The sequence below is a fragment of the Flavobacterium sp. CLA17 genome (assembly GCF_013112255.2).
Taxonomy (GTDB): Bacteria; Bacteroidota; Bacteroidia; order Flavobacteriales; family Flavobacteriaceae; genus Flavobacterium; species Flavobacterium circumlabens.
On sequence record NZ_CP068294.1, the window covers coordinates 4548299 to 4605969 of the forward strand.

Consider the following 57671-nt stretch of genomic DNA (forward strand, 5'->3'; position numbering starts at 1 on the left):
GTAACTTTTATGCAAAATTAATTCATTTGATACAAAGCCCGGATTCTTTCGTGTTAATAGAATTATAATATTTGTAGCTACAAATGTCGTTTTAATTTAATTGAAGGTTTATCAATTTATATTTTGTTTTTCCGTCATGAGCAATTGTAAAATTTGTTGAATGAGAGTCTATTTCTAATTTTGAATGCGTATCGATAATTAATCTAATCGTACGACATGCAAAAGTTTCCTGAATCTGAGGAAGTTCTATGCTAACGCTAGCTTCCTTTATAAGGTCTATTTCTTTATGAAAAACAATTTAAAAAGAGGACATTTCAATACTCTAAAATGCTTTTTACAAAATTTATGAGGAATACTAAAGTCAAATGATTTAAATCCTAAATTTGTATTTCGAAATACTATTCGATTTTAGCAACATCCTCAAATGACACATAAAATTTTAATTATAGACGACGAAGAAAAACTCAGAAGTCTGTTGGCACGTATTGTAAAATCGGAAGGCTTTGAAGTCCTGGAAGCCAAAGATCTGAAATCGGGTTTTAAAAAACTGGAACAAACCGATATTGATGTCGTTTTGTGTGATGTAAAATTACCCGACGGAAACGGAGTTGCTTTTTTACAGCAGATAAAAGGAAGTTTCCCTCTTACTGAAGTTATTTTGCTAACGGCGTTCGGGAATATCGCAGATGGGGTTCAGGCCATGAAGAATGGTGCTTTTGATTATATTGTAAAAGGAGATGACAATGACAAGATTATTCCGCTTCTGTATAAAGCTGTCGAAAAAGTGCATTTGCAAAAAAAGGTACAGCAGCTTGAGAAACGTATTGGCGATAAATACTCTTTTGATATTATTATAGGGAAATCCAAAGGAATTGAACAGGTTATTGATCTTGCCAAAAAAGTCGCTAAAACTGATTCGACCGTTTTACTCACTGGTGAGACCGGAACAGGAAAAGAGGTTTTTGCACAGGCCATTCATGAAAACAGTAATCGTGTTGGTAAATCTTTTGTCGCTTTAAATTGCAGTACTTTCAGCAAGGAAATTCTGGAAAGCGAACTTTTCGGTCATAAACAAGGTGCTTTTACCGGTGCTCTTAAAGATAAGAAAGGTTTTATTGAAGAAGCCAATGGCGGTACTTTATTTCTGGATGAAATTGGAGAAATGCCAATTGAACTGCAGGCCAAATTATTACGTGTCTTAGAGACCAGCGAATACATTCCGGTTGGTGATACTACTCCAAAAAAATCCAATTTCAGATTAATTGCTGCCACAAACAGGGATTTAAAAACCGAAAGTGATGAACATCGTTTTCGATCTGATTTATATTTTCGTCTGAATATTTTCGAAATTAAACTTCCTCCACTTCGGGAAAGAATCAAAGATATTACCGCATTGACCCTCTCTTTTGTGAAGCAGTTCTCTGAAAAAACAAACAAGAAAACGCTTGAAATCTCAGATGACTTTCTTCATAAATTAGAAAATTACTCGTGGCCGGGAAATATCCGGGAACTCAAAAATATTATTGAACGCTCTGTTATTTTAAGCGATACCGTTTTAACCGCCGATGTCCTGCCTTATGAGATGCAGCATCAGCCTGAAAAACCTACCAAATCGATGTCGGCTTTTTCCATGCAGAGTATCGAAAAACTGCATATTCAGAAGGTTTTAAACTATACGAAAGGCAATAAGGCCGAAACAGCACGTTTACTCGAAATCGGAATTGCGACTTTGTACCGAAAATTAGACGAGTACGGGATTCAATAACAAAGTTAAATTCCAATCCTGATAGCTATCGGGATAAATTCCAAAATTGAAATTCCAAATTCCAATTGAATTTGAATTTGACCTATCATTTTAATAAAAGCTTATCATTTTGATAGGCTTTTTTTGTGCCTTATTTTTGGCATAATACGGCAACACTTTTATTGACAAGACTTTAGCTGTCTTATCCATTTTTCGGAACAGCTTTTGGCATAAGTGGGAAGAACATAAAAATTCATTCTCATGAAAAATCAAGTTAATTCTATTTACAAACAGGCAGAGCGTTTTGCAGATATCACCAAAAAATCAATTGTTTCCGGTAACATCGTTCGGGCAAAAAAATGCTTGGCACTTGCTGAACGTTTGTTTATTACCGGAAGTATCGAAACTAAAAATGCCATTTCTAATGTGTACATTTTCTCTGTTTCTTCTTTTATGGAAATGCGTCACTGCAACATTTCACATCTTTTTCCTCAAACGCTGAAAGCCGAATATATCAAACAAGTTAATACCTCTGGTGTATAAAATGTTTAATCGGTTAATCGTCTAAAATCTAATAATCCAACAATCTAATAATCTAAAACCTATGTTAATCACTTTTCTTTTAATCGCACTGGCCGTTGTGCTGTTTGCGATCTGTTTTAAATCAGTTGAATTTTTTGAAAAAATCTAAATCATGACTGCACTATTTATTATTTCCATCGCCGTTTTTTGCTATTTGGTTTATGTATTAATTAAACCTGAAAAATTTTAAAAGATGAAAAAGTCACAGTCAAAAAAAATGCTGCTGGTATTTGTTTATGTGGCCTGGACATTCGCTTTTATAACGCTTGTTATGTTTTTATAAAAGCCGAAAAATTATTTAACTTCTAATAAACAAAATATGAACACAGAGTTATTTGGTGTCATTAGTATTTTCATCATTTCGATAGTTTTAGCCATTCCAACAGGAAAATATATTGCTAAAGTTTATTTGGGTGATAAAACATTTCTTGACCCGATTTTCAATCCAATTGAAAAATTTATTTTTAAAATCAGCGGTATCAATTCCACTGAAGAAATGAACTGGAAACAACACTTAAAAGCCCTTTTAAGTATCAACATGATTTGGTTCTTTCTTTGCTTTTTTATTTTGTTGTTTCAGGGATCGTTGTTTTTAAATCCGGATAACAACCCGTCAATGACTCCTGATTTGGCCTTTAATACCGCTATTTCATTTTTGGTAAATTGTAATTTACAGCATTATTCCGGAGAAAGCGGACTATCGTATCTTTCACAAATGGTTTTGATGTTTTTGCAGTTTGTTTCGGCTGGTGTCGGAATGGCAGCAGCAGCAATGGTTTTTACTGCAATGCGTGAAAGAACCACAGATAAACTAGGAAATTTTTACAACTATTTCATCAAAAGCTGTACCCGCATTTTACTGCCTCTTTCTGCTGTTGTTGCAATTGTTTTAGTGTTTAGCGGTACTCCTATGACTTTTGAAGGTAAAGATGCGATTACAACTCTTCAGGGAGACAACGTAGAAGTTTCGCGCGGTCCTGCAGCGGCATTTATTGGAATCAAACATATTGGTACCAATGGCGGGGGATTTTTCGGAGTTAACTCAGCACATCCTTTAGAAAACCCTACTTATATTACCGATGCTGTTGAACTTATTGCGCAACTAATCATTCCTTTTGCAATGATTTTTGCACTTGGCTTTTTCCTTAACAAAAAGAAATTATCATACATCATTTTTGGTGTAATGACTTTGGGATTCTTATTGCTGGTAATTCCAACGGTAATTAGTGAGATGAACGGAAATCCTGCCATCGAAAAAATGGGTATTGCCCAAACAACCGGTGCAATGGAAGGAAAAGAGGTTCGGTTTGGCCCAGCGATTTCAGGTTTCTGGAGCATTGCCACAACAGTAATTTCTACCGGTTCTGTTAATAGTATGCACGATAGTTCAATGCCTGTTTCCGGTGCTATGCAATTACTGGCTATGATGGTAAATGCCTTTTATGGCGGCTGTGGAGTGGGTTATCTTAACTTTTACATTTTCATCATTCTGGCTGTATTTATTTCCGGATTAATGGTAGGCCGAACGCCTGAATTCTTAGGAAAGAAAATTGAAGCACGGGAAGTTAAAATTGCTGCTTTTATTGCAATTCTTCATCCTTTATTAATATTAGCAGGTACTGCTTTAGCTTCTTATTTTGCTGCACATGACACTGCAATGGGGTACTGGTTCAGCGGAAACGCAACAGGCTGGTTAAACAATCCGGGACACCACGGCTTCTCTGAAATGTTATACGAATATACTTCGAGTGCCGCTAACAACGGTTCCGGTTTTGAAGGTTTGGGAGATAATAATCCGTTCTGGAATATTACGACGGGAATTGTATTACTGTTGAGCCGTTTCATTCCTATCGTTGGCCCATTGGCAATTGCAGGATTACTGGCTAACAAAAAATACATTCCGGAAAGTGCCGGAACTTTAAAAACAGACACTACAATTTTTGGTGTAATGGTTTTCGCTGTGATTGCAATTATTGCTGCTTTATCATTCTTCCCAGCGTTGGCTTTAGGTCCATTGGCAGAATATTTTACTTTAAAATAATATACAAAGAAAAATGACAACTAATAAATCCACATCGTTATTTGAGAGCAAACAGGTAAAAGAAGCTTTAGTGCAGTCTTTTGTGAAGCTGAATCCAAAAATGATGATCAAAAATCCGGTAATGTTTACCGTAGAAATAGGAACTGCCATTATGTTTGCTGTTTGTGTTTCCATTTTAATGGGCGCAACCGATCAGGGTAGTTTTATCTATAATTTAATTGTGTTCTTAATTTTACTCGCAACGCTTTTGTTTGCCAATTTTGCTGAAGCCATTGCCGAAGCCAGAGGAAAAGCACAAGCAGATAGTTTAAGAAAAACACGTGAAGAAACTCCTGCCAGACAAATTCTGTCAAATGGAGAAATCAAAAACATCAGTTCATCTGAATTGAAAAAAGGAGATGTTTTCGTTTGTGAAGCAGGAGATTTGATTGCAACCGATGGTGAAATTATCGAAGGTTTAGCAACAATTGACGAAAGTGCCATTACCGGAGAAAGTGCTCCTGTAATTCGGGAAGCAGGTGGTGACAAGTCATCTGTAACCGGAGGAACCAAAGTATTGTCTGATAAAATTAAAGTAATTGTAACCTCAGAACCAGGCGAAAGCTTTCTGGATAAAATGATTGCTTTGGTGGAAGGGGCAAGCCGTCAGAAAACACCAAACGAAATTGCCTTAACTATTTTATTAGCCGCATTTACCTTAATCTTCGTGATTGTGTGCGTTACACTAAAACCGTTTGCCGACTATGCAAATGCACCCATCACGATTGCGGCTTTTATCGCCTTGTTCGTTTGTTTGATTCCAACGACAATTGGTGGTTTGTTATCTGCAATTGGTATTGCCGGTATGGACAGAGCGTTACGTGCCAACGTGATTACAAAATCCGGAAAAGCGGTAGAAACTGCCGGAGATATTGATGTATTGCTTTTGGATAAAACCGGAACCATCACAATAGGAAACCGAAAAGCAACGAATTTTTATCCTGCAAAAGGCGTATCTGAAGAAGATTTTATTAAATCTGCTGTGTTAAGTTCACTGGCAGATGACACTCCGGAAGGGAAAAGTATCGTGGAACTGGCAGGAGCCGAAACTGCCAATAAATTATCCATTGAAGGTGCTACTTTAATCAAATTTACCGCAGAAACCAGAACTTCCGGAGTTGTTTTAAAAGACGGAACCAATATTAGAAAAGGGGCTCAGGATGCTGCAAAAAACATCTCCCTTCAAGCCGGAAATACTTTCCCTGAAGATACCGCTCAAAAAGTAATCGATATTTCGTCTAAAGGAGGAACACCACTCGTTGTGATAAAAAACAATCAGGTACAAGGTGTTATCGAATTGCAGGATATCATTAAAACCGGAATGAAAGAACGTTTTGACCGTTTGAGAAAAATGGGTGTCAAAACGGTAATGGTAACCGGAGATAATCCGCTTACGGCGAAGTTTATCGCTGAAGCTGCCGGTGTAGATGATTTTATTGCCGAAGCGAAACCTGAGGATAAAATGAACTACATCAAAAACGAACAAAATCTGGGTAAACTCGTTGCCATGATGGGTGACGGAACCAACGATGCTCCTGCCCTTGCACAAGCCAATGTGGGTGTTGCCATGAACAGTGGAACTCAGGCGGCCAAAGAAGCCGGAAACATGGTCGATCTTGACAATGACCCAACCAAATTAATCGAGATTATTGAAATTGGAAAACAGCTCTTAATGACTCGGGGAACTTTAACTACTTTTTCTATTGCAAATGACGTTGCGAAATATTTTGCTATTGTTCCTGCTCTTTTTATTACTGCGATTCCTGCGCTTGAAGGTTTGAACATCATGCGTTTGCATAGTCCTGAAAGTGCGATTCTGTCAGCCGTTATTTTTAACGCGATTATCATTCCGATATTGATTCCACTGGCTTTGAGAGGTGTTGATTATAAACCAATCGGTGCAAGTGCAATCCTTAAAAGAAACTTACTGATTTATGGTTTAGGCGGATTGATCGTGCCTTTTATCGGAATTAAATTAATTGATTTGTTGGTTGCCTTATTTATGTAAATATTAAGGTTCTAAGTTGCTAAGAGACTAAGAAAAAAACTTAGAAACTTAAAACCTCAACATCTTAAATAAAACATATAGTTCTAAGTCTTTAAGTTACTAAGAGAAAAAAACTTAGAAGCTTAGCAGCTTAGTCCCTTAGAAACTTTAAAAAAAACTCAAATGAAAAATATATTTTCACTATTAAAATTGACGCTGCTTACCGTAATTCTGTTTGCAGTTATTTATCCCCTTGCCATTTACGGAATTGCACAATTTGCTCCGAATCACGGAAAAGGAGAAACTATTTCGGTTAACGGAAAAGTGGTTGGCTACCAAAAAATCGGTCAGAAATTCGATAAGTCGAATTATTTCTGGGGAAGACCTTCGGCTGTGGATTATAATGCTGCCGGAAGTGCCGGAAGTAACAAAGGACCTAGTAATGCCGATTACCTGGCTTTAGTTCAAAAAAGAATCGATACGTTTTTAGTTGTTCATCCTTATTTGAAAAAATCGGAGATTCCATCAGATATGGTGACTGCTTCCGGTAGTGGACTGGATCCGAATATTTCGCCGGAAGGTGCTTTGATTCAGGTGAAACGTGTTGCCAAAGAAAGAAAATTAGCAGAGGATAAAGTAAAAGCTTTGGTAGAATCTAAAATTAATACAGCTGTTGTTGGACCAGAAACCGTTAATGTTTTGGAATTGAATGTGGCTTTGGATCAGCTTTCTAAAAAAGGTTCTGAGATTCTAAGTCGCTAAGGTTCTAAGGTTTTGAAAACCTGTCGGGTTTGACAACTATTGTAGCCAGTTTGTGTCATTTCGACGTAAGGAGAAATCTCCGTTGCCAGATCGACACAGATTGATATTCTTTGCGGAGTTTCTTGCTAAGATTTCTCCTTCGTAGAAATGACAAACCAGAAGACAAAATAAATTACTGTAAGGTTTGAAAATCTTGCAGGGAAAAAAAAAGCCCTTTTTTACCCCAAAAGGCCTAGCCCCGATAGAAACGAAAATCCTTTTGTCCGCCGCGGCGGACAAAAGATTGTAGTGGATAGCGGGAAATAGCTCCTAAAAAATCTATTAAATAATAAACTAATGAGGATGAAATTCCTTTCGCCCCGCCGAACAGGTCGTCCCTCGAAATGATTAAAAAAATGAAAAAAATAATACTTACTGCTTTAATCGCTTTTGGTTTTAGCAATTTACACGCTCAGGAAGAAACAAAAAGTCCGTTTACATTTTCAGGATATGTAGACGTTTATTATAGTTATGATTTTGCAAAACCTGAAGATCATACACGTCCCGGCTTTTTTTACAATTATAATAAAAGCAATGAAGTAAACCTGAATCTGGGTTTGGCAAAAGTGAATTACAGCAAGGATAATGTTCGTGGAAATTTTGCACTAATGGCCGGAACGTATGCCGAATACAACATGACTGCCGAGCAGGGTTTATTGAAAAATGTATACGAGGCCAATGTGGGCGTAAAGATTTCGCAAAGTCATAATCTATGGATTGATGCGGGAATTATGCCGGCGCACATCGGTTTTGAAAGTGCGATTGGAAAAGACTGCCAGACTTTAACCCGAAGCATTTTGGCTGAAAACTCTCCGTATTACGAAACGGGAGTTAAAATTGGCTATACTTCTGAATCCGGAGCATGGTATCTGGCCGGAATGTATTTAAACGGCTGGCAGCGCACCCAGAAAGTAGAAGGCAACCATACGCCTGCTTTTGGAACACAGCTTACCTACAAACCATCTGACAGAGTGGTTTTGAACTGGAGTACTTATGTGGGAAATGAGCAGCCTGATATCGACAAAAAATGGCGTTATTTTAATAACTTTTACGGGCAATTTAAAGTAACGGATAAAACAAATATAACGGCTGGCTTTGATGTCGGTTCACAGCAAGCAGCTAAAAGCAGTAACAAGTACGACACCTGGTTTTCGCCCGTTTTGATTCTGCAATACAAACCAACGGATAAGATTCAGCTTGCGGCACGTGGCGAATATTACAGTGATGAAAAAGGTGTGATTATCGCAACTGAAACGCCAAACGGTTTTAAAACGTACGGATTTTCAGCTAACTTTGATTACTTAGTGACTGATAATGTAATGTTTAGAATAGAAGCCAGAAATCTTTCGAGTAAGGATGAAATATTTACAAAAGACAATCTTCCAACGGATACGAATACGTTTGTAACGACTTCGTTGGCGATTTCTTTCTAACTTTAAGCTATAGGCTTTAGGCAGTAGGCTTTTGAAAGTTCTATTGCTTAAAGCTTACGGCTTACAGCGTAAAGCAAAAAAAATGGAAAAAGAAAATAACGCACAGCACTTTCTCGATTTAATTCAGAAATCACGGAAGGGAAAGTTCAAAGTCTACATTGGAATGAGTGCCGGTGTGGGGAAAACGTATCGCATGCTGCAGGAAGCACATTCGTTGCTGAAGAACGGGATTGATGTAAAAATTGGTTACATCGAAACGCACCTTCGAAAGGAAACACATGAGTTATTGTTTGGTCTGCCGGTGATTCCGAGGCGAACTATTTTTTACAAAGGAAAAGAACTCGAAGAACTCGATGTGCAGGCGATTATCAACCTTAGGCCAGAAGTGGTCATTGTAGATGAATTGGCGCATACGAATGTGGAAGGAAGCAAAAATGAAAAACGCTGGCAGGACGTTTTAGAGATTCTCGAAGCTGGAATCAATGTAATTTCGGCCGTTAATATTCAGCATATTGAGAGTTTAAACGAAGATGTAAAACGCATAACAGGCATTGATGTTCAGGAAAGAATTCCGGATAATGTTTTGCGAATTGCCGATGAAGTCGTTAATATTGATTTGACTGCAGAGGATTTGATTGCCCGTCTGAAAGAAGGCAAAATTTATACGCCCGATAAAATTCAGACTGCTTTAACCAACTTTTTTAAATCGGAACAAATCCTGCAATTGCGTGAATTGGCTTTGAAGGAAGTTGCCAGTCAGGTAGTCCGGAAAGTAGAAAGTGAAGTACCGCAGCTACAGGCTCTGAAACATGAAAAACTATTGGCCTGTATTAGCAGTAACGACAAAACAGCTAAAATTGTAATTCGGAAAGCGGCGCGTCTGGCGAGTTATTACAACGGAAGCTGGTATGTGATGTATGTGGAAACTCCGAAAGAAAGCAGTATCAAAATCGCTTTAGACAAACAGCGTCATTTGATTAATAATTTTAAACTGGCCACACAATTAGGCGCAGAAGTCCTTAAAACAGAACATAAAAATATTGCTGACGCTATTCTGATGATGGTGGAAGAAAAACATATTACAACTGTCTGTATCGGAAAACCACATTTGAATTTATTTAAAGTAATTTTGTCAACAACGATTTTCAGACGTTTATTAAACAGACTGTCTTTATCGAATGTTGACCTTGTTATTTTGTCCTGAGAAATTAAACCATATAAGTTATATAAGTTCATTTAAATATTTTAATCGCAAAGTTCGCTTACGTTTTTTTGCTTTGGCTTAATTATGCGCGCCACTCTTATATTTCCTTATATTACTGATATGGTTCAAAAAAAATAAAATGTTTTAAAACAAACATCATGAGAATTAAAACCAAATTGAATCTGGGTGTTGGATTGTTATTTTTAATGATCATCATACTCTCTTTAGTAAGTGCTTATTCTGTTTTTTTGATAAAAGCAGACACCGAGAATATTCTGAAAGCCAATTATAATACGCTTGAATATTCCAGAAACATGCTTTTGTCGTTAGATGAAATTAGTACTGATGCGGATCATGCGATTATTACTTTTAAAGAAAATCTTCACAAACAAACGCAGAATATCACGGAGTACGGAGAGAAAAAAGTAACCGATAACCTGAAGGGAAACTTTGCTCTTTTAGAAAAAAACAATCTCGATGAAGCTGCCAAAACACAGATCAGGAGAGACATTTTTGAGATCATGAAACTCAATATGAATGCCATAAAACAAAAAAGCGATATTGCGAAACATACCGCCGAAAATGCCAATTTACTGATTGCAGTTGTGGGTACTTTATGCTTTTTGATTGCTTTTAATTTACTGATCAATCTACCGAATAATATCGCGAACCCGATTAAAGAACTTACACTGAGTATTAAGGAAATTGCCAATAAAAATTATTCAGAACGTGTGCATTTTACCAATCATAACGAATATGGTGATCTGGCCAAATCGTTTAATACCATGGCGCAAAAACTTCAGGAATACAACAACAGTAATTTATACAAACTTTTCTTTGAGAAAAAACGACTGGAGACACTTATCAATAATATGCACGATCCTATTATTGGTCTGGACAATCAGGGTATTGTTTTATTTGTGAATGATGAAGCTCTTAAAATCATTGGTATGAAAATCGAAGATGTTATTGGAAAATCGGCTTCTGACCTGGCTTTGTCGAATGATTTGATCCGGTCATTAATTTTCAAAGAAGAAAATGATAATTCAAAAAAACAGCCTTTGAAGATTTTTGCCAATGGAAAAGAAAGCTATTTTGATAAAGAAAAAATCAATATTACCATAACGCCAACAGGCGAGGAAAAAGAAATCAATATTGGCGATGTTATTATTCTTAGAAATATTACGTCTTTTAAAGAACTTGATTTTGCAAAAACCAATTTTATAGCGACAGTCTCCCATGAATTAAAAACCCCTATTGCCTCTATAAAACTAAGTTTACAATTACTTCAAAACACCAAAACAGGTGCCATGAATGAAGATCAGAATCAATTGGTTGAAAGCATTAAAGAAGACAGTCAGCGCTTATTGAAAATAACCGGCGAATTACTCAATCTCTCCCAATTAGAAACGGGAAATATTCAACTGAATATCGAAAAAAGCAATCCGTACAACATTGTAAATTATGCAACAGAAGCTGTAAAAGTACAGGCGGATCAAAAGCAAATAAAATTGATTATTGATGCCAATGAAAGTTTACCAGATGTAAAGGCGGACAGTGAAAAAACGGGCTGGGTTCTGATAAATTATTTATCAAATGCCATTACGTATTCCTCTGAAAAAAGTACTATTATCATTAAATTGAAAAACGAAAACAATCAAATCTTATTTCAGGTTATCGATACCGGAAAAGGAATTGATGCGCGATACAAAGACAAGGTTTTCGATAAATATTTTCAGATTCCGGGAAGCCAGAAATCAGGAACGGGGTTAGGGCTGGCGATCAGCAAAGAATTCATCGAAGCCCAAAACGGAACCATTGGCGTAGAAAGCAATTTAGGATTGGGAAGTACCTTTTGGTTTGCGCTAAACGTATGAAAATCAAGCAGGAGTTAACATTTGCTTAAGGTTGAATTAAGCCAGAAATAGTGGGTCAAATCCTTTGTTATTTTGCTGTATATAACGAGAACCTATTATGATTTACAAAACGATTTCCCTGGTATTTCTATTCAGCATTTTTTCTGCAACAGCACAAAAAACCGATTCTATTGCGGCAATCGACGGCACTGTGGCGCATCATATTAAATTCAATTATAAGCAGCTGATTATTCCGGGTGTATTAATTGGTTACGGTGTAATTGGTCTGGAAAGTGATCAGCTTTTAAATTTTAATTCGCAGATCAAAAAAGAAGTTACAGAAGATATTGACGAGAAAATCACCATTGATGATTTCTCCCAGTATGCGCCCGCAGCCTCTGTTTTTGCGTTGAATGCTTTTGGCGTAAAAGGGAAAAATACGATGCGCGACCGATCTGTAATTTTTGTGACTTCCTATGTCATTATGGCTTCTACTGTTTTGGGTCTAAAGTCGATCGTACACGAAGAAAGGCCTGACGGAAGTTCTAATAATTCTTTTCCGTCCGGACATACCGCCACTGCTTTTGCGGGAGCTGAATTTTTATGGCAGGAATACAAAGACAAATCGATTTGGTACGGAATTGCAGGTTATGCCGTAGCAACAGGAACGGGATTATTCCGGATTTACAACAACCGCCATTGGTTAACCGATGTTGCAGCCGGAGCCGGAATCGGAATTTTGAGCACCAAAATTGCGTATTGGATGAATCCGTATATTACCAAAAAACTATTTAAATCCTCTTCTGAAGGCCATTCAACTTCTATGATTGCTCCTTTCTATAATGGCCAGCAATACGGATTGAGTTTTGTAAAAGTTTTTTAAAGATTCAGTTCCATAATGGGCATAAACCTGTTTTTTATTGAAGTTTCAAATTCCCCAATTTTTTTAAATCCAATTTTACCGTAGAACTTTTCAGCGTTTGGCTCTGAATCGAGAATGATTTTTTGGCATTTTTCAATTCTCATTCTTTCCAGGAAATCATTCATTAGATAAGTTCCAAATCCTTTTCCGATATATTCCGGTAAAATAAATAAGTTATCCAGTTTCACCTGCTGATTTTCTTGTCGGATATAAGAATAATAACCAACAATTTCGTCTTTATCGATTAATTTGAAAACAGGATTATTTTCAATATACAGCATAGTAACCGTTAAATTATTACTCCAGTTCAGAATTTGCTCGTCAGAATATCCCCAATAGGCTTTTGACTTTTTTGTAATTTCCGTTAAACGGATGTTGTCTTCCGGTATGGCTTTTTCAATATTCATTGGATTTCACTATAATTTTTATTAGCTGCCACTCAGTGTATTATTCCTGATTTCCATAACTTCCCGTTTCACCTCCAGCAGCAGATCTTTCATACTCTGGGTTTCTGTTATTTCATGGCGTTTATCGCTGCGGCCGATATTGCACTCGTATTCCCAAATTTCCAGAATATCCGAAGCTTTCACTTCATAATTCGGATAAAAACGATTGTCGGATTCTAATACCAATGCATTTTTTTTGTTTTTGTTCAGACGTTTGTACACCATGCCTTCGTTTTTGGTAATCAGGATATACGTTTTTCCGTCGAGCACCTCTCCCAGCCTTTCTACGTAACGGCCAATGATGATACTTCCATCTTCGTGTGGCGGCATCGAATCTCCTTCTACCGGAAATCCACGGTGTTTTCCAGGTCCTAAAAACGGAAGGGAAACTTGCTGCAGACTCTCGATATATTCCGGATCGGCATATCCGTTTAGGTAACCCGCTTTTGCTTTTTGAGACACAATTTCGATATAATTCTCCCCAAAACTATCGACTTGTATGGGTAAAATAAGTCGGTTGCCTTCTAATTTTATAAGGTTTTCTATATTGATTTTACGGATGTCGACAGACAATAATAAGTCAATGCTCATATGAAAATATAAAGCAATCTGCTTTAAAATATCATAGGGTGCTTCGGAGGTTCCATCTTCGTATTTAACGTATCTTCCTCTGGTAATTCTAAGGTTTTCAGCTAATTTCTCCTGAGATATTTTATGCTTAACCCTCAATGCTCTGATGTTATCTGAAAATAGGGACATAATTTAATTTGTTATAATTTGGAACAACAAATATAATCATTTTTGTTACAACCTGCGCTAATTTTGTCACTTACAAAAACAAAAAAATGACACGGGCAATTGTACACATGGATTTGGACACCTTTTTTGTGTCCTGCGAAAGGCTCACCAACTCCCAATTGAGAGGTATTCCCCTCATTATCGGTGGTGGTGATCGCGGTGTGGTTGCCTCTTGTTCCTATGAAGCCCGCGTTTTTGGAGTTCGCTCTGCCATGCCTATCCATATGGCCATGAAATTATGTCCTGATGCTAAAATCATCAAAGGCGATATGGAATTATATTCGCAATTATCACATGATGTTACGCAGGTTCTACAGGAAAAAGCACCGGTACTGGAAAAAGCCAGCATCGATGAATTCTATCTGGATATTACCGGAATGGACAAATTTCACGGAAGTTATAAATGGACAAACGAGCTCGCACAATGGGTAATTAAAGAAACCGGACTTCCGATTAGTTTTTCTTTATCCATCAATAAAACGGTTTCTAAAATAGCCACCGGAGAAGGCAAACCAATAGGGAATCTCGAAATTCCGGAACAGGAGGTACAGGCATTTTTAAATCCGCTTTCCATTCAGAAAATACCGATGGTGGGAAATGTGACTTTTCAGCTTTTATCCCGAATCGGAATCCGTACGATCCAAACCCTATCAGAAATGCCTGCCGAAGTGCTGCAGCAGATGATTGGCAAAAACGGTCTGGATATCTGGAAAAAAGCCAACGGAATTGATCATACGCCTGTAGAACCTTATTCGGAAAGAAAATCTATTTCTACCGAACATACTTTTTCTCAGGATACCATCGATATCATCATGCTAAGATCGATATTGGTTGGTATGGTCGAAAAACTCGCTTTTCAGCTGCGATCAGAAGAATGGCTTACCTCAACCATTACCGTTAAAATACGTTACGCCAATTTTGACACCGAAACCAAACAATGCAAAATTGCTTATACCTCAGCCGATCATATTCTAAATAAAAATGTAAACGATTTATTTGATAAACTCTACCAGCGACGCATGCGTATTCGTCTGATCGGTATTCGCTTCAGCGGACTGGTTCGCGGCACGTATCAGATTGATCTTTTCGAAGATACACAGGAAATGCTGTCGCTTTATGCTGCAATGGATAAAATGAAAAACAGATACGGTTTCGATGCCGTCATGCGTTGCGCCGGAGCTTCTTTTAAACCGAATAACAAAAACGAAATTTTAAAACGTATTCCGTAAATCATGTATCTCAACTGTCATTCTTTTCATTCCCTGCGCTACGGCACGATTTCTCTTGATAAACTTATCGGGCAGGCTGTTGCGTACGGTGTAAAAGCAATGGCCCTGACGGATATTAATACGGTAACCGGAATCTATGATTTTATAAAAGCCTGTGATGTAGCAGGAATAAAACCATTGGTAGGAATCGAATTCCGCTCCGATCATCAATTTCGATATATTGGGCTTGCCAAAAATGCTGAAGGACTGGGCGAAATGAACCGTTTTTTAACGGAACATAATTTTAGTGGAGAGCCTTTGCCTGTAATCGCTCCCCAATTCGAATCGGTTTTTGTGATCTATACTTTAGAAAATGCTCCTGAAATGCTGCGCGAAAATGAATTTATCGGCATTCGTCCAGAAGAAATTTCCAAGCTTTTTACTTTAGAATTTAAAAGTAAAATTTCTAAAATGGTGATTCTTCAATCGGTCACTTTCACAAACAAAAGAGAATTTAATCTGCACAAAATCCTTCGGGCCATTGATACCAATATTATTTTATCAAAACTGACAGCGGCTGATTATTGTAAAACTTCTGAGAAAATGCTGTCCTTGGAAGCCCTTTTGCCGTATTATGAAAACTATCCTGAAATTATAGCCAATACCCGGTACATCATTGCTTCCTGTAATTTTCAATATGAATTTAAAACCCCTAAAAACAAGAAGTTTTTTACTGAAAATCGTCAGAGTGATATTGCCTTATTAACAGAATTGGCGCAAAACGGATTGTTGTGGCGTTATGGAAAAGAGAACGCTCAGGCAAAAGCACGTATCGAAAAAGAGCTGAAAGTTGTTGACGAATTAGAATTCAGCGGTTATTTTTTAATTACCTGGGATATTGTGCGATACAGCAACAGCAAGGGATTCATGCACATTGGCCGTGGCAGCGGTGCCAATAGTATTATCGCCTATTGTTTGGGAATCACCGATATCTGTCCGCTGGAACTGGATTTGTATTTTGAACGCTTTTTGAATTTAAACCGAAAAAGTCCGCCTGATTTTGATATCGACTGGAGCTGGAAAGAACGCAATACGATTTTAGAATACATCTTTACTAAATATGGCCGGGATTATGTGGCTTTTTGCGGAACGAATGTCGAATTTAAACACCGTTCTATTTTTAGGGAAGTCGGAAAAGTTTTTGGTCTTCCTAAAGAAGAGCTGGACATGCTGGCCAAAAATCCGATGGCATTACACGAAACCAATTCTATTGTAAAACTGGTTCAGGAATATGCAAAAATGATGATCGACGAGAAATACCCGAATCAGCGTAGTATGCATGCTTGTGGAATCATAATTTCTGAAGAGCCAATTACCAATTACACGCCTTTGGAAATGCCTCCAAAAGGTTTTCCTATTGTGCTTTTTGATATGCATATTGCCGAAGAAATTGGTTTTGAAAAATTCGATATTTTAAGTCAGCGTGGTATCGGGCATATTGACGACAGTGTGAAATTGATTGAGAAAAACAGGGGTATTAAACTTAATATTCGGGATACTTCGATTTCCAAAGATGAAGCGGTGTGCAATGTTCATTTGGCACAAGGCAGAACTATTGGCTGTTTTTATATCGAAAGTCCGGCCATGCGCGGATTGTTACGCCGGCTTAATTGTGATAATTATAAAATTCTGGTGGCGGCTTCTTCTATTATTCGTCCCGGCGTGGCGCAATCGGGAATGATGAAAGAATATATTTTTCGTCATAACAATCCGGATCAGTTTCAATATTTTCATGATGTCTTCAAGGAACATCTGGGCGAAACGTATGGTATTATGGTGTATCAGGAAGATGTGATTAAAATTGCCCAGCATTACGGAGGACTTGCAGCCGCCGATGGTGATATTCTGCGTCGTGCGATGTCGGGAAAAGGGCGTTCTAAAGAGGCGCTTCAAAAAGTTAAAGATAATTTCTTTGCTTCATGTGCTCAAAAAGGACATCCGTTAGGACTTAGTCAGGAAATTTACCGCCAGATCGAATCGTTTGCCGGATTTTCATTTTGCAAAGCACACTCGGCTTCATATGCTGTGGAGAGTTATCAGAGTTTATATCTGAAGATTAATTATCCTGTGGAATTTATGACAGCGGTAATCAATAATCAGGGTGGTTTTTACAGAACCGAAGTGTATGTGCACGAAGCCCGAATGTCCGGCGGTACGATTCTTAATCCGTGTGTAAACAAAAGTGAATATCAAACCACTGTATATGGTACCGGTATTTATCTCGGTTTTATGCACCTGCAGCGTTTAGAATCGAAAACCGCTCATTTAATCGAATCAGAACGGGAGAAAAATGGTGATTTTCTTTCTTTGGAAGATTTCATTAATCGTATTCCGATTGGGATTGAAAGCATGAAAATTTTGATTTTTATAGACGCTTTTCGTTTTACAGGAAAAACTAAAAATCAACTTTTAGTTATTGCGAGTTTACTTTTAAATAATTTCAAACCTGAAAACAGAAGTCTGATGCTATTACAGGAACCCGTTAAGGAATATAAACTCCCAACTTTGGAACGTTCTGTATTTGAAGATGCTTTTGATGAAATTGAACTTTTAAGTTTTCCTGTTTCCTGTACCGTTTTTGAGCTTTTGCAAACCAGGCATCGCGGCGACGTTATGGCAAAAGATTTAGTCGCCCATCATAAAAAACAAGTTCGTATGCTGGCCTATCTGATTTCGAGAAAACAAGTTCCAACCAAAAAAGGAAACATGTATTTCGGAACCTGGATCGATCATGAAGGTACTTATTTTGATACGGCACATTTTCCTGATTGCCTGGCGCAGTATCCTTTTCAGGGCGGAGGCTGTTATTTGCTTTTAGGAACTGTGGAAGTCGATTATCACTTTCCGACAATCACTATTACCAAGATGTCTAAAATGCCTTTTATTCCTGATCCTCGGTATATGGATGCTAAAGATCAGTATAAAACACAGCGGTTAATCAGGGAAGATGTTAGCCCTACGCATCGGGAACCTTATCCGCAGGGACACGAAATTAATCTGCCCAGACATCGAATGAAATTTTAGAACAGAGCTATATACTTAAAAAAATACATTATGACACTCTTTAATGATACCGAATTATTTACTTCAGGTCGTAGCGGAAAAACCGTATTTGAACTGCCTGACACCGAATTGATCCTGATTGACAATTTCTTTACCAAAGAAGAATCTGATCATTATTATGAAAAACTGCTTCACCAAACCAAATGGAGAGGATACGAGATGGAAATTTTTGACAAAACCGTTACGGCTCCCAGAATGATCGCCTGGTACGAAGACAAAGATAATCCCGGAGCCGATCTGAATGGTCCCGACTGGACTTATGAACTCCTGACCATCAGAAGCCGCGTAGAAAAAGAAACACAACTGGATTTTAACAGCCTGCTGCTTAATTTATATCGAAACGGAAGCGATAGTGTGGCCTGGCATAGCGATAAAGAGCACAATTCGGGCACAAACCCCATTATAGCATCTGTTACTTTTGGAGAAACAAGAATGTTCCGACTGCGACATAAGTTCAGAAAAGACATTGGTCAGGTTGAAATTCCGCTGCATCATGGTTCTTTTTTATTGATGTCAGGAACTACAAATAGTTTCTGGCAGCATCAGGTTCCCAAAACAGCCAAAAAAGTATTGCCGAGAATCAATCTTACCTTCAGAAGGACGAACAGAAAAGCAGAATAAGGTAAAAAACACCTTTTAATTCAAATAATAAAATGAGTTTTCCGTCAGAAAAGAATCTCAAAATCAGCTTTCTAAAATAAAATACAGCCTTCTTGCACATTTTATTAGGCAGCACTTATCTTTTTTAGTATTTTTCAAACTTTTTTCCAATATATTCCACCCCAAATGGCAAAATTAAACAATGATTTAACCCGTTTTTTAGAGGCACAAAACAAACTCTATCTTACAGCTCTTACTGAACTAAAAAGAGGAAAAAAAGAAACCCACTGGATGTGGTTTATTTTCCCTCAGATAAAAGGATTAGGAAGAAGTGAAATGTCCGTATTATATTCCATCGACAATCTTCAGCAGAGTGAGGAATTTCTCTCACATCCGGTTCTTGGAAAACATCTTATTGAAGTTTCTAAAGTATTGCTGGACTTTAAAATGAAATCGGCTGAGGCTATCCTTGGCGATTTAGATGCCCGAAAACTGCATTCCTGCATGACTCTTTTTACCTTAACAAACAATACCGATCCTGTTTTTCAGGAAGTATTGGATGCTTTTTTCTCCGGTAAATTTGATATGCTTACTTTGTCTATTATCAATGAAATGATACATCCGGCTTTACAGCAAGAAGTTTAAAATATTCAAAAACAATTTATAAAAAAAAGGAAGTTACGCGCATAGTAACTTCCTTTTTTTATGCCTGCAGATTTTGCAGATTCATCAAATTTATGCTAATTATTCTGAATATTTACAGTACAAAAAACGCCTTAATACATAAGGCGTTTTTGATTTATTTTATTTCCCGGAAAGTCGCAAAGGTAAAAAACTTTGAACCTTTCTTCCTTATTCCTTAGGCTTCGTCAGATAATAAACCGGAATTCCGGCCAGCATAATTAGAACGCCCCAGCCACAAGTGGAGAATTTTGTGAATAATAACGAAATACAAATTGCAGCAGCGATTATAATGTATAACATTGGTAAATACGGGTAACCAAAAGCTTTATAAGGTCTTTCTGCATCCGGCATTTTTTTACGTAAAATAAAGATTCCGTAGATCGTCAGGATGTAAAAAATCAAAACGATGATAATAACGAAGTCTAATAAATCTCCGTATTTTCCTGTCAGGCACAAAGCCGAAGCCCATACACATTGCGCCCAAAGAGCCCATGCAGGAACACTCGATTCGTTTAAAACAGCCGCTTTTTTGAAAAACAAACCATCTTTTGCCATTGTATAATAAACTCTTGCACCAGCCATAATTAATCCGTTGTTGCAGGCAAAGGTCGAAATCATAATCATAATCGCAATAATCAATGTTCCGATATCTCCAAAAATATAATCTGAAGCTACAACAGCTACACGATCCGATTTTGCAGTTGCAATTTCGTTAAGCGGAATCACAGCCAGATACATCAAATTCGTTAGTACATAAATAACGGTTACAATAAAAGTTCCAAGAAACAAACTGAAACCGACGTTACGTTTTGGATTCTTAATTTCTCCGGCAATAAAAGTAACCCCATTCCAGGCATCACTTGAGAATAAAGACCCTACCATTGCAGCTGAAATTCCGGTGATCAAAGCAGTTCCGCTAATCGGAAGCCAGGAACCCTTTTTTGTATTGTAGGAACTTGTGCTCCAGGCATCTGCCCAGTTGGCATCCCAAACCGAAGCTTTTGCAGCAAGTGTTAATCCAAAAACGATTAAGCCTAACAATGATAAAATTTTGATAATGGTTAGAACGGTCTGCAGGATCTTTCCGTTTTTAACGCCACGGCTATTAATGTACGTTAATAAAACAATCGTAAAAATCGAGACAATCTGAGCTGCATTAAGCTTAAAAGCTCCCAATTCAAATAGTATATTTTCGTCGCTCAAAGGCTCATAAAGATAAGCTGCAAACTTCGAGAATGCCACACCAACGGCCGCAATTGTTCCGGTCTGGATTACAGCGAAGAAACTCCAGCCGTACAAAAAAGCAATTAATTTGTTATAAGCCTCTTTCAGGTACACATATTGTCCACCAGCTTTTGGAAACATGGCGCTCAATTCGCCATAACTCACCGCGGCGATAATTGTAATCAATCCTGAAATAAGCCATATTAACGTCAGCCATCCGGCAGAGCCTACCTGTCTGGCGATATCAGCACTTACGATAAAAATTCCGGAGCCGATCATCGAACCTACCACAAGCATGGTTCCGTCTAATAATCCGAGTTCTCTCTTAAAATGTTCCTGGTTGTCTTCCTGCATTATTTTGTATTTTTTGGTTGGTTAAAGATATACTTTTTTCTCAAATTCCAAATCGTGAAACTCCAAATTCCAATAGCTATAAGGTTAAATTCGAAATTCCAAACGCGATACGGATCATTGTCCTAAAAAATAATTCGTATTTTCGTTTTGCACCTTAAAGACAAAATAGCATGACCTGAGATTCGAAAAAATACAACGAATTTAAAGAAGACCGATATAAACTGTCTGAGGCCTTACAAGCTATATAGTTGACAAACCAAATCTAAAAGTTATTGACTTGGGCTGTGGTGGCAGGGAAATGACCAAAACTGATCCGTATTTTCCAGTCCTCCTCTCTATTTATGCTTTTAAAAGACTGATTATGTACGCCATTTTTTAATGGAATAAATATTCTTTATTAAAGCTATTTTTCTGTAAATTCGTACAATTCAAATAACCCACCAAAACATTATAATCAGTAAAACATGAAGAAAATAGTACTATTGTTAGTGGCTCTTTGCAACTTAACATTTGTAATGGCACAAGATATCACCGGCCAGTGGAACGGAATTTTAAAAGTACCCGGAGCGCAGCTAGCTGTTGTTTTTAACATCAGCAATAAGGATAATGTGTTTACCGCTACAATGGATAGTCCTGATCAGAAAGCATTCGGGATTCCTACTACTTCAACCAGCTTTGAAAATTCGACTCTAAAAGTTGCATTATCAAACCTTCGAATTGAATACGAAGGTATTTTAGGAAAAGACAATATTATTACAGGAACTTTTAAACAAGGAGGCCAGGCTTTTCCGCTGAATTTATCCAGAGAAAAAATTGAAAAAGAAAAACTGGTACGACCTCAGGAGCCTTTAAAACCGTTCCCTTATTATACTGAAGAGGTCAATTTTGAGAATAAAACCGCCGGAATAAGTTTAGCAGGCACTTTGACATTGCCTAAAAAAGAAGGTGTTTTTCCTGTTGTTATCTTAATCAGTGGAAGCGGTCCGCAAAATAGAGATGAAGAACTACTGGGACACAAACCTTTTCTGGTACTGTCTGATTATTTAACTAAAAATGGCATTGCCGTTTTACGCTTTGATGACAGAGGAACTGCTGCCTCAAAAGGGGATTTTAAATCGGGAACTTCTTTGGATTTTTCTACAGATGTTGAGGCCGGAGTTCAATTTTTACTTTCCAGAAAAGAAATAGACAAAAAGAAAATAGGATTAGTGGGGCATAGCGAAGGAGGATTAATTGCGCCAATTGTTGCAGGTAAGTCTAAGAATATTGCTTTTATCGTATTACTCGCCGGACCAGGAATAGAAGGAGATCAACTCCTTTTATTGCAACAGGAACTAATTGCAAAAGCAAAAGGAAGCAGTGATTCAGCTATTCAAAAAACAAAAGAAATGAATCAGAAGGCTTTTCAAATTGTAAATAAATACAAAGATCCGCAGGAATTAAAAACTCAAATAACAAAGTACATCACTGAAATATCGAAAAATGATCCGGACAAACCTGAAAATGTAACGCTGGAAGAGTATGTTAATTTACAAGTAGCTAAAATAACAAATCCATGGATGACTTATTTTTTAAGATATAATCCGGAACCGGTGTTAGAAAAAGTGAAGTGCCCTGTTTTAGCCCTAAACGGGGAGAAAGATTTACAAGTTCCTCCTAAAGAAAATCTGGAAGCAATTAAAAAAGCGTTAACAAAAGGCGGAAATAAAAATATAACCATAAAGGAGATTCCAAATTTAAATCATTTATTTCAGGAATGTAAATCGGGATCTCCTGAGGAATATTCAAAAATTGAACAAACCTTTTCTCCAATTGCAATGAACGAAATTCTGCAATGGATTAAAGTTCAAACAAAGTAACTTAAAATTAAGACAAATAAACTGCGATTTAATAACTGCAGTTTATTTGGTTCTGACTTCACTACATAATGATAACGCAACATGAACAAATAATCAACAAAATTGCACAAGATAAAATAGCTCAGCTTCCTGAAAACGAAAATAAAAAAACAATAATCTCCTTACTTTGGATTTTTAAAGTGACAGATACGGAAAGAAGAAATACAGAATGCAAAAATGGTTGTGGCCATTTTTGGCATGAATTCGAATAGATATAAAAAACAATCTCAAAAACAGATTCTATTCAAAATGGATTGTTAAACAAAAAAGATGTTTTGTTTGTTTTTTAGATTATTTAGAATTTTGCTTTGTTTCATATTATTTATTTTTTAAACTTAAAAAACAGAACACAAAACACTAATTACCAACACCTTAATAAAATTAAATAATTTAACAAGAAAAAATAGACCATTTGTAAAAACATACCTTTTTTTTGTTAAATTTGATATAAGTGTTCATAATCTTAAAAAAAGAAAGTTTTCATTAACAACTGTTCACTTTTTAGACAGTAAAAAACAGTTATCCCCAAAAGCTGATTTTTACAGAAATATACGTTACAAGTAAGCAAGCAGTCTGTCACACCTGAGAAGCCAGTACTAACCTACAAATCTGAAATTATGTCTAAGAGTCCGTTTTTTAGAAGCATACGTTTCCCCAATGTTTTCATTCTTCTGCTAATTGTATTTATTTCCTGCGCGCTGCTAATTTGTATCAATTTTTTTACCATCAAAATATTATCTGCCAACAGAGCTTATGTAAATGGAGAATCACATTATTCCAAAGGACAAAAAGATGCTTCAAGGCATCTTATTACGTATCTCTACACCCAGGAACCGGAACAATGGAAATTATATAATGAAGAATTAAAAGTTCCTCAGGGAGATGGCATTGCCCGAAAAACACTCCTCAAAGCAGGCGACAATAAAATGGCACGGAGTGGTTTTTTAACAGGCCGAAATCATCAGGATGACATTAACGATCTTGTCTGGCTATTTGTAAATTTTAAAGAGATTCCTTTTTTAGCAAAAGCCATTCATGAATGGGAACAAGGTGATAAATTAATTGATGAATTATTTATCACGGGAACACAAATCGATGCAAAAATCAAACGCAATATCTTAACAACTTCTGATCAGCAAAAATACTTACAACAAATAAGCGATATAAGCGACAAACTCACCATAAACGAACGTAACTTTTCAAATACACTTGGAGAAGGAACAAGGAAAATAAAAACACTCTTAACTATTACGAACATCTTTTTTATCCTGATTATCATCTGCAGCGTAAGTTGGTACTATTCGATAATGGTAAAAAGACTCGTTACTTCTAAAAAAGAAATCGAAGTAAAAAATGAAAATCTGTTACTGGCGAATCATGAGCTTGATCGCTTTGTTTATAGTGCATCACATGATTTGAGATCTCCGATAACTTCATTGCAGGGACTTATTGCGATCACACAATTAGAAGACAATGTGGATCAGATCAGGAACTATTTAAAGCTAATGCACCAAAGCCTTGTCAGGCAGGATCAGTTTATTAGCGACATTATTGATTATTCTAAAAACAAACGCAAACAAATAATTATTGAACCGGTAAGTCTTCGGGAGTTATTTGATGAAGCCATTTCCCAATTGATACACATTGAAAACGCCAACCGAATCGAAATTAAAAAAGAGATATTGATCGATCGTATTCAAAGCGATAATTTGCGCTTAAAAATTATCATTTCAAATTTACTTTCAAACGCAATAAAATATGCGGATAACAGTAAAGAGGAAATGTTTATCTCGATTAAAACTTATATTTCAGATGGTTTTAATCAAATTGAAATATCAGATAACGGAATTGGAATTAAAGAAGAATTCAAAGAACATATTTTTGAAATGTACTTTGGAACCAACAAAAATAAAGGCTCAGGATTAGGTCTTTATATTGTAAAAGAAGCCGTCGAAAATATAAGGGGAAATATTTACGTCTCCTCAGAAAATAGTGTAGGAAGTAAATTTATTGTAACGATACCAAACTTGTATGGAACTTAAACCAGTATTTTTATTAATCGAAGATAATCTGATCGATCAGCTTGTTATTAAGCAATTATTAACAAAGATGCTTGATGTAACAGAAACAGAAGTAAACATTACAAATAATGGCGTGGAAGCCCTGCAATGGCTTTCTACACATCAAAATCTGCAGCAGCTGATTATTTTATTAGATATTCAGATGCCTGTCATGAATGGTTTTGAATTTTTGAATGCTTACGATAAGCTAAATAATGAATTTAAAAAAGTAATTCAAATTTATGTACTTTCCTCGACTTTGGATCAGGATGAAATACAAAAAATAAATGAGAATAATTATGTTACAGGATTTTTAAACAAACCGCTCCCTATTGAAGAGTTAAAAAAAACGATTTATCTGAATACATAACGTATTAATTTATTGCAAAACACGATTTACCTGCGAAAAATTCCTTCCGTAATAAGCTTCTTTAGTCGAAGAAATCATAACTCCGCCATGAGTTGAAGAATGCACAAATTTGATTTCTCCATCGGCTACTTCTACCACCATACCAACATGGTTAATATGATGTCTCCCATTTGTTTTAAAGAAAATCAAATCTCCTTTTTGTGCTTCCTCAGCACTGACTTTCATTCCAATTCGCGATTGTTCAATAGAACTTCTTGGCAGCCTGATATCAAAATTATTAAAGGTGCAAATCATTAATCCCGAACAATCAAAACCTGCTTTAGTAGTACCCCCTGATCGATATCTTGCTCCTATATTTCCGGTTGCACTTTCAATCAGTCGATCGATTAAATCAGAACTGTTTTCTACCCTGATAACTTTAGATGAATCTTTCACAATAGTATTTTCAGCGACTAACTCAGGGTTCGATACCGGATCTTTTATTTGAGAAGTTTGACTTACAGCTTCTAAAGCATCTGCTTTTTCTTTAGAAGTGCGTATTGTAAGCACAGAACCAACCTTTAATTTTTTCTTTATGACAGGGTTTTGTTTTTCTAATTCTGCCACAGAGATTCCGAATTCCTTTGCAATGGCATATTTAGTTTCTTTCGGCTTTATCTCCCTTGATACCTCAACCTCTTCTGGTTTAGCGATATTTTCAACAGGACTTTCCAGATCTGCAACTGCATTCGATGGAATAATAATCTGCTGGCCAATTTTTAAACCTTCCGTTTCCAACAGCGGATTTGCTTTTTTTAAGTCTTCAACTGAAACATTATATTTTTTTGAAATTCCCCACAGCGTTTCTTTCGCCAGAACTTCGTGAGATCCAGGGCTTGGAGAGGGAGTCATATTCGTAATAGCAGGTGCAGATTTTGCAGTAACCGTTTTATTCTTATCCGGAATCAGTAAAACCGAATTTAATTTTAGAATTTTTGGAGCATTCGGATTTGCTTCTGCAATATCTTTTGTTTTTACACCGTATTTCTTAGCAAGCACACTTAGGTTATCTCCTTTTGATATCTTATGTCTGATATATTTATCCTGGGAAAAAACACTCAAACTAAAAAACAGTAATAGTACAGTAAATCTAAAAATCATTATTTGGGGCTTTTTTATTCTAAGTTTTGTGTTTTAGTTAGGTTAAAACACAACTCTTTTCACTCATAAAGCGAATTTAACTTTTTAAAGTAAAAAAGCCAATTTTTTAACAGCCATTTTTGCCTTAATTAACAATTTCGCAATATAAATTCCTTTATTTAATGGAAATTCACATACAAAATACTTTTACAAATTAAAAACGCCCTGTTTTCACAGAGCGTTTTTAGTATAATTGAATCTTAAAGATTATACTTTTCCGGCAGCAATTAAGTTTAATGCTGAACCTGCAACGAACCAGCCAATCTGACCTGCATTGTAAGTATGGTTAGCCAGAATGATATCTTTAGAACCATCGGCGTGAACGAACTCTAATGTTAATGGTTTTCCGGGAGCGAACTCCGTTAAATCAGTAAAATTGATGGTATCGTTCTCCTGAATTTTATCATAATCAGTTTCGTTAGCGAAAGTCAATCCTAAAAGTCCTTGTTTTTTAAGGTTTGTTTCGTGGATACGGGCAAATGATTTCACCAATACCGCTTTCACACCTAAGAAACGTGGCTCCATTGCAGCATGCTCACGAGAAGAACCTTCACCATAATTGTGATCTCCAACAACGATAGACGGAACTCCAGCCGCTTTATAAGCACGGGCTACAGCAGGAACTGCATCGTAATCTCCGGTTAACTGATTTTTAACTGAATTTGTTTTTTGGTTAAATGCATTTACAGCACCAATCAGCATATTATTAGAAATATTATCTAAATGCCCACGGAAACGCAACCATGGTCCGGCCATAGAAATATGATCCGTAGTACATTTTCCAAATGCTTTGATCAGCAATTTAGCACCTGTAATGTTTTTGCCATCCCAGGTATCAAACGGGGCTAATAATTGTAAACGCTCAGAGGTAGGACTTACAGCAACCTGAACTCCTGAACCATCTGCAGCCGGAGCCTGGAATCCCGGATCTTCAGCATCGAAACCTTTAGGAGGCAATTCGTCTCCTGTTGGAGCATCTAACATTACTTCTTCTCCATCTTCGTTGATTAAAGTATCTGTTAACGGATTGAAACCTAAATCACCTGCAATAGCCATAGCAGTTACCAATTCAGGAGAACCTACAAAAGCTAAAGTGTTTGGGTTACCATCTGCACGTTTAGAGAAGTTACGGTTGAAAGAGTGAACGATAGTATTTCTTTCTTCTTTCTCTGCTCCTTCTCTGTCCCACATACCAATACAAGGTCCGCAGGCATTCGCAAAAACGGTAGCACCAATTTTTTCGAAAGTATCAATAAAACCGTCTCTTTCAATTGTATAACGAACCACTTCAGATCCCGGGGTAATAGTGAACTGAGATTTGGTTTTTAAGTTTTTAGCACTTACCTGTCTCGCCAACGACGCTGCTCGGGCAATATCTTCATAAGAAGAGTTGGTACAAGAACCAATTAAACCAACCTGAATCTGTAATGGCCAGTTGTTTTTGATTGCTTCTTCTTTCATTTTAGAAATTGGAGTTGCTAAATCCGGCGTAAACGGACCGTTTAGGTGTGGCTCTAATTCCGTTAAGTTGATTTCGATAACCTGATCAAAATATTGTTCCGGGTTAGCGTAAACTTCCGGATCTCCAGTTAAGTAAGAAGCTACTTTGTCTGCAGCATCTGCCACATCAGCCCTGTTGGTAGAACGCAGGTAACGACTCATAGAATCATCATAACCAAAAGTTGAAGTTGTTGCTCCAATTTCAGCACCCATGTTACAAATAGTACCTTTTCCTGTACAAGACATGGAAGTGGCACCTTCACCAAAATATTCAACGATTGCACCAGTACCACCTTTTACAGTAAGGATACCGGCAACTTTAAGGATAACATCTTTAGGAGCAGTCCATCCTGATAATTTACCAGTAAGTTTTACTCCAATTAATTTAGGAAATTTAAGTTCCCAAGCCATACCAGACATAACGTCTACGGCATCAGCTCCACCAACACCAATAGCGACCATACCTAAACCACCTGCATTTACAGTGTGAGAATCGGTACCAATCATCATTCCTCCGGGGAAAGCATAATTTTCAAGTACTACCTGGTGAATAATTCCAGCTCCCGGTTTCCAGAAACCAATTCCATATTTATTTGAAACTGACGATAAGAAATCGAAAACTTCGTTACTTTGTGTTTTTGCCCTGGCCAAATCGGTTACAGCATCTACTTTTGCCTGAATCAGGTGATCACAGTGAACTGTTGTAGGAACTGCTACCTTAGCTTTACCTGCATGCATAAATTGTAATAGTGCCATTTGTGCCGTCGCATCCTGACACGCAACACGGTCCGGTGCAAAATCAACATAATCAACACCTCTTCCAAACGCCCGGGTCGGATTTCCATCCCAAAGGTGATTGTATAAAATTTTCTCCGTTAAAGTAAGTGGACGACCAACGATCTCGCGCGCTTTATCAACACGACCTGGCATGTTCTCATACACTTTTTTAATCATTTCAATATCAAAAGCCATAAGTATAATTGTTTTTGTTTTTTTTTATTTTGAACATGACAAGTTACAAATAATTGAGGAGCTATAAAAGAAAAAGCCCGAGTTTATCACTCGGGCTTTTTATATATAATGATTATAACTAATCGTATGTATTACATCACTAATTGCTTGTTAGAAGGCGCAAATTTAGTCAGACTAATACCTTCTACTGCAGTTTTATACTCATCCATCGTAGGAGTTCTTCCAAGAATTGTAGACAACACTACGACGGGAGTTGAAGAAAGCAATGATTCTCCTTTTTTACCTTCAGTATCTTCCACAACTCTTCCCTGGAAAAGACGTGTAGAAGTTGCCATTACAGTATCTCCTTTTGCTGCTTTTTCCTGATTACCCATGCATAAGTTACATCCCGGACGCTCCAGATACAACATTTTTTCGTATGCTGTACGTGCCGCACCTTTAGGAGCATTATCGTCGAATTCGAAACCTGAGTATTTCTGTAAAACTTCCCAGTCTCCTTCAGCTTTAAGTTCATCTACAATGTTATAAGTTGGCGGTGCTACTACAAGCGGCGCTTTAAATTCAACCTTACCATGTAAATCTTCTATATTTTTAAGCATTTGAGCAAGGATTTTCATATCTCCTTTGTGAACCATGCAAGAACCGATAAATCCAAGATCTACTTTTTTCACTCCCCCATAAAAAGATAAAGGTCTGATAGTATCGTGCGTATATCTTTTAGAAACATCAGCATTATTAACGTCCGGATCGGCAATCATTGGTTCTACAATCTGATCCAGATCAACCACAACTTCAGCATAATATTTAGCGTTTGCATCTGGTGTAAGTGCCGGTTTCTCAGCTGATTTAATCTCCGTAATCCTCTTATCTGCCTTATTAATCAATCCCTGAAGAACTTGTTTATGATTGTCCATTCCTTTGTCGATCATGATCTGAATTCTGCCTTTTGCAATCTCTAATGATTCAATCAAAGTATCATCCTCAGAAATACAGATAGAAGCTTTTGCTTTCATTTCTGCCGTCCAGTCTGTAAACGTAAATGCCTGATCAGCAGTAAGAGTTCCAAGATGAACTTCTATAATTCTACCCTGGAATACGTTTTCCCCACCAAACTTCTTAAGCATTTGAGATTGTGTTGCATGAACTATATCACGGAAGTCCATATAGCCTTTCATCTCTCCAACAAATGTCACTTTCACTGATTCCGGAATTGGCATTGAAGCCTCTCCTGTAGCAAGTGCAAGAGCAACTGTACCTGAGTCAGCACCAAAAGCAACACCTTTTGACATTCTTGTATGAGAGTCACCACCAATAATAATAGCCCACTCGTCTATTGTAATATCGTTTAGAACTTTATGAATTACATCGGTCATTGAATGATAAATGGCTTTTGGGTCACGAGCCGTGATTAAACCAAAATCATTCATAAATTTCATCAGTTTTGGAATATTTGCCTGCGCTTTTTTATCCCATACAGAAGCGGTGTGACAACCAGACTGATACGCACCGTCTACGATTGGCGAAATTACTGTAGCTGCCATAGATTCTAATTCCTGAGCCGTCATAAGACCAGTCGTATCTTGCGAACCCACAATATTAACTTCTACACGAACATCTGAACCTGCATGTAATACTTTACCCGGAGTTATACCAACAGCGTTTCTGTTGAAGATTTTTTCTACTGCTGTAAGACCTTGTCCTTCAATAGTGATTTCTTTTGACGGAGCAAATACAAGAGGAGCTTCAATATCTAAAATTTTCGCTGCCAATGTTTGAAGCTTTTTTCCAAATACAATTGCATAGGATCCTCCGGCTTTTATAAATTCCATTTTCTGAGGCGTGAATGCCTTAGAAATATCAATTAGCTCTTTGTCGCCGTTATAAAGTTTCTTCGTTTTTGTGTTTATGGTAAGTACAGTTCCGGTAGCGATAGAATATGCTTCTTCCAGGATAGGTTCATTATTTTCATTTCGAATAATATTACCGGCTGCATCCAATTTTTTAACCCAGTTTTTAAGATCTAAACCAATACCACCTGTAACATCAACTGTTGTCAGGAAAATTGGTGAAATACCGTTTGTCCCGGCAACGATTGGAGCAATATTAATGAACGGAACATATGGACTTGCTTGTTTACCGGTCCAAAGAGCCACGTTGTTTACACCTGACATTCTGGATGAACCTACACCCATTGTACCTTTTTCAGCAATCAACATCACACTTTTATCAGGATGTTGTGCCTGTAACATTTTAATTTCATCTTGCGCCTGAGGAGTAATCATACATTTACCATGAAGTTCACGGTCCGCTCGCGAGTGAGCCTGATTACCCGGAGAAAGCAAATCTGTAGAAATATCCCCTTCACCGGCTATATAAGTAACTACCTTAATCTCCTCAACTACTTCTGGTAATGAAGTAAAAAATTCTGCCTTTGCGTAACTTTCAAGAATCTCTCTGGCAATTACATTATCATTTTTAAAAGCTTCTTTTAAACGGTCTGTGTCTGCCTCATAAAGATAAACCTGTGTTTTAAGAACATTTGCAGCTTCTTTAGCAATAACAAAATCATCACCCAATGCTAAATCTAACAGCACTTCAATAGAAGGTCCGCCTTTCATGTGTGATAATAACTCAAAAGCAAAAGCAGGCGTGATTTCTTTTACTGCAAATTCACCAAGAATGATTTCTTTTAAAAATTTAGCTTTAATACCTGCAGCGTTAGTTGTCCCTGGTACAACATTATAAATAAAGAATTTAAGAGAATCCTCTCTGTACTCATTATTTACATCTTTAATTTGTTCAATGATGTCGCTCAATAATTCAGCACCATCAATTGGCTTTGGGTGAAGCCCTTGAATTTTTCGTTCTTCAATCTCTTGGATATAATCCTTATAAGTGTTCATAGTAGAAATCTTTTCTAATGTTAAAAAGGCAGGTTTATTTTTTTGATGCAAATTTAAAAATTAAAGACGAGAATTAAAAAGAATATAATAGAAGTCGCCTTTTCAAAAATTATTATTGTTAAAAAACGATTTTGATTGCCGGTTTTTGCCAAAATATTAATTTTGTATTAAAAAAATGATTTATTGGTAATTTAAAATATTTTCTTTAACAAAGTCGTAATTTGATGTTACGATGAATGTCGGATTTTACCTCGTTTTTAGCTAAGAACCTTTCTAAATTAGCATTTACAACGTTATAGTTGCTCCGTTTTCTCTCTTATCCCTTCTTATTTTTAGAAAAGTCTAGCATGCATTTTCAGCTTTTATAAACTTCAAAAAAAAATCAAAATTAAAACTTGCAATTCAAATTTTCTTATAACTTTGTATTTCAAAGTACTTTTAAAAAAATATAACTATGAAATACAAAATAGAACACTTAGAATATTATATTCAAAAGCCAGGTGTTACAATTAGTTTAATTGTAACACTTTTTAGTACTATCCTATTAATAGGAACTCTTGTTTGCAAAGAATTCCGAATTCAAAATTTTGAATCGGCTGCGATATTAAGTTTGCTATTTGAGGTTCTTTACGGAATTGGTCTATCTTTTATTATTCTTAGAAAAAAAGAAAAATACATTCATCTAACCCCATTCTTAATCCTGAACTGGCTTATTGGTTGTTTTTGCCTAAATATTTTTATTCCTATTTTTCACGACTTACCACTATGGGTTTATCTGACAACAGCAGCCTTTTGTCTATCTAATTTTTTTATCTATAGAAATTCAGATGAAAGCAGAAACATATCTTTTCCTTTTTTTATTAATGGTTTATCGTTTGCAATCATCTTGTACTTTGCAATATATTTAATTCCGATCATGCCATTATCTTGTTTAGGGATTTTAGCTTTAGGGTTAGGTTTTTATGGTTTGGTTCCTGCATTTGTAATTATTATTCATATAGCAACAATTATAAGATATTTCAGCAGGAATAAAAATTACTCTATTTATTTTGGTGCCGGATTTTTAGTTGTCTTATTTGGTTTAATCCTTTTTACAATTGGATTAAGCATTGAAAGCAGAAAAATAACACAATCAGCGACTATGAAATCATTCGATGAAAATGATGATTTTCCAAGTTATATTTCAATTTCACAAAACTTAAAACCGAATTTTTTTAATGAAATTTTACTAAAAAAAGACATTGTCTACATTCCGCTTCACAATATATTTTCTTTTGGAGGTTTTGATTCCTTTGGCACTAAACAATTTAACGAAAGAAAAACACATAATCCGTTTATATCAATTGCATACTTATTTTGCAAAGACCTCAATATTAGTAATGATGACAGAATTAACATTTTGAAATCAAACTTCGATAAAAGACTCGAAACTGAAGAACAGTTATGGAGTGGCGAAGATTTATTGACCAAAAGCATAAAAGAAGATGTAAAAATTTATGCCGATGCGCGATTGGCTTACACCGAAGTAACCATGAAAATTGCCTGCGCCGAAGATTCATGGAGAGATCAGGAAGCTATATATTCTTTTCAATTACCGGAAGGTTCTGTTGCAACGTCACTTTCTCTGTGGGTAAACGGAATTGAAAGAAAAGGCGTTTTGACAACTAAAGAAAAAGCTAAAGCAGCTTACAATCAAATTGTTGGTGTAGAAAGCCGGGATCCGTCGTTAATGCAATGGAAAGAAGGGAACAAAGTTGTGGTTAGAGTTTTTCCTGTAAATTTCAAGAATCCGCGAACCTTTAAATGCGGTTTTACAACTCCGTTAAAAGTTAAAAATAATGAAATGAAATACCAAAGCCTATCTATAAAAGGTCCAAACATTTCGAATGCAGAAACTATTTCAAGAATTCAGACCGTTGGAAATACAAAGGTAGAAACCAGTAAAGATTTTGAACTTAAAAATAAGTACTATATTAATGAATCAAAAGGATTAGACAATTGGGAAGCCTATTTGTCTTTAACCAAAGTACCCAGTTCATTTGCGTGGAAAAACAAAATTTATGAAGTTAAGAACATTCAGCAAACTGTAATTTCGTTTTCGCCTTCAGAGATTATATTAGATTTAAACAGTAGTTGGACCACGAAACAAATAGAATCTTTTGTAAACCTGGATAAAAAAAACTTCTTTGTTTTTATAAATAGTGAAAAGAAAGAAATCAACAAAGATAATTTTAAAGCTATTGCATTAGATTTTGAAGATTTGCATTATTCTCTATTGCCTCTTTATAAAATCTCACAGAATAGTTTAATCATTACGAAATGCGGAACTTTCTCTGCAAATTTTGAAGAACTTGAAAATTCAAATTATTTAAAAAAAATAAAAACCGGGACGAAAGAGAGACACTTAAAAGTGATTAATATTTCCTCAGATATTAATCCGTTTTGGCAGACTGTTAAAGAACAGAAATATGTAGATTATTTTCAGACAAGTCTAAATAACAGTTTAAAACTGATTAATCAAAATCATTTTGTTTTATTTAAAACAGCCGCGAATACTTTAAATATTGAACCTGCCAATATTGCTATTACAGAAAGTCCGCTAAACAATACTGCAAAAAGTACCGGCCCAGATCATATTTACAGAATGTACGCTTTTGGAAAAGTACTGGAAGAACAAGTTAAAATTGAGAATGATTCTTTGGTTCAAAATCAATATGTAGATCTAGCTAAAGATCCCAATATTGTAACACCAATATCGTCTTTGATTGTTCTTGAAACTGATGAAGACTATAAAAATAACGGAATTGAGAAAAACGTTGATACTCTCGGAAACGCTGCTGTCAAAAATGACGGTGCTGTTCCGGAGCCACATGAATGGTTGTTAATTATTCTTGGATCGACAATACTTTTCTTTTATTACAGAAAAAACAGAAAGCAAACTATTTAATGAAGCTCATATTTCAATACAAAAACACAATTGCGATCTTGATTCTAGCATTATTACTCGTCATAAACTCTAATATAGTTTTGTCTGGTCTTGATAGCAATCTTTTCGGAATTGTATTTTCAATCGTATTATTTCTAATCGGAGGTAGAAAAATTTCATTTAACCTGAACTATCCTCTTTTAGGATTCATTTTTCTATTAGAATTTATAAGTTATCGTTTACACACTAAATCTTTGCATTTTTTAGCTTTGGCTTTATTGGCTTGTTTTTTATATTATAGTTTCACTCAAAAATTCTCGTTCATTGCTTTTATCTGTATCTTTTTATTCTCATCAGTATTTAATACTTTTTTTGATTATTTAACTGTCGAAATCAAGCAAACACTTTGTTATGGTGTGTATTTAACTTTAAAAAACTTTATTCCGATTACAAAAATTGAAGGCGTAAATTTTTACATTAATAATGCAAAAATAACTATTGACACTGCCTGTATGGGACTATCGATGTTTAAAACTGGATTACTTGTTGGAGCTTTTTTATTGACTCTGGAAGAACGTAAACAATATAAATATTTCAATATCATACAAATTTTTCTATTTTGTTTTGTAATGATTTTATTAAATATTTTTTCAAACTATTTCAGAATTATAATTCTAATTTTATTTAATTGTACCGAAGAAAATACGCTACATCATAGTATTGGTTTACTTTGTTTTGCATTTTATCAAATTATACCCATGTTCTTTTTAATTCGTTTTTTTAAACCTAACTTGGAAGAAACTTCAAACCAAAATTCTAACAATCTTATTTTCCTGCCAATTACAATAGCATTCTTTATAGTATTGATTACCAGTTTAGAAATTAAGAAAGAATTAAAACATGATTTACTTGAAAACCTAAGTACAACTTATAATATCGAAAAAGGAATTTGGATTAACACCGAAGTTTTTAAAATTGCAACTCCTGAAAAGCTTATTTACATTAAAACGCCATCTCATAATCCTTTAATTTGCTGGACCGGAAATGGCTATAAAGTTATAGAATCAAAAGTGATTAAAAAGAATAGTGAAGAAATATGCTTTGTCCGAATGGAGAAAAATAACATTCAATATTATTCATATTGGTGGTACGAATGTGATCATAAAAAATACACTTCTCTCGTAGAAGTCCTTTTAATAAAGCTTTTCCAAAATAAATCTGTTCGTTTAATAAACGAAACTAGTCGTACAAAATTGATATAAAAAAGCCTGATACAAATTAGTATCAGGCTTTATATCGTTTACATCAGCTTCTGAATGATAATCTCTTCGGTAATTCCTTCAGCATCTGCTTTATAATTTTTAATAATTCTGTGACGCAGAATTCCGGTTGCGACTGCTTTTACATCTTCAATATCCGGAGAAAATTTACCATTAAAAGCGGCATGTGCTTTTGCAGCCAAAATTAAATTTTGTGATGCTCTTGGTCCTGCGCCCCAATCCAGATAATTTTTAACAAAATCTGTCGTCAAAGCATTATCCGGTCTTGTTTTACTCACCAGAGTTACGGCATATTCAATAACATTATCAGCCACAGGAATTCTGCGGATCAAATGTTGGAAATCAATAATTTCCTGGCCTGAAAATAAAGGATTTATTTCCGTTTTAACATCAGATGTGGTACGTTTTACAACCTGTACTTCTTCTTCAAAACTAGGATATTCTAATTTTATCGCAAACATAAAACGATCCAATTGCGCTTCAGGCAAAGGGTATGTTCCTTCCTGCTCAATCGGGTTTTGAGTTGCCAATACGAAATAAGGCAAATCTAACTTATGGTTTTCCCCTGCAATTGTTACAGAACGCTCCTGCATGGCCTCCAGTAAAGCTGCCTGCGTTTTAGGCGGGGTTCTGTTGATCTCATCAGCCAGAATAATATTAGAGAAAATTGGCCCTTTTATAAATTTAAACTTTCTGTTCTCATCGAGGATTTCACTTCCCAAAATATCCGAAGGCATTAAATCCGGCGTAAACTGAATTCTTTTAAAATCTAACCCTAAAGCCTGTGACAAGGTATTAATTAATAATGTTTTTGCTAATCCCGGCACACCGATTAAAAGTGCATGTCCGCCAGAAAAAATACAAATCAGAATTTGATCAATAACTTCATCCTGGCCTACAATAATTTTCGCTATTTCTGTTTTTAATTCATTTCTTTTCTGAACTAAATTATGAATTGCTGTTACATCAGACATTTAAGTATGTTTTAAAATTAAAAAGAGTTAGTTCTATGAATTCATAAAACTAACTCTTTTCTTTATTTAATAAAAATTATTTTTTCAACCAGTTATTAGCAAACGAGCAATCTCTGTATTCGCCAATAATCTTGATATAAGTATCTTTTATTTTTGTATCAAACCATTTAGCGATTGCATTGATTTGTTTTTCTTTTAATGCCAATTCTTTAATCTTGGTGTAATCTTTAGCATAGTCTGCCACATGCTCATCAATTCTGTTGGTAACCGTAATTAATTTGTATGTTTTTTTACCTTTATCATCTGTATTTAAAAGGGGCTGAGAAACTTCGTCATCTTTTAAGTTAGAAACCTGACTGTATAAAGTAGGATCCATTTTAGTCAATTCAAAACGAGTGTCCTGAGTATTAGGATTTACTAAAGTTCCTCCATTAGCTCTGGTTTCTTTTTCATCAGATTCAGTTCTGGCAGCATCAGCAAATGAAATTTCCTTGCTTACAATTTTATTTCTGATATTGATAATTCTTTCTTTTGCTTCTTTCAAAGCATCTTCAGAAACAGTTGGCGAAATTAAAATATGTCTTAATTCTACTTCCTGACCTTTAATTTTATCTACCATTATAATATGATAACCGAAAGTAGTTTCAAATGGCTCAGAGATTTCTCCCTCTTGCAAACTGAAAGCAACATCTTTAAATTCTTTTACAAAAGGCGTTTTTCGGGTCATTTTATAAAAACCACCATTTGGTGCAGACCCCGGATCCAGTGAATACAAAACGGCTTTGGTAGCAAAACTTGAACCTTCCAGAACATCTTTTCTGATCGCATTTAATCTGTCAATTACTTTCTGTTTATCTTCTTTTGATACTTTAGGCTCTATAACAATTTGTGCCACTTCCATCTCAGCTCCAAAAGTTGGTAATTCCTCTTTCGGTATTTTCTTGAAAAAATTACGAACTTCTTCTGGTGTAATCTCCACATCTTTAACAATTTTATCTCTCATTTCTGAGGCTAATTTTTGTTCTTTTAAGATGTCTGAAAAATAAGTTTTAAATTCTTCAACTGAATTTTTCTTGTAATAAGCCACTACTTTATTAATATCACCTACTTGTTGAAGCATATAATTCAAACGATCGTCCATCATGCTTCTTACTTCAGCATCACTAACAATGATACTATCCTGAATAGCCTGGTGTGCATATAGTTTGTCTTCCAAAAGTTTACCCAGCATCTGACATCTAGTAATATCTTTTACAGAACCTCCCTGAGCAGTAATTTCTAAAAATCCTTTGTCAATATCTGAATCCAAAACAATATAATCTCCAACAGTAGCAATAATTCCATCCACTTTTTGTCTTTGTCCCGAGTGTACTGCTTCAACTGGTTTTTCAGCCACAACATCTTTAATTATTTCCTGTGCAGAAATGACAGAGTTGAAAAAAAGTAAAAAACACATTGTTAACCCAAATCTGTAATCAATTGTTTTTAGCTGTAATTTTTTTAATAACATTATTTTAATTTTAATTTTAATGTAAAGATCTTGCTTTAAAATTTCATTTTCTTCAACCAAATAGTAATTCAGCATACTACTGAATCTTCAGGAAATACCAATTAATTAAAACCTGGTTTCTTCTAACTTATAACGAACAAAAATAACAATTCAATTACATAATACAACTATCAGCTATACTATTAACAAAAAATTATAGGATAGTTTTTAAATCCAACAAATAAAGCACTGTTTTTGAAGATAAAAACCTTTAAAAAAAGGCCTGAAAAATCAAAATTATTAACGATCCATTACATTTTATCTCACCATTACCCCACAAAAGATAAACTGCTTCTCTACAGCTCAATAAAAAAAAGTTTTCAACACTACAACGTTTTCGTAATATAAATATTTTCCTATAAATAGGATCTATACAAAAAATACATACTTTAGATGCGTAATTAATAATTTATTAGCTTTAAAATTACGTATTTTGCTTTTTTACAGCCAATAATTAATGATTACAACTTTACTAATCTAAACCAAATCTTATCATGAAAAAAACAACCGGAATTTATTCCTTTTTGGCGATTACAGCTTTTTTTTGGTCCTGTTCTCAAAATGAAATAAATGAAACTGACACAAAAGCTGAAAGCCAGCAATTTAAAATCATCAATGTCACCAATCACGACGGAAAACCTTTTAGCACCGGAGATTCGAAATCATCGCTTACCGGAAAATATGTTGACAATCCGGGTGGCGGAGTAATGATGCAGGCTTTTTACTGGGATGTTCCTGCCGGCGGAAACTGGTGGAATACCATAAACACTAAACTTACAGACTGGTCGAATGCGGGAATTGGATCAATATGGCTTCCTCCTGCTTCAAAAGCACAAAACGGACCTTTCTCTATGGGGTATGATCCTACTGATTATTTTGATTTTGGAGATTACAATCAAAACGGAACCGTAGAAACCCGATTCGGATCCAAAGCCGAATTGGTAAGTGTAATTACAAAAGCACATGCCGAGAACATGAAAGTGTATGCTGATATTGTGATTAATCACAACAGTGGAGGTCAATCAGAAGCCAATCCATTTACAGGAACAAATACATGGACTAACTTTAACGGAGTTGCTTCTGGAAAATTCAAGCGTACTTATAATGACTTTTACAAAAACAGTTACGGAAATAATGACGAAGGTTCTTTTGGAGGATTTCCGGACCTCTGCCATGCTAATCCGTATGTTCAGGACTGGTTGTGGCTAAGAGCAGACGGAGTTGGTAAATATTACAAAAACACCATGAAATTTGATGGCTGGAGATTTGACTATGTAAAAGGTTTTGGTGCCTGGGTTATCAATGCATGGAATGCTAATGTTGGCGGATTTTCTGTCGGAGAATTATGGGATTCGAATGTAAATGTATTAAATGACTGGGCCAATAATGCAAACAGTTCTGTATTTGATTTTGCCTGTTATTACAAAATGAATGATGCCTTTGACGGCAATAATCTTGCCCTGTTAAACGATGACATGATGTGGAAAAGAAACCCATACAGAGCAGTTACTTTCGTTAGCAATCATGATACTGATGAGATTTCAAACAAATTATTAGCGTATTCCTATATTCTGACACACGAAGGATATCCAACAATATTCTACAGAGATTACGAGGAATGGCTGGATAAAAGTAAATTAAATAACCTGATCTGGATCCACAACAACAAAGCGACAGGAACAACTTCTATTTTGTACTCTGATAATGATGAGTATGTTGCGCGAAGAAATGGCTATAATGGAAATCCGGGATTAGTGGTTTACATCAACAACTCCACGACGTGGCAGGAAAGATGGATTCAAACGAATTGGGCTAATACTCAGATCAAGGATTTCACAGGAAATTCGACTTGGTTCCCAACTACGCAGGCAGATAAATGGGTAAAAATACAATGTCCTCCAAAAGGATATTCAGTTTGGTCAGTTAATCAGTAATTTAAAAAATGACTATTCTAAGGCTGTTCTAAAAAAACAGCCTTTTTTTGTGCTAAGAATTTTCTTTTTCTAAAAGAAAGACTTCCAAATTAAGAAGTGAATATTTTTATTACCACTTAATTAATAGTACTTTTGCATCCTATTTATACGAAAATATGAGTTTTTTAAAAGAAATACAACGCAGAAGAACATTCGGAATTATATCGCATCCTGATGCCGGTAAAACAACATTAACAGAAAAATTATTGTTGTTTGGAGGGGCTATTCAGGAAGCCGGTGCCGTAAAAAACAATAAAATAAAAAAGGGAGCAACGAGTGATTTCATGGAAATCGAACGCCAGAGAGGTATTTCGGTTTCGACATCTGTACTTGCTTTTAATTATAAAGACAAAAAAATCAATATTCTTGATACTCCGGGACACAAGGATTTTGCAGAAGATACGTTTAGAACTTTAACTGCCGTTGACAGTGTAATCGTTGTGATTGACGTTGCAAAAGGGGTTGAGGAACAAACTGAAAAACTGGTTGCCGTTTGCCGAATGAGAAACATCCCGATGATTGTTTTCATCAATAAATTAGACCGTGAAGGTAAAGATGCTTTTGACTTAATGGATGAAGTGGAACAGAAACTTGGACTAACGGTTACTCCTTTGAGTTTTCCGATCGGAATGGGTTATGATTTTCAGGGAATTTACAATTTATGGGAGCAAAACATTAATCTTTTTAGTGGAGACAGCCGTAAAAATATCGAAGAAACTATTGCTTTCTCAGATGTCCAAAATCCTGAATTAGAAAAAATTATCGGTCAGAAACCTGCTGACAGGCTTCGTGAAGAATTAGAATTAATTGATGAAGTGTATCCAAAATTTGATCGTCAGGATTATTTAGATGGAAAAATCCAGCCTGTATTTTTTGGTTCTGCTTTGAATAATTTTGGAGTTCGGGAGCTTTTAGATTGTTTTGTCGCCATCGCACCTTCGCCAAGAGCCAAAGATTCTGAAACACGATTAGTTGATCCTAAAGAAGAAAAAATGACCGGTTTTGTGTTTAAAATCCATGCCAATATGGATCCGAAACACCGAGATCGTTTAGCCTTTATCAAAATTGTTTCCGGTACTTTCGAAAGAAACAAACCTTATTACCACGTTCGCCAGAAGAAAAATTTAAAATTCTCCAGTCCGAATGCCTTCTTTGCCGAGAAAAAGGAAATCGTAGACATATCCTATCCTGGTGATATTGTAGGTTTACACGATACCGGTAACTTCAAAATCGGAGATACTTTAACGGAAGGGGAAATCATGAGTTTCAAAGGAATTCCGAGCTTCTCCCCGGAACATTTTAGATACATCAATAATGCTGATCCTATGAAAGCCAAGCAATTGGACAAAGGTGTTGATCAGTTAATGGATGAAGGTGTTGCGCAGTTATTTACTTTGGAATTGAATAATCGTAAAGTGATCGGAACTGTTGGAGCGCTTCAATATGAGGTAATTCAATATCGTTTAGAGCACGAATATGGCGCAAAATGTACCTACGAAAACTTCCCGGTTCATAAAGCATGCTGGGTAAAACCTGATGATGCAAAGAATGATGAATTTAAAGAATTCAAACGTATCAAACAAAAATTCTTAGCACATGATAAATATGGCCAGCTGGTATTTTTAGCTGATTCTGATTTTACGATTCAAATGACACAAAACAAATATCCAACGGTGAAGTTATTCTTTACATCAGAATTTGATTAATCCCTTCTCTAAGAAGAAAAATATAAAAAGGCTGTTTAAAATATTTTAAACAGTCTTTTTTCTTTATAAATTTAGCAATTCCCTCTATTTATTTCCATTGTAATTGATTCCCAATCCCCCGGCAATATAAATTTTAGTAAGTTCTTCTGCTCCAATAATTATATTTTGGTTTAGTTTACTTCCTTTAACTGCTTTTTTAGTAAAAGCAATTTCCTTTGAAAGATAATAATCACTTCCTGTAATAGTAACCATAAACGTTTTGCTGCTTTCTAAAACTTGCGCCACTATAGAAAAATCCCCTGTTTCCGGATTTATTTTTACTGCATTTTGTGAATCATTTATAGTAAGGTTCAAATTTGGATAGGTTTCTTTATTCAATGGTCTATTGGTTTTGGCTTCTAATAATTTACCTTTTATTGTGATCAAAATTTCTTTTTCAGCAACTTGACTGTAAGCTACTTTCCCTAGCTTATATGAATTTGGTTTCGTACTGGCTATCTCTGTTTTAACTGGTGTTTTTTCTTGCGCAGCAATATGTGACGTTATCAAAACAGAGGCTGCTACAGCTGCATATTTAAAATTATTGATTCTGAAGGTTTCATTATATTGAAATTCTTCTTCCAGCTGTGTTACTTTTAATCGGGCACAAATGTTTTTATCTTTAGTTTCTGCCACGAATCTAGCAACTTCTGAATTTGTTTTTCCACTCAAATCAATTACATTTTTCATACAGGAATCGCAAAATGAACCACTTGAATTAGGAATCATTTTATCAAAATTTTCAGAACAAGGGCTTGCTATTTCTAAGGTGAATTTCTTTTTCATACTATACTTTGTTTAAGTTAAAAATCCTTCAGGAAAGGTTCTTACTTATATAGAGTATATTTTTTGCAAAAAGGTTGGGAAGAAAAAAATAAATAAATAAATAAATAAATAAATAAATCTAGACTTTAATACGTTCATTTTTAAGCATAAAAAAAGCGCTAATGCAAATAATTAGCGCTTTTTTTTAATGTGAATTAATCAACCTTTACTAAGTCATTATATTCCAAAAAATAAACTTTTCTATTAGGAATCGCCAAATTAGTACAATACGACCGACGAAAGAAATTTAGTCGATGAAAGTAAATAAAATCAGGCAAACTGCACTTTAAGTTAGATTTGCATTTTTTATATAAAAAAAGCCCCATTTCCGGGGCTTTTAAAATTTATGCTTGTCCTGTCGGACCAAAATTAAGTGGTATTGGTGCTTGTTCAGTGTCTTTGATCTCGCCGTGGGCTACTTCAAAACGATGAATATTTTCACCTATTGCCTTAAATAATCTTTTAGCATGTTGGGGTGTCAAAACAATTCTTGACTTTACCTTGGCTTTAGGAATACCCGGCATAATGCTCACAAAATCTAAAACAAACTCTGATGAGGAGTGATTTATAATCGCAAGATTAGAATAAATTCCTTCTGCAATAGTTTCATCTAACTCAATATTAATTTGCTCCTGTTGTTGTTTCGGATTACTCATAGTTTCCTAATTAATAGATATATTCTTCTTTATTAGCCATCATTTCATTGTAATCGTCTTTAGATCCTACGATAGTATTATCGTATTCTCTCATACCAGTTCCCGCAGGAATTCTGTGTCCAACAATTACATTTTCTTTTAATCCTTCCAAATCATCTACTTTACCAGCTACAGCAGCCTCGTTAAGTACTTTTGTTGTTTCCTGGAAGGAAGCAGCAGAGATGAATGATTTAGTTTGTAGCGAAGCTCTTGTAATACCTTGCAGAACTGGTGTTGCTGTTGCAGTAATTACGTCTCTGGCTACAACCAGATTTTTATCATTTCGTTTCAGCAATGAGTTTTCATCACGTAAATCACGAGGTGTAATAATCTGACCTGGTTTTAATACGGCAGAATCTCCAGCGTCTTCAACTACTTTCATACCATATAATTTATCATTTTGAACGATAAAGTCTTTAGTGTGAATTAATTGATCTTCCAGGAATAATGTATCTCCCGGATCCTGAACTCTTACTTTACGCATCATTTGACGAATAACTACCTCAAAGTGCTTGTCATTGATTTTTACCCCTTGTAAACGGTATACCTCCTGAATTTCATTTACCAAATACTGTTGAACAGCAGCTGGTCCCTGAATTCTTAAAATATCATCTGGTGTAATTGCACCGTCAGACAATGGTACTCCTGCTCTTACGAAGTCATTTTCCTGTACTAAGATTTGGCTTGAAAGTTTAACTAAATACTTTTTAATCTCCCCAAATTTAGATTCGATAACAATTTCACGGTTACCTCTTTTGATTTTTCCAAAAGATACAACACCGTCAATTTCAGAAACAACTGCTGGATTAGAAGGGTTACGAGCCTCAAGCAACTCCGTAATTCTTGGTAAACCTCCTGTAATATCTCCTGCTTTAGAAGAACGACGTGGAATTTTAACCAATACTTTACCTGCTTTAATTTTCTCTCCATTCTCAACCATAAGGTGGGCTCCTACTGGTAAGTTATACGAACGAATCAATTCACCTTCTTTACCGTAAACCAATAAAGTTGGAATTAATTTTTTATTTCTGGCTTCAGAAATTACTTTTTCCTGGAATCCTGTCTGCTCATCGATTTCAACCATAAACGATTGTCCTTGCTCTAAATCTTCGTAAGCAATCTTACCTGTAAATTCAGAAACAATTACACCATTATATGGATCCCACTTACAGATAGTAGATCCTTTAGTAACTACTTCACCGTCCTTAACGAAAATACTAGATCCGTAAGGAATATTGTGTGTATTTAAAACGATTCCGGTTTTCTCGTCAACTAATTTTAATTCCGTTGAACGTGATACTACGATATCTACCGCATTACCTTCACTGTCTTCACCTTTTACAGTTTTTAAATCTTCAATCTCAAGTCTACCGTTGAATCTTGTAACAATACTAGACTCTTCAGAGATACCTCCTGCAACCCCTCCAACGTGGAACGTACGAAGTGTTAACTGTGTACCAGGCTCTCCAATAGACTGAGCTGCAATAACTCCTACTGCTTCACCTCTTTGTGTCATTTTACCAGTAGCTAAGTTTCTACCGTAACATTTAGCACAAATACCTTTTAAAGCTTCACAAGTTAATGGAGATCTAACTTCTACTTTTTCAATCGGAGAAGATTCAATAGCTCTCATAATCGCTTCCGTAATTTGTTGACCTGACTGAGCCATTACTTCATTAGTAAGAGGATTAATAACATCCTGCAATGCAACACGTCCTAAAATTCTTTCTCCTAAAGATTCAACAATTTCTTCATTTTTCTTCAAAGCAGATACTTCAACACCTCTTAAAGTTCCACAATCTTCGATGTTAACAATAACATCTTGTGAAACGTCATGAAGTCTTCTTGTCAAGTATCCGGCATCGGCAGTTTTAAGAGCCGTATCCGCAAGACCTTTACGAGCACCGTGAGTAGAAATGAAATACTCAAGAATCGAAAGACCTTCCTTAAAGTTAGAAAGAATCGGGTTTTCAATAATCTCACCACCACCAGCAGTAGATTTTTTAGGCTTAGCCATCAAACCACGCATACCGGTTAACTGACGAATCTGTTCTTTGGAACCCCTTGCTCCAGAGTCAAGCATCATATATACAGAGTTGAAACCTTGTTGGTCTTCTCTAATATTTTTCATTGCCAACTCTGTCAATTGAGCATTTGCTGAAGTCCATACGTCAATAACCTGGTTGTAACGTTCGTTATTGGTAATAAGACCCATGTTATAATTCACAGAAATACCTTCAACTTGCTCTCTGGCATCTGCAATTAATTTTGTTTTTTGCTCTGGAATTCTAATATCACCAAGAGAGAATGATAAACCTCCTCTAAAGGCAAATTTATAACCCATATCTTTCATATTGTCCAAGAAAGCAGCAGTAGTAGGTACATTGGTCACACTTAAAATGTGTCCAATAATATCTCTAAGGTTTTTCTTAGTCAATACATCATTGATATATCCGGCTGCTTCAGGTACTACTTCGTTAAATAATACACGTCCTGCAGTTGTCTGGATAATTTTGTACACTAATTCTCCGGCTTCATTAAAATCTTTTGCTCTAATTTTCACACGGGCATTCAATTCTAATCTTCCTTCGTTTAATGCAATATTTACTTCTTCAGCAGAATAGAAAATTAAGTCCTGACCTAAAATTACATGTTCTGGTGTAGAGATACGTTCTTTGGTCATATAATATAGACCCAAGACCATATCCTGAGAAGGTACAGTAATTGGCGCACCATTTGCAGGGTTAAGGATATTGTGAGAAGCCAACATTAATAATTGTGCCTCTAGAATAGCCTCTGGTCCTAATGGTAAGTGAACTGCCATCTGATCCCCATCAAAATCGGCGTTGAAAGCCGTACATACTAATGGGTGCAACTGGATTGCTTTTCCTTCAATTAATTTTGGCTGGAAAGCCTGAATACCAAGTCTGTGCAACGTAGGAGCACGGTTAAGTAATACCGGGTGACCTTTAATTACATTTTCAAGGATATCCCAAACTACAGGCTCTTTTTTGTCTATGATTTTCTTAGCAGATTTTACTGTTTTAACAATACCTCTTTCAATCAATTTACGGATTACGAAAGGCTTGTATAATTCAGATGCCATATCTTTTGGCAATCCGCATTCGAATAATTTTAATTCAGGACCAACAACAATTACCGAACGGGCAGAATAATCCACACGTTTTCCAAGTAAGTTTTGACGGAAACGTCCCTGCTTACCTTTTAAGGAATCTGATAATGATTTTAATGGTCTGTTAGATTCTGTTTTAACAGCAGAAGCTTTACGAGTGTTATCAAATAATGAATCTACAGATTCCTGCAACATACGTTTTTCGTTTCTTAAGATAACTTCAGGAGCTTTAATCTCCATTAATCTTTTCAAACGGTTGTTACGGATGATTACACGACGGTATAAGTCATTTAAATCTGAAGTTGCAAAACGACCTCCATCAAGTGGTACAAGCGGACGTAATTCCGGTGGAATAACAGGAACCACTTTCATAATCATCCATTCCGGACGGTTTTCGCGGTTTAAGTTAGACTCACGGAAAGACTCAACAACCTGTAATCTTTTTAGAGCTTCCGTTTTACGTTGTTTAGATGTTTCGTTATTAGCGCTGTGTCTTAGTTGGTAAGATAACTCGTCTAAGTCAATACGTGCCAATAAATCCATAATACATTCTGCTCCCATTTTGGCAACAAATTTATTTGGATCAAAATCATCTAAATATTGGTTTTCCTGTGGAAGAGTATCTAAAATATTCAAATATTCTTCTTTAGTTAAGAAATCTAATCTTTGTAATGATTCTCCATCTGCATTTTTAGCAATACCAGCCTGAATTACTACATATCTTTCGTAGTAAATGATCATATCTAATTTCTTAGACGGAAGACCAAGGATATAACCAATTTTGTTTGGAAGAGAACGGAAATACCAGATATGAGCAATTGGCACAACAAGATTGATGTGTCCTACTCTGTCTCTACGTACTTTTTTCTCTGTAACTTCAACACCACAACGGTCACAGATGATCCCTTTGTAACGAATTCTTTTATATTTACCACAAGCACATTCAAAATCCTTAACAGGTCCGAAGATTCTTTCGCAGAAAAGTCCGTCTCTTTCAGGTTTGTGTGTTCTGTAGTTGATTGTTTCCGGCTTTAAAACCTCTCCTCTTGACTCTTTCAAGATAGATTCAGGTGAAGCTAATCCAATAGAGATTTTGTTAAATCTTTTTACCGGATTCTTATCTTTATTATTATTTCTATTATTCATCATAGTTTTTACTATTGATTTATTTGCAATTAAAAAATTGATTTTCATCTAGTCTAAACTCAAATGTCATAAAATTTTTAAATCACGAATGACTTTCGACTTTTTAACTTTCAAACTTTCGACTTAAACACTACCTCGGATTACTTCTCTAAACTTCAGACTAATTCTGAAGTGCTAATTATAAAACTTTAGTTTCAATAAAAAATCGGAACGGGTTACGGGTATAAATCCTAAAAACTTTAATTCTGGTAAACAGTTTGAGTCCCAGCGTTCAGTTTAAACTGAATACTGAGACCGCAACTGATAACTTTTATTTATTCTTCTAAACGAATGTCTAGTCCAAGACCTTTCAATTCGTGCATCAATACATTGAATGATTCCGGCAAACCTGGTTCTGGCATAGACTCTCCCTTAACGATAGCTTCGTAAGTTTTAGCTCTACCAATAACGTCATCCGATTTAACTGTTAAGATTTCACGTAGCGTACTTGATGCTCCATAAGCTTCAAGTGCCCAAACCTCCATCTCTCCAAAACGCTGACCTCCAAATTGCGCTTTACCTCCAAGAGGTTGTTGCGTAATTAATGAGTATGGTCCGATAGAACGTGCGTGCATCTTATCATCAACCATGTGTCCTAATTTAAGCATGTAAATTACACCCACAGTTGCTGCCTGATGGAAACGCTCTCCAGTACCACCATCATAAAGATAGGTGTGTCCGAAACGTGGTACTCCAGCTTCATCAGTTAATTCATTAATTTGATCTAAAGAAGCACCATCAAAAATTGGAGTAGCAAATTTTCTACCTAAATTTTGTCCGGCCCATCCAAGAACAGTTTCATAAATCTGACCAATGTTCATACGTGAAGGTACCCCAAGTGGATTCAATACGATATCAACTGGTGTTCCGTCTTCAAGGAAAGGCATATCTTCATGACGAACGATTCTTGCAACAATACCTTTGTTACCGTGACGTCCTGCCATTTTATCCCCAACTTTCAGTTTACGTTTTTTAGCGATATAAATTTTCGCCAATTTCAGGATTCCGGATGGTAATTCATCACCAACTGTAATAGTGAATTTTTCTCTTCTTAAAGATCCTTGTAAGTCGTTCAGCTTAATTTTATAGTTGTGAATTAAATCATTAACCATTTTATTTGTAGCGTCATCAGCAACCCATTGACCTTTGCTTAAGTGAGCAAAATCTTCTACTGCGTAAAGCATTTTCTGAGTATATTTTTTACCTTTTGGTAAAACTTCTTCACCCAAATCATTCATTACACCCTGAGATGTTTTTCCGTTAACGATCAGGAACAATTTCTCTACCAATCTGTCTTTTAATTCAACAAATTTAGTTTCGAATTCCATTTCTAAAGCGCCCAAAGCATCTTTATCCTGAGTACGTTTACGTTTATCTTTTACGGCCCTTGCAAATAATTTTTTGTCAAGAACTACACCGTGTAAAGATGGAGAAGCTTTTAATGAAGCATCTTTTACATCACCCGCTTTATCCCCGAAGATTGCACGAAGCAATTTCTCTTCCGGAGTTGGATCTGATTCTCCTTTTGGTGTAATTTTTCCGATTAGAATGTCGCCAGGCTTAACCTCTGCTCCAATTCTGATCATACCGTTTTCATCTAAATCTTTAGTAGCTTCTTCAGAAACGTTAGGAATATCGTTTGTTAACTCTTCATTTCCTAACTTAGTATCTCTAACCTCTAATGAATAATCATCAACGTGGATAGAAGTAAAAATATCATCACGAACTACTTTCTCTGAAATTACAATCGCATCCTCAAAGTTATACCCTTTCCATGGCATGAACGCAACTTTTAAGTTTCTACCTAAAGCTAATTCACCATTTTGAGTAGCATATCCTTCTGATAATACCTGACCAAGACTAACTCTGTCACCTTTTCTTACGATTGGCTTCAGGTTGATACTTGTTCCCTGATTGGTTTTTCTAAATTTAATTAAGTTGTAAGTTTTCTCATCAGCATCAAAACTAACCATTCTTTCATCTTCAGTACGGTCGTATTTGATAGTAATGATATTAGCATCTACATATTCTACAGTTCCATCTCCTTCAGCATTAATCAATACTCTGGAGTCTGAAGCTACCTGACGCTCTAAACCTGTACCAACGATTGGTGCTTCCGGACGGATCAAAGGAACCGCCTGACGCATCATGTTAGATCCCATCAAGGCTCTATTCGCATCATCATGTTCCAGAAAAGGAATTAATGAAGCCGAAATCGAAGCAATCTGGTTAGGAGCAACGTCTGTATAATGTACTGCTGATGGCTCAACAACCGGGAAGTCACCTTCCTCACGAGCAATAACATTGCTAGCTGTAATTTTACCTGAAGCATCCATTTCAATGTTCGCCTGAGCAATCATTTTTCCTTCTTCTTCTTCAGCACTTAAATATATAGGAGTACTTTCTAAATCAACTACACCATTTGTAACTTTACGGTATGGAGTTTCGATGAAACCCATTCCGTTAACTTTTGCATAAACACCAAGAGATGAAATCAAACCAATGTTTGGTCCCTCCGGAGTTTCAATCGGACATAAACGGCCATAGTGTGTATAGTGAACGTCACGAACCTCAAAACCAGCTCTCTCTCTCGAAAGTCCACCAGGTCCAAGTGCAGATAATCTTCTCTTGTGTGTAATCTCAGCTAATGGATTCGTTTGATCCATAAATTGAGACAACTGGTTCGTACCAAAGAAAGAGTTGATAACCGATGATAATGTTTTAGCATTAATCAAATCGATTGGTGTAAACACCTCGTTATCTCTAACGTTCATTCTCTCACGAATAGTTCTTGCCATACGTGCTAAACCAACACCGAATTGTTGAGACAATTGTTCTCCAACTGTTCTAACACGACGGTTTGATAAGTGATCAATATCATCAATCTCTGCTTTAGAGTTGATCAATTCGATCAAATATTTTACAATGGTAATGATATCTTCTTTGGTAAGCACTTGCTTTTCCATTGGGATATCTAAACCAAGTTTTTTGTTCATTCTGTAACGACCAACTTCACCTAAGTTATAACGTTGATCAGAGAAGAACAATTTATCTATAATACCACGAGCAGTTTCCTCATCAGGCGGTTCAGCGTTACGCAACTGACGGTAAATGTGCTCTACAGCTTCTTTTTCAGAGTTTGTTGGATCTTTTTGTAATGTATTGTGGATAATAGCATAATCTGCCTGATTATTATCCTCTTTGTGTAACAAAATAGATTTAACGTTAGAATCGATGATTTCTTCAACATTATCTTTATCGATAATAGTATCTCTATCAAGGATGATTTCGTTACGTTCGATAGAAACTACCTCACCGGTATCTTCATCAACGAAATCCTCGTGCCAGGTGTTCAATACACGTGCAGCAAGTCTTCTTCCAATATATTTTTTAATACCTGTTTTAGAAACTTTAATTTCTTCAGCAAGGTCGAAAATCTCAAGGATATCCTTGTCTCTTTCGAATCCAATTGCACGGAACAAAGTTGTAACCGGTAATTTTTTCTTTCTATCGATATAAGCGTACATTACGCTGTTGATATCTGTAGAGAATTCTATCCAGGAACCTTTAAAAGGAATTACTCTGGCAGAATAAAGTTTTGTTCCATTTGCGTGGAATGACTGACCAAAGAAAACCCCAGGAGAACGGTGTAGTTGAGATACTACTACACGCTCAGCACCATTGATAACAAAAGTACCGCTTGGAGTCATATAAGGTATTGTTCCAAGATAAACATCTTGTACAATAGTTTCAAAATCTTCGTGTTCTGGATCAGTACAGTATAGTTTTAACCTGGCTTTTAAAGGCACACTATACGTAAGACCTCTCTCTATACATTCTTGAATTGTATAACGTGGCGGATCAACAAAATAATCTAGGAATTCCAATACAAAGTTGTTTCTTGTATCTGTAATTGGAAAGTTTTCCATGAAGGTGTTGTACAACCCTTCGTTGCCTCTTTCGTCAGATTTAGTTTCTAATTGAAAAAAATCTTTAAAAGATTTAACCTGAACATCTAAGAAATCCGGATAGTCAGGAATATTTTTTGTAGAGGCAAAATTCAATCTTTCAGTCTGATTTGTTATCATCAATGGACAAAATTTTGATTAAAAAAAAGTAATTTTTTGTGTAAAAACACATTGTTTAATCTATACTTTCTTATTATAATCAATACATCTTTAAAAATAAACTGGTAAAATTCAGTTCAATTTTTTTTCTTCGTATTGATCAAAAACTTTTTCGTATTTTAAACTATTTGATAATAAAACTTGATATATTTTATTATACGAAAAATGGTTTAGGCCATTGAGCGTTCACTCAAGACCTAAACCTAGTTCTTAAAACTGAGTTGAATTATTTAAGCTCAACTACAGCTCCAGCTTCTTCTAATGATTTTTTAAGACCTTCAGCCTCTTCTTTAGAAACACCTTCTTTAACGTTACTTGGAGCACCGTCAACTACATCTTTAGCTTCTTTCAAACCTAAACCTGTAAGTTCTTTAACTAATTTTACAACAGCTAATTTAGAAGCACCAGCTTCTTTTAATACTACTGTAAATTCAGTTTGTGCTTCTTCAGCAGCACCTTCTCCACCACCAGCAGCAACTACTACAGCTGCAGCAGCAGGCTCGATACCATACTCATCTTTTAATATTGTTGCTAATTCGTTAACTTCTTTAACTGTTAGGTTAACTAATTGTTCTGCGAATTGTTTCAAATCTGCCATTTTTTCTATCGTTTAAAATGATTTGTAAAATTATAATTTATTTGTGTGTGCGAATTTATTAACACAAAAGACAATAGTCTTTTATATTATGCTTCCTCAGTTGCTGCTTCTGATTCTTCTCCAGCAAACTTGTTTTGAAGAGCAGAAATAATTCTTTGAGCTGGTGATTGTAACAATCCAATAAGTTCTCCAAGAAGTTCTTCTTTAGATTTAATAGTTGCTAACGCATCTAATTGATCATCTCCAATATAAATTTCAGAATTTATATAAGCTCCTTTTAATAAAGGTTTAGCTGATTTTTTTCTGAAATCTTTAATTATTTTTCCAGGTGCATTTGCAATATCTGAAATAAAAATAGCACTATTACCAGTCAATACTGAAGGTAAATCACCATAGTCATTAGCAGAAGCTTCCATTGCTTTTGCAAGCAAAGTATTTTTTACAACCTCTAATTTAATACCTGCTTTAAAGCAAGCTCTTCTTAAGCTTGAAGTTGTTTCTGCATTTAATCCAGAAATATCAGATACATAAATAATATTTGTACCAGCTAACTGTGCAGTTAAATCTTCAATCGCGATTGATTTTTCTTCTCTAGTCATACTAAAAATTATTAACTACCAATTATACTGCTTTAGGGTCCAATGCAATTGCAGGACTCATAGTGCTTGTAAGGTGAATACCTTTAATGTAGGTACCTTTAGCAGCAGTTGGTTTAAGTTTGATTAATGTTTGAATAATTTCGTGTGCATTGTCATAAATTTGCTCAGCTCCAAAAGAAACTTTACCAATTCCTGCATGTACGATACCAGTTTTATCAACTTTAAAGTCAATTTTACCAGCTTTAACCTCTGCAACAGCTTTTGCAACATCCATAGTTACAGTACCTGTTTTAGGGTTTGGCATTAAACCTCTAGGTCCTAAAATACGACCTAATGGACCTAATTTACCCATAACAGCCGGCATAGTGATAATAACATCAACATCTGTCCAACCATCTTTAATTTTTTGTAAATAATCGTCAAGACCTACATAATCAGCTCCAGCTTCTTTAGCTTCAGCTTCTTTATCCGGAGTAACTAATGCTAGTACTTTAACGTCTTTACCTGTTCCGTGAGGTAATGTAACTACACCTCTAACCATTTGATTCGCTTTTCTTGGATCTACACCCAAACGAACTGCGATATCAACAGACTCATCAAATTTTGCAGAAGCTATAACTTTAATCAATGCAGCTGCATCTTTCAAAGAGTATAGTTTGTTCTTTTCAATTTTTGAAGCAGCCTCTTTTTGCTTTTTTGTTAATTTTGCCATTTCTTTCTCTTAATTAAAAAGGAGCATCTCCTGATACAGTTATACCCATAGATCTAGCAGTTCCAGCGATCATGCTCATTGCAGATTCGATTGTGAATGCATTTAGATCTACCATTTTATCTTCAGCAATAGCTTTGATAACGTCCCAAGTAACACTAGCTACTTTTTTACGATTTGGTTCACCTGATCCAGACTTTAGCTTTGCAGCTTCCAATAATTGGACAGCAGCTGGAGGAGTTTTTACAACAAAATCAAATGATTTGTCTTTATACACAGTAATTTGTACTGGGCATATTTTGCCAGGTTTATCTTGTGTTCTAGCATTGAACTGCTTACAGAACTCCATGATATTAACCCCAGCAGCTCCTAAAGCAGGTCCAACCGGTGGCGACGGATTCGCAGCACCTCCCTTAACTTGTAGTTTAACTACCTTACTAATTTCTTTAGCCATTTTTTAAAAAATTTAACACCATAATCATTGGAAGCGACTGTGGTGGTTATTATAGATGTAACAAAAATTATACTTTTTCAACTTGCATAAAACTCAATTCCAATGGTGTTTTTCTTCCGAAAATCTTAACCATTACTTCAAGTTTACGCTTTTCTTCATTGATTTTTTCAACCGTACCATTAAACCCGTTAAAAGGACCATCGATCACTTTAACAGTTTCACCTAAGTTAAACGGAATAGCGCGAGTATCTGTATTTACAGCTAACTCATCTACTTTTCCTAACATACGATTTACTTCAGAAAGTCTCAAAGGAACAGGTTCCCCTCCTTTAATCTCACCTAAAAATCCGATTACACTAGTAATAGACTTAATAATATGAGGTATCTCACCAATCAAGTTGGCTTCGATCATAACATATCCAGGAAAATAAACTTTATCCTTAGACATTTTCTTTCCTTCTTTTACAGTAACTACTTTTTCTGTAGGCACTAAAACTTGGGAAACATAATCACCCATACCTAGTCTGGCAATTTCAGTTTCGATATAAGCTTTGACTTTATTTTCTTGTCCGCTTACAGCTCTAACCACATACCATTTTTTCACATTATTATCTGCCATCACAAAAAAATTATCCTTTTAACCAGTTAAAAAATCCAGCCAAAGCTTTTGCAAAAAATTCGTCTACTCCCCATGTTGCCAAGGCGAATAAAACCGAAAATACAGCCACAACAATTGTCAATTTTTGAACCTCAGCCCAAGCAGGCCAAGTAACATTTGACTTCAACTCTTCGAAAGCCTCTGATAAATAATTAGTAACTTTTGTCATTTGATATATTTTATATTGCACGGGCGGAGGGATTCGAACCCCCATCAACGGTTTTGGAGACCGCTATTCTACCCTTGAACTACGCCCGTAATTAAAAGCCAGTGATTTCAGTTAAGAAAATCAACTGGCTTTTTATAGTTTTTTTTTATAGGATTATCCTACGATTTCAGTCACCTGACCTGCACCTACAGTTCTACCACCTTCACGGATAGCAAAACGTAAACCTACGCTCATTGCGATTGGGCTTAACAAAGCAACATTGATAGTCAAGTTATCTCCTGGCATTACCATCTCTACTCCTTCTGGTAAAGTAATAACTCCTGTTACGTCAGTTGTACGTACGTAGAACTGTGGACGGTAGTTATTATGGAATGGAGTGTGACGTCCACCTTCTTCTTTTTTCAAGATATAAACCTCAGCTTTGAAAGTAGCGTGTGGTTTTACTGATCCTGGCTTAATGATAACCATTCCTCTTTTGATAGATTCTTTATCAACACCTCTTAACAACAAACCTACGTTATCTCCAGCTTCACCTCTGTCAAGGATTTTACGGAACATCTCAACTCCTGTAATAGTAGAAGTTAATTTATCAGCTCCCATACCAATGATTTCAACAGCATCACCTGTATTAGCAATACCAGTTTCGATACGACCTGTAGCAACAGTTCCACGACCAGTAATTGTAAATACATCCTCAACTGGCATCAAGAATGGTTTTGCAGTATCACGAACTGGCTCTTCGATCCAAGAATCTACAGCTTCCATCAATTCAATAATTTTAGGAACCCAAGCAGGATCATTATTCAATCCTCCTAAAGCAGAACCTTGAACAACAGGACCATTATCTCCATCATATTCGTAGAAAGATAATAAATCTCTGATTTCCATTTCAACAAGCTCTAATAACTCAGCGTCATCAACCATGTCTACTTTGTTCATGAAAACTACCATTCTAGGAATACCAACCTGGCGACCTAAAAGGATGTGCTCACGAGTTTGTGGCATTGGACCATCTGTAGCAGCAACTACCAAGATAGCTCCGTCCATTTGAGCAGCACCAGTAACCATGTTCTTTACGTAATCCGCGTGACCTGGACAGTCAACGTGAGCGTAGTGACGATTAGCTGTTTCATACTCTACGTGTGATGTATTAATAGTAATACCTCTTTCTTTCTCCTCTGGAGCGTTATCGATTTGATCAAACGATTTTGCTTGACAGTAACCAGCATCAGACAATACTTTTGTAATTGCTGCAGTTAATGTAGTTTTTCCGTGATCCACGTGTCCAATTGTACCTATGTTTAAGTGCGGTTTGGAACGATTAAAATTCTCCTTTGCCATTTTACTTAATTTTTAATCTTAGTTATATATTAATTTTCAATTTCCTACTTACTTGAGCCAATGTCGGGAATTGAACCCGAGACCTCTTCCTTACCAAGGAAGCACTCTACCCCTGAGCTACACCGGCAGAATCCTTGATTTAAGAGTCTAATTCAGCATTTTTGTTTTATTCAAACACAAAATCCGAAAAACACAATCTAAAAATTCATTTTGTGGGGAGAGCAGGATTCGAACCTGCGAAGTTTACACAGCAGATTTACAGTCTGCCCTCGTTGGCCGCTTGAGTATCTCCCCTAATTTTTTAAAATTCCATTATTTTAAAAGAACCTGTTTCAAATCGCATTTGAAACCTTTTTTTGAGCCGGCGGAGGGACTCGAACCCACGACCTGCTGATTACAAATCAGCTGCTCTAGCCAACTGAGCTACGCTGGCAATAACATTAAAAAAGTCCGCTATTTCTAACGGACTGCAAATGTAGCTATTTTATCTTTGAATCAAAACATTTTTTGAAAAAAATTTTAATTATATGTGCGTTCTTATTTTTTCTTTCCTTTTTACCAGCAAACGTTCTAAAGATTCTGCCGAAAGCTCCACCGCTTCTTCAAAAGTTTTGCACTGCTTTTTAACCAAAAAATCATCCCCAGGAACATGAATCTTTATCTCTACCGCCTTATTTTCCTTATCACTCGTTCTTTCAACTTTTAAAAAAACATCTGCCGAAACCACACGATCGTAGTATTTTTCCAATTTATCCATTCTTTCCTGAATAAAATCTACCAACTTTCTGTCAACAGTAAAGTTA

The 57671-nt window shown here is 35.8% G+C and carries 42 protein-coding genes and 4 tRNA genes (1 of these 46 cut by a window edge); 22 read left to right on the forward strand and 24 right to left on the reverse strand.

Annotated features, from left to right (window positions below; genetic code table 11):
• Positions 1-424: 424 nt before the first annotated feature.
• The 10 genes from HAV12_RS18675 (at position 425) to HAV12_RS18720 (ending at position 12570) form a co-directional block, all read left to right on the forward strand.
• The gene (locus tag HAV12_RS18675; protein ID WP_132038220.1) at positions 425-1765 is read left to right on the forward strand and encodes a sigma-54 dependent transcriptional regulator; all 1341 of its coding nucleotides are present in this window, start codon (positions 425-427) and stop codon (positions 1763-1765) included.
• A 240-nt stretch (positions 1766-2005) separates the two neighbouring features.
• On the forward strand, positions 2006-2287 hold the full coding sequence (locus tag HAV12_RS18680) for a hypothetical protein (RefSeq protein WP_132038219.1): 282 nt from the start codon (positions 2006-2008) through the stop codon (positions 2285-2287).
• 151 nt (positions 2288-2438) lie between these two features.
• Positions 2439-2516, forward strand: a complete 78-nt coding sequence (gene kdpF / locus HAV12_RS18685; RefSeq protein WP_081676949.1) for a K(+)-transporting ATPase subunit F — start codon at positions 2439-2441, stop codon at positions 2514-2516.
• Positions 2517-2645: 129 nt separating this feature from the next.
• A complete protein-coding gene (gene kdpA / locus HAV12_RS18690) occupies positions 2646-4367 on the forward strand; it encodes a potassium-transporting ATPase subunit KdpA (protein WP_171570977.1) in 1722 nt (573 codons plus the stop codon).
• A 13-nt stretch (positions 4368-4380) separates the two neighbouring features.
• Positions 4381-6414, forward strand: coding sequence for a potassium-transporting ATPase subunit KdpB (kdpB, locus tag HAV12_RS18695; RefSeq protein ID WP_171570978.1), 2034 nt, complete (start codon positions 4381-4383; stop codon positions 6412-6414).
• A 162-nt stretch (positions 6415-6576) separates the two neighbouring features.
• Positions 6577-7155: a K(+)-transporting ATPase subunit C gene (locus HAV12_RS18700; protein WP_171570979.1), complete on the forward strand. Its 579-nt coding sequence runs from the start codon at positions 6577-6579 to the stop codon at positions 7153-7155.
• Positions 7156-7550: 395 nt separating this feature from the next.
• The gene (locus tag HAV12_RS18705; RefSeq protein WP_171570980.1) at positions 7551-8627 is read left to right on the forward strand and encodes a porin; all 1077 of its coding nucleotides are present in this window, start codon (positions 7551-7553) and stop codon (positions 8625-8627) included.
• A gap of 82 nt (positions 8628-8709) precedes the next feature.
• Positions 8710-9831 carry a sensor protein KdpD gene (locus HAV12_RS18710; RefSeq protein WP_171570981.1) on the forward strand — a complete coding sequence of 374 codons (1122 nt, stop codon included), beginning with the start codon at positions 8710-8712 and terminating at the stop codon, positions 9829-9831.
• A 158-nt stretch (positions 9832-9989) separates the two neighbouring features.
• Entirely contained in the window at positions 9990-11708 is a 1719-nt protein-coding gene (locus tag HAV12_RS18715; RefSeq protein ID WP_171570982.1) for an ATP-binding protein, read from the forward strand.
• Positions 11709-11805: 97 nt separating this feature from the next.
• On the forward strand, positions 11806-12570 hold the full coding sequence (locus tag HAV12_RS18720; RefSeq protein WP_171570983.1) for a phosphatase PAP2 family protein: 765 nt from the start codon (positions 11806-11808) through the stop codon (positions 12568-12570).
• Here HAV12_RS18720 and HAV12_RS18725 read toward each other — a convergent pair.
• Positions 12567-13016, reverse strand: a complete 450-nt coding sequence (locus HAV12_RS18725) for a GNAT family N-acetyltransferase (protein WP_171570984.1) — start codon at positions 13014-13016, stop codon at positions 12567-12569. The two genes, HAV12_RS18720 and HAV12_RS18725, sit on opposite strands and share 4 nt — an antisense overlap.
• A 21-nt stretch (positions 13017-13037) precedes the next feature.
• On the reverse strand, positions 13038-13814 hold the full coding sequence (locus HAV12_RS18730; protein ID WP_132038210.1) for a LexA family transcriptional regulator: 777 nt from the start codon (positions 13812-13814) through the stop codon (positions 13038-13040).
• Between the two features lie 86 nt (positions 13815-13900).
• Between HAV12_RS18730 and dinB the strand changes: the two genes are divergently transcribed.
• The 4 genes from dinB to HAV12_RS18750 all read left to right on the forward strand — a co-directional run bounded on the left by dinB (position 13901) and on the right by HAV12_RS18750 (position 19429).
• Positions 13901-15082, forward strand: coding sequence for a DNA polymerase IV (dinB, locus tag HAV12_RS18735; protein ID WP_171570985.1), 1182 nt, complete (start codon positions 13901-13903; stop codon positions 15080-15082).
• A 3-nt stretch (positions 15083-15085) separates the two neighbouring features.
• A complete protein-coding gene (locus tag HAV12_RS18740; protein ID WP_171570986.1) occupies positions 15086-18145 on the forward strand; it encodes a DNA polymerase III subunit alpha in 3060 nt (1019 codons plus the stop codon).
• A 30-nt stretch (positions 18146-18175) separates the two neighbouring features.
• On the forward strand, positions 18176-18805 hold the full coding sequence (locus HAV12_RS18745) for an alpha-ketoglutarate-dependent dioxygenase AlkB (RefSeq protein WP_171570987.1): 630 nt from the start codon (positions 18176-18178) through the stop codon (positions 18803-18805).
• Between the two features lie 165 nt (positions 18806-18970).
• Positions 18971-19429: a DUF1810 domain-containing protein gene (locus HAV12_RS18750; RefSeq protein WP_171570988.1), complete on the forward strand. Its 459-nt coding sequence runs from the start codon at positions 18971-18973 to the stop codon at positions 19427-19429.
• Between the two features lie 207 nt (positions 19430-19636).
• Here the strand turns inward: HAV12_RS18750 and HAV12_RS18755 are convergent, their stop codons facing one another.
• The gene (locus HAV12_RS18755) at positions 19637-21046 is read right to left on the reverse strand and encodes an APC family permease (protein WP_171570989.1); all 1410 of its coding nucleotides are present in this window, start codon (positions 21044-21046) and stop codon (positions 19637-19639) included.
• Positions 21047-21510: 464 nt separating this feature from the next.
• Here HAV12_RS18755 and HAV12_RS18760 point away from each other — a divergent pair, with 464 nt between their 5' ends.
• The 4 genes from HAV12_RS18760 to HAV12_RS18770 all read left to right on the forward strand — a co-directional run bounded on the left by HAV12_RS18760 (position 21511) and on the right by HAV12_RS18770 (position 25374).
• Positions 21511-22905 carry a S9 family peptidase gene (locus tag HAV12_RS18760; RefSeq protein WP_171570990.1) on the forward strand — a complete coding sequence of 465 codons (1395 nt, stop codon included), beginning with the start codon at positions 21511-21513 and terminating at the stop codon, positions 22903-22905.
• 68 nt (positions 22906-22973) lie between these two features.
• On the forward strand, positions 22974-23156 hold the full coding sequence (locus HAV12_RS23100; RefSeq protein WP_171570991.1) for a DUF5958 family protein: 183 nt from the start codon (positions 22974-22976) through the stop codon (positions 23154-23156).
• Between the two features lie 405 nt (positions 23157-23561).
• The gene (locus HAV12_RS18765; RefSeq protein WP_171570992.1) at positions 23562-24986 is read left to right on the forward strand and encodes a HAMP domain-containing sensor histidine kinase; all 1425 of its coding nucleotides are present in this window, start codon (positions 23562-23564) and stop codon (positions 24984-24986) included.
• Positions 24976-25374: a response regulator gene (locus tag HAV12_RS18770; RefSeq protein ID WP_132038202.1), complete on the forward strand. Its 399-nt coding sequence runs from the start codon at positions 24976-24978 to the stop codon at positions 25372-25374. The genes HAV12_RS18765 and HAV12_RS18770 overlap by 11 nt, the downstream gene beginning before the upstream one ends.
• A gap of 9 nt (positions 25375-25383) precedes the next feature.
• Here the strand turns inward: HAV12_RS18770 and HAV12_RS18775 are convergent, their stop codons facing one another.
• The 3 genes from HAV12_RS18775 to HAV12_RS18785 all read right to left on the reverse strand — a co-directional run bounded on the left by HAV12_RS18775 (position 25384) and on the right by HAV12_RS18785 (position 31928).
• Entirely contained in the window at positions 25384-26514 is a 1131-nt protein-coding gene (locus HAV12_RS18775) for a peptidoglycan endopeptidase (RefSeq protein WP_171570993.1), read from the reverse strand.
• 246 nt (positions 26515-26760) lie between these two features.
• The gene (locus HAV12_RS18780) at positions 26761-29025 is read right to left on the reverse strand and encodes an aconitate hydratase (protein WP_171570994.1); all 2265 of its coding nucleotides are present in this window, start codon (positions 29023-29025) and stop codon (positions 26761-26763) included.
• A 131-nt stretch (positions 29026-29156) separates the two neighbouring features.
• The gene (locus tag HAV12_RS18785) at positions 29157-31928 is read right to left on the reverse strand and encodes a bifunctional aconitate hydratase 2/2-methylisocitrate dehydratase (RefSeq protein ID WP_171571723.1); all 2772 of its coding nucleotides are present in this window, start codon (positions 31926-31928) and stop codon (positions 29157-29159) included.
• Positions 31929-32382: 454 nt separating this feature from the next.
• Here HAV12_RS18785 and HAV12_RS18790 point away from each other — a divergent pair, with 454 nt between their 5' ends.
• Positions 32383-34875 (forward strand): XrtN system VIT domain-containing protein, encoded by a 2493-nt coding sequence (locus HAV12_RS18790; protein WP_171570995.1) that lies wholly within the window; start codon positions 32383-32385, stop codon positions 34873-34875.
• A 38-nt stretch (positions 34876-34913) separates the two neighbouring features.
• The gene (gene xrtN / locus HAV12_RS18795) at positions 34914-36116 is read left to right on the forward strand and encodes an exosortase N (protein WP_205423334.1); all 1203 of its coding nucleotides are present in this window, start codon (positions 34914-34916) and stop codon (positions 36114-36116) included.
• A 38-nt stretch (positions 36117-36154) separates the two neighbouring features.
• Here xrtN and HAV12_RS18800 read toward each other — a convergent pair whose 3' ends face one another.
• Complete coding sequence (locus tag HAV12_RS18800) at positions 36155-37108, reverse strand: MoxR family ATPase (RefSeq protein ID WP_132038195.1); 954 nt, start codon at positions 37106-37108, stop codon at positions 36155-36157.
• Between the two features lie 76 nt (positions 37109-37184).
• The gene (locus HAV12_RS18805) at positions 37185-38618 is read right to left on the reverse strand and encodes a peptidylprolyl isomerase (protein WP_171571724.1); all 1434 of its coding nucleotides are present in this window, start codon (positions 38616-38618) and stop codon (positions 37185-37187) included.
• A gap of 533 nt (positions 38619-39151) precedes the next feature.
• Here HAV12_RS18805 and HAV12_RS18810 point away from each other — a divergent pair.
• Complete coding sequence (locus tag HAV12_RS18810) at positions 39152-40591, forward strand: alpha-amylase (RefSeq protein ID WP_171570997.1); 1440 nt, start codon at positions 39152-39154, stop codon at positions 40589-40591.
• Between the two features lie 155 nt (positions 40592-40746).
• Positions 40747-42336, forward strand: coding sequence for a peptide chain release factor 3 (locus HAV12_RS18815; protein WP_171570998.1), 1590 nt, complete (start codon positions 40747-40749; stop codon positions 42334-42336).
• Positions 42337-42420: 84 nt separating this feature from the next.
• Here the strand turns inward: HAV12_RS18815 and HAV12_RS18820 are convergent, their stop codons facing one another.
• The 16 genes from HAV12_RS18820 to hpf all read right to left on the reverse strand — a co-directional run.
• Complete coding sequence (locus HAV12_RS18820) at positions 42421-43161, reverse strand: hypothetical protein (protein ID WP_171570999.1); 741 nt, start codon at positions 43159-43161, stop codon at positions 42421-42423.
• Between the two features lie 383 nt (positions 43162-43544).
• A complete protein-coding gene (locus tag HAV12_RS18825) occupies positions 43545-43856 on the reverse strand; it encodes a DUF3467 domain-containing protein (RefSeq protein ID WP_127340286.1) in 312 nt (103 codons plus the stop codon).
• Between the two features lie 10 nt (positions 43857-43866).
• Positions 43867-48177, reverse strand: a complete 4311-nt coding sequence (rpoC, locus tag HAV12_RS18830; RefSeq protein WP_171571725.1) for a DNA-directed RNA polymerase subunit beta' — start codon at positions 48175-48177, stop codon at positions 43867-43869.
• A gap of 311 nt (positions 48178-48488) precedes the next feature.
• The gene (rpoB, locus tag HAV12_RS18835) at positions 48489-52301 is read right to left on the reverse strand and encodes a DNA-directed RNA polymerase subunit beta (protein ID WP_127340345.1); all 3813 of its coding nucleotides are present in this window, start codon (positions 52299-52301) and stop codon (positions 48489-48491) included.
• Positions 52302-52566: 265 nt separating this feature from the next.
• A complete protein-coding gene (gene rplL / locus HAV12_RS18840) occupies positions 52567-52938 on the reverse strand; it encodes a 50S ribosomal protein L7/L12 (RefSeq protein ID WP_007807437.1) in 372 nt (123 codons plus the stop codon).
• A gap of 86 nt (positions 52939-53024) precedes the next feature.
• Positions 53025-53537 carry a 50S ribosomal protein L10 gene (gene rplJ, locus HAV12_RS18845; protein WP_132038189.1) on the reverse strand — a complete coding sequence of 171 codons (513 nt, stop codon included), beginning with the start codon at positions 53535-53537 and terminating at the stop codon, positions 53025-53027.
• Positions 53538-53559: 22 nt separating this feature from the next.
• Positions 53560-54249, reverse strand: coding sequence for a 50S ribosomal protein L1 (gene rplA, locus HAV12_RS18850; RefSeq protein WP_007807440.1), 690 nt, complete (start codon positions 54247-54249; stop codon positions 53560-53562).
• 13 nt (positions 54250-54262) lie between these two features.
• Positions 54263-54700, reverse strand: a complete 438-nt coding sequence (rplK, locus tag HAV12_RS18855; protein WP_007807442.1) for a 50S ribosomal protein L11 — start codon at positions 54698-54700, stop codon at positions 54263-54265.
• Positions 54701-54767: 67 nt separating this feature from the next.
• Positions 54768-55319, reverse strand: a complete 552-nt coding sequence (gene nusG / locus HAV12_RS18860) for a transcription termination/antitermination protein NusG (RefSeq protein ID WP_026985793.1) — start codon at positions 55317-55319, stop codon at positions 54768-54770.
• A gap of 10 nt (positions 55320-55329) precedes the next feature.
• Positions 55330-55527 (reverse strand): preprotein translocase subunit SecE, encoded by a 198-nt coding sequence (secE, locus tag HAV12_RS18865; RefSeq protein WP_041517377.1) that lies wholly within the window; start codon positions 55525-55527, stop codon positions 55330-55332.
• A gap of 18 nt (positions 55528-55545) precedes the next feature.
• Positions 55546-55616 (reverse strand) — tRNA-Trp (locus HAV12_RS18870).
• Positions 55617-55680: 64 nt separating this feature from the next.
• The gene (gene tuf, locus HAV12_RS18875; RefSeq protein WP_089481524.1) at positions 55681-56868 is read right to left on the reverse strand and encodes an elongation factor Tu; all 1188 of its coding nucleotides are present in this window, start codon (positions 56866-56868) and stop codon (positions 55681-55683) included.
• Positions 56869-56923: 55 nt separating this feature from the next.
• Positions 56924-56995, reverse strand: a tRNA-Thr gene (locus HAV12_RS18880).
• 86 nt (positions 56996-57081) lie between these two features.
• Positions 57082-57162, reverse strand: a tRNA-Tyr gene (locus HAV12_RS18885).
• A gap of 65 nt (positions 57163-57227) precedes the next feature.
• A tRNA-Thr gene (locus HAV12_RS18890) sits at positions 57228-57301 on the reverse strand.
• Positions 57302-57391: 90 nt separating this feature from the next.
• A protein-coding gene (hpf, locus tag HAV12_RS18895; RefSeq protein ID WP_132038187.1) for a ribosome hibernation-promoting factor, HPF/YfiA family crosses the window boundary here: on the reverse strand, positions 57392-57671 show its 3' portion. The gene runs 23 nt beyond the window's last position; 280 of the gene's 303 nt are visible here — the last part of the coding sequence; the start codon falls outside the window, past its right edge; the stop codon is at positions 57392-57394.

Bases quoted from the DNA above. Each gene is read 5' to 3' on its own strand.
- HAV12_RS18675 (WP_132038220.1), top strand. From the start codon at position 425: ATGACACATAAAATTTTAATTATAGACGACGAAGAAAAACTCAGAAGT.
- HAV12_RS18680 (WP_132038219.1), top strand. From the start codon at position 2,006: ATGAAAAATCAAGTTAATTCTATTTACAAACAGGCAGAGCGTTTTGCA.
- kdpF (WP_081676949.1), top strand. From the start codon at position 2,439: ATGACTGCACTATTTATTATTTCCATCGCCGTTTTTTGCTATTTGGTT.
- kdpA (WP_171570977.1), top strand. From the start codon at position 2,646: ATGAACACAGAGTTATTTGGTGTCATTAGTATTTTCATCATTTCGATA.
- kdpB (WP_171570978.1), top strand. From the start codon at position 4,381: ATGACAACTAATAAATCCACATCGTTATTTGAGAGCAAACAGGTAAAA.
- HAV12_RS18700 (WP_171570979.1), top strand. From the start codon at position 6,577: ATGAAAAATATATTTTCACTATTAAAATTGACGCTGCTTACCGTAATT.
- HAV12_RS18705 (WP_171570980.1), top strand. From the start codon at position 7,551: ATGAAAAAAATAATACTTACTGCTTTAATCGCTTTTGGTTTTAGCAAT.
- HAV12_RS18710 (WP_171570981.1), top strand. From the start codon at position 8,710: ATGGAAAAAGAAAATAACGCACAGCACTTTCTCGATTTAATTCAGAAA.
- HAV12_RS18715 (WP_171570982.1), top strand. From the start codon at position 9,990: ATGAGAATTAAAACCAAATTGAATCTGGGTGTTGGATTGTTATTTTTA.
- HAV12_RS18720 (WP_171570983.1), top strand. From the start codon at position 11,806: ATGATTTACAAAACGATTTCCCTGGTATTTCTATTCAGCATTTTTTCT.
- HAV12_RS18725 (WP_171570984.1), bottom strand. From the start codon at position 13,016: ATGAATATTGAAAAAGCCATACCGGAAGACAACATCCGTTTAACGGAA.
- HAV12_RS18730 (WP_132038210.1), bottom strand. From the start codon at position 13,814: ATGTCCCTATTTTCAGATAACATCAGAGCATTGAGGGTTAAGCATAAA.
- dinB (WP_171570985.1), top strand. From the start codon at position 13,901: ATGACACGGGCAATTGTACACATGGATTTGGACACCTTTTTTGTGTCC.
- HAV12_RS18740 (WP_171570986.1), top strand. From the start codon at position 15,086: ATGTATCTCAACTGTCATTCTTTTCATTCCCTGCGCTACGGCACGATT.
- HAV12_RS18745 (WP_171570987.1), top strand. From the start codon at position 18,176: ATGACACTCTTTAATGATACCGAATTATTTACTTCAGGTCGTAGCGGA.
- HAV12_RS18750 (WP_171570988.1), top strand. From the start codon at position 18,971: ATGGCAAAATTAAACAATGATTTAACCCGTTTTTTAGAGGCACAAAAC.
- HAV12_RS18755 (WP_171570989.1), bottom strand. From the start codon at position 21,046: ATGCAGGAAGACAACCAGGAACATTTTAAGAGAGAACTCGGATTATTA.
- HAV12_RS18760 (WP_171570990.1), top strand. From the start codon at position 21,511: ATGAAGAAAATAGTACTATTGTTAGTGGCTCTTTGCAACTTAACATTT.
- HAV12_RS23100 (WP_171570991.1), top strand. From the start codon at position 22,974: ATGATAACGCAACATGAACAAATAATCAACAAAATTGCACAAGATAAA.
- HAV12_RS18765 (WP_171570992.1), top strand. From the start codon at position 23,562: ATGTCTAAGAGTCCGTTTTTTAGAAGCATACGTTTCCCCAATGTTTTC.
- HAV12_RS18770 (WP_132038202.1), top strand. From the start codon at position 24,976: ATGGAACTTAAACCAGTATTTTTATTAATCGAAGATAATCTGATCGAT.
- HAV12_RS18775 (WP_171570993.1), bottom strand. From the start codon at position 26,514: ATGATTTTTAGATTTACTGTACTATTACTGTTTTTTAGTTTGAGTGTT.
- HAV12_RS18780 (WP_171570994.1), bottom strand. From the start codon at position 29,025: ATGGCTTTTGATATTGAAATGATTAAAAAAGTGTATGAGAACATGCCA.
- HAV12_RS18785 (WP_171571723.1), bottom strand. From the start codon at position 31,928: ATGAACACTTATAAGGATTATATCCAAGAGATTGAAGAACGAAAAATT.
- HAV12_RS18790 (WP_171570995.1), top strand. From the start codon at position 32,383: ATGAAATACAAAATAGAACACTTAGAATATTATATTCAAAAGCCAGGT.
- HAV12_RS18800 (WP_132038195.1), bottom strand. From the start codon at position 37,108: ATGTCTGATGTAACAGCAATTCATAATTTAGTTCAGAAAAGAAATGAA.
- HAV12_RS18805 (WP_171571724.1), bottom strand. From the start codon at position 38,618: ATGTTATTAAAAAAATTACAGCTAAAAACAATTGATTACAGATTTGGG.
- HAV12_RS18810 (WP_171570997.1), top strand. From the start codon at position 39,152: ATGAAAAAAACAACCGGAATTTATTCCTTTTTGGCGATTACAGCTTTT.
- HAV12_RS18815 (WP_171570998.1), top strand. From the start codon at position 40,747: ATGAGTTTTTTAAAAGAAATACAACGCAGAAGAACATTCGGAATTATA.
- HAV12_RS18820 (WP_171570999.1), bottom strand. From the start codon at position 43,161: ATGAAAAAGAAATTCACCTTAGAAATAGCAAGCCCTTGTTCTGAAAAT.
- HAV12_RS18825 (WP_127340286.1), bottom strand. From the start codon at position 43,856: ATGAGTAATCCGAAACAACAACAGGAGCAAATTAATATTGAGTTAGAT.
- rpoC (WP_171571725.1), bottom strand. From the start codon at position 48,177: ATGATGAATAATAGAAATAATAATAAAGATAAGAATCCGGTAAAAAGA.
- rpoB (WP_127340345.1), bottom strand. From the start codon at position 52,301: ATGATAACAAATCAGACTGAAAGATTGAATTTTGCCTCTACAAAAAAT.
- rplL (WP_007807437.1), bottom strand. From the start codon at position 52,938: ATGGCAGATTTGAAACAATTCGCAGAACAATTAGTTAACCTAACAGTT.
- rplJ (WP_132038189.1), bottom strand. From the start codon at position 53,537: ATGACTAGAGAAGAAAAATCAATCGCGATTGAAGATTTAACTGCACAG.
- rplA (WP_007807440.1), bottom strand. From the start codon at position 54,249: ATGGCAAAATTAACAAAAAAGCAAAAAGAGGCTGCTTCAAAAATTGAA.
- rplK (WP_007807442.1), bottom strand. From the start codon at position 54,700: ATGGCTAAAGAAATTAGTAAGGTAGTTAAACTACAAGTTAAGGGAGGT.
- nusG (WP_026985793.1), bottom strand. From the start codon at position 55,319: ATGGCAGATAATAATGTGAAAAAATGGTATGTGGTTAGAGCTGTAAGC.
- secE (WP_041517377.1), bottom strand. From the start codon at position 55,527: ATGACAAAAGTTACTAATTATTTATCAGAGGCTTTCGAAGAGTTGAAG.
- tuf (WP_089481524.1), bottom strand. From the start codon at position 56,868: ATGGCAAAGGAGAATTTTAATCGTTCCAAACCGCACTTAAACATAGGT.